The organism is Rhizobium sp. BK176, assembly GCF_024808055.1.
This window is the reverse complement of record NZ_JANUBV010000015.1, coordinates 56,368-111,663: the sequence shown is the minus strand read 5'-3', so window position 1 is coordinate 111,663 and position 55,296 is coordinate 56,368. Positions and strand designations below refer to the sequence as shown.

At 59.3% G+C, this 55,296-nt stretch carries 60 protein-coding genes and 1 tRNA gene (2 of these 61 cut by a window edge); 20 read left to right on the top strand and 41 right to left on the bottom strand.

Annotated elements, in window-relative coordinates; all coding sequences use genetic code 11:
• The 11 genes from FHT76_RS30880 to pcsA form a co-directional block, all read right to left on the bottom strand.
• A protein-coding gene (locus tag FHT76_RS30880; RefSeq protein ID WP_040674286.1) for a FadR/GntR family transcriptional regulator crosses the window boundary here: on the bottom strand, window positions 1-265 show its 5' end (the start). 488 nt of this gene lie to the left of the window's left edge; only the first 265 of its 753 coding nucleotides appear in the window; its start codon is at window positions 263-265; the stop codon falls past the left edge of the window.
• Window positions 266-280: 15 nt separating this feature from the next.
• Window positions 281-1,249, bottom strand: coding sequence for a galactofuranose ABC transporter, permease protein YjfF (gene yjfF / locus FHT76_RS30875; RefSeq protein WP_183864562.1), 969 nt, complete (start codon window positions 1,247-1,249; stop codon window positions 281-283).
• Window positions 1,246-2,265: an ABC transporter permease gene (locus FHT76_RS30870; RefSeq protein ID WP_259130491.1), complete on the bottom strand. Its 1,020-nt coding sequence runs from the start codon at window positions 2,263-2,265 to the stop codon at window positions 1,246-1,248. Before FHT76_RS30870 ends, yjfF begins: the two co-directional genes overlap by 4 nt.
• Window positions 2,262-3,785 (bottom strand): galactofuranose ABC transporter, ATP-binding protein YtfR, encoded by a 1,524-nt coding sequence (gene ytfR, locus FHT76_RS30865; RefSeq protein ID WP_183864564.1) that lies wholly within the window; start codon window positions 3,783-3,785, stop codon window positions 2,262-2,264. Before ytfR ends, FHT76_RS30870 begins: the two co-directional genes overlap by 4 nt.
• Before the next feature lie 121 nt (window positions 3,786-3,906).
• Window positions 3,907-4,869 (bottom strand): galactofuranose ABC transporter, galactofuranose-binding protein YtfQ, encoded by a 963-nt coding sequence (gene ytfQ, locus FHT76_RS30860; protein ID WP_016553979.1) that lies wholly within the window; start codon window positions 4,867-4,869, stop codon window positions 3,907-3,909.
• 146 nt (window positions 4,870-5,015) lie between these two features.
• Window positions 5,016-6,089: a BMP family ABC transporter substrate-binding protein gene (locus tag FHT76_RS30855; protein ID WP_016553980.1), complete on the bottom strand. Its 1,074-nt coding sequence runs from the start codon at window positions 6,087-6,089 to the stop codon at window positions 5,016-5,018.
• A 50-nt stretch (window positions 6,090-6,139) separates the two neighbouring features.
• Window positions 6,140-7,060, bottom strand: coding sequence for an ABC transporter permease (locus FHT76_RS30850; protein WP_016553981.1), 921 nt, complete (start codon window positions 7,058-7,060; stop codon window positions 6,140-6,142).
• Window positions 7,057-8,142: an ABC transporter permease gene (locus FHT76_RS30845; RefSeq protein ID WP_183757257.1), complete on the bottom strand. Its 1,086-nt coding sequence runs from the start codon at window positions 8,140-8,142 to the stop codon at window positions 7,057-7,059. The genes FHT76_RS30850 and FHT76_RS30845 overlap by 4 nt, the downstream gene beginning before the upstream one ends.
• Window positions 8,132-9,706, bottom strand: a complete 1,575-nt coding sequence (locus FHT76_RS30840; protein ID WP_259130488.1) for an ABC transporter ATP-binding protein — start codon at window positions 9,704-9,706, stop codon at window positions 8,132-8,134. The genes FHT76_RS30845 and FHT76_RS30840 overlap by 11 nt, the downstream gene beginning before the upstream one ends.
• A 42-nt stretch (window positions 9,707-9,748) precedes the next feature.
• Window positions 9,749-10,729 (bottom strand): quinone oxidoreductase, encoded by a 981-nt coding sequence (locus FHT76_RS30835; RefSeq protein ID WP_183864566.1) that lies wholly within the window; start codon window positions 10,727-10,729, stop codon window positions 9,749-9,751.
• 9 nt (window positions 10,730-10,738) lie between these two features.
• Complete coding sequence (pcsA, locus tag FHT76_RS30830) at window positions 10,739-11,467, bottom strand: phosphatidylcholine synthase (RefSeq protein WP_016553985.1); 729 nt, start codon at window positions 11,465-11,467, stop codon at window positions 10,739-10,741.
• A 246-nt stretch (window positions 11,468-11,713) separates the two neighbouring features.
• On the opposite strand from pcsA, the gene FHT76_RS30825 reads away from it, so the two are divergent.
• Complete coding sequence (locus FHT76_RS30825) at window positions 11,714-12,526, top strand: ferredoxin--NADP reductase (RefSeq protein WP_183864567.1); 813 nt, start codon at window positions 11,714-11,716, stop codon at window positions 12,524-12,526.
• Window positions 12,527-12,572: 46 nt separating this feature from the next.
• On the opposite strand, the gene FHT76_RS30820 is transcribed toward FHT76_RS30825, so the two are convergent.
• From FHT76_RS30820 to FHT76_RS30795, 6 genes are all read right to left on the bottom strand, one after another.
• A complete protein-coding gene (locus tag FHT76_RS30820) occupies window positions 12,573-13,190 on the bottom strand; it encodes a GntR family transcriptional regulator (protein WP_183757254.1) in 618 nt (205 codons plus the stop codon).
• Window positions 13,191-13,394: 204 nt separating this feature from the next.
• Window positions 13,395-14,603, bottom strand: a complete 1,209-nt coding sequence (locus tag FHT76_RS30815) for an ABC transporter permease (RefSeq protein ID WP_183864568.1) — start codon at window positions 14,601-14,603, stop codon at window positions 13,395-13,397.
• Entirely contained in the window at window positions 14,593-15,309 is a 717-nt protein-coding gene (locus FHT76_RS30810) for an ABC transporter ATP-binding protein (RefSeq protein WP_183864569.1), read from the bottom strand. Before FHT76_RS30810 ends, FHT76_RS30815 begins: the two co-directional genes overlap by 11 nt.
• 12 nt (window positions 15,310-15,321) lie before the next feature.
• The gene (locus tag FHT76_RS30805; protein ID WP_183864570.1) at window positions 15,322-16,620 is read right to left on the bottom strand and encodes an efflux RND transporter periplasmic adaptor subunit; all 1,299 of its coding nucleotides are present in this window, start codon (window positions 16,618-16,620) and stop codon (window positions 15,322-15,324) included.
• A gap of 133 nt (window positions 16,621-16,753) precedes the next feature.
• Window positions 16,754-17,164 (bottom strand): GFA family protein, encoded by a 411-nt coding sequence (locus FHT76_RS30800; protein ID WP_183864571.1) that lies wholly within the window; start codon window positions 17,162-17,164, stop codon window positions 16,754-16,756.
• The gene (locus tag FHT76_RS30795; RefSeq protein ID WP_016553992.1) at window positions 17,164-17,355 is read right to left on the bottom strand and encodes a hypothetical protein; all 192 of its coding nucleotides are present in this window, start codon (window positions 17,353-17,355) and stop codon (window positions 17,164-17,166) included. The genes FHT76_RS30800 and FHT76_RS30795 overlap by 1 nt, the downstream gene beginning before the upstream one ends.
• Window positions 17,356-17,791: 436 nt before the next feature.
• Between FHT76_RS30795 and FHT76_RS30790 the strand changes: the two genes are divergently transcribed.
• Window positions 17,792-17,867: transfer RNA gene (locus FHT76_RS30790), tRNA-Lys, on the top strand.
• A 61-nt stretch (window positions 17,868-17,928) separates the two neighbouring features.
• Here FHT76_RS30790 and FHT76_RS30785 read toward each other — a convergent pair.
• Together FHT76_RS30785 and FHT76_RS30780 are read right to left on the bottom strand one after the other, a co-directional pair.
• Window positions 17,929-18,120: a hypothetical protein gene (locus tag FHT76_RS30785; protein ID WP_246712765.1), complete on the bottom strand. Its 192-nt coding sequence runs from the start codon at window positions 18,118-18,120 to the stop codon at window positions 17,929-17,931.
• 165 nt (window positions 18,121-18,285) lie between these two features.
• Window positions 18,286-18,492, bottom strand: a complete 207-nt coding sequence (locus tag FHT76_RS30780; protein WP_016553993.1) for a hypothetical protein — start codon at window positions 18,490-18,492, stop codon at window positions 18,286-18,288.
• A 527-nt stretch (window positions 18,493-19,019) separates the two neighbouring features.
• Here FHT76_RS30780 and FHT76_RS30775 point away from each other — a divergent pair.
• Window positions 19,020-19,271 carry a GlsB/YeaQ/YmgE family stress response membrane protein gene (locus tag FHT76_RS30775; RefSeq protein WP_016553994.1) on the top strand — a complete coding sequence of 84 codons (252 nt, stop codon included), beginning with the start codon at window positions 19,020-19,022 and terminating at the stop codon, window positions 19,269-19,271.
• A gap of 69 nt (window positions 19,272-19,340) precedes the next feature.
• Here the strand turns inward: FHT76_RS30775 and FHT76_RS30770 are convergent, their stop codons facing one another.
• Window positions 19,341-19,622, bottom strand: coding sequence for a hypothetical protein (locus tag FHT76_RS30770; RefSeq protein WP_016553995.1), 282 nt, complete (start codon window positions 19,620-19,622; stop codon window positions 19,341-19,343).
• A 217-nt stretch (window positions 19,623-19,839) separates the two neighbouring features.
• On the opposite strand from FHT76_RS30770, the gene FHT76_RS30765 reads away from it, so the two are divergent.
• Genes FHT76_RS30765 through FHT76_RS30740 form a run of 6 tightly spaced genes read left to right on the top strand, consistent with a single transcriptional unit; the run spans window position 19,840 to window position 25,780 of the window.
• Window positions 19,840-21,732, top strand: a complete 1,893-nt coding sequence (locus tag FHT76_RS30765; protein ID WP_183864572.1) for a peptidylprolyl isomerase — start codon at window positions 19,840-19,842, stop codon at window positions 21,730-21,732.
• Window positions 21,733-21,748: 16 nt separating this feature from the next.
• On the top strand, window positions 21,749-22,765 hold the full coding sequence (gene trpD, locus FHT76_RS30760; protein ID WP_183864573.1) for an anthranilate phosphoribosyltransferase: 1,017 nt from the start codon (window positions 21,749-21,751) through the stop codon (window positions 22,763-22,765).
• A 9-nt stretch (window positions 22,766-22,774) separates the two neighbouring features.
• A complete protein-coding gene (trpC, locus tag FHT76_RS30755; protein WP_183864574.1) occupies window positions 22,775-23,587 on the top strand; it encodes an indole-3-glycerol phosphate synthase TrpC in 813 nt (270 codons plus the stop codon).
• A 1-nt stretch (window position 23,588) separates the two neighbouring features.
• Window positions 23,589-24,089: a cyclic pyranopterin monophosphate synthase MoaC gene (gene moaC / locus FHT76_RS30750; RefSeq protein ID WP_183757232.1), complete on the top strand. Its 501-nt coding sequence runs from the start codon at window positions 23,589-23,591 to the stop codon at window positions 24,087-24,089.
• Entirely contained in the window at window positions 24,086-25,309 is a 1,224-nt protein-coding gene (gene glp, locus FHT76_RS30745; protein ID WP_183864575.1) for a gephyrin-like molybdotransferase Glp, read from the top strand. Before moaC ends, glp begins: the two co-directional genes overlap by 4 nt.
• A 54-nt stretch (window positions 25,310-25,363) precedes the next feature.
• Complete coding sequence (locus FHT76_RS30740) at window positions 25,364-25,780, top strand: ACT domain-containing protein (protein ID WP_183864576.1); 417 nt, start codon at window positions 25,364-25,366, stop codon at window positions 25,778-25,780.
• Window positions 25,781-25,796: 16 nt separating this feature from the next.
• Here FHT76_RS30740 and FHT76_RS30735 read toward each other — a convergent pair whose 3' ends face one another.
• From FHT76_RS30735 to FHT76_RS30715, 5 genes are all read right to left on the bottom strand, one after another.
• Window positions 25,797-26,489: a methyltransferase gene (locus tag FHT76_RS30735; RefSeq protein WP_183864577.1), complete on the bottom strand. Its 693-nt coding sequence runs from the start codon at window positions 26,487-26,489 to the stop codon at window positions 25,797-25,799.
• A 196-nt stretch (window positions 26,490-26,685) separates the two neighbouring features.
• Complete coding sequence (locus FHT76_RS30730) at window positions 26,686-28,560, bottom strand: DEAD/DEAH box helicase (RefSeq protein WP_183864578.1); 1,875 nt, start codon at window positions 28,558-28,560, stop codon at window positions 26,686-26,688.
• A 97-nt stretch (window positions 28,561-28,657) separates the two neighbouring features.
• A complete protein-coding gene (locus FHT76_RS30725; protein WP_259130477.1) occupies window positions 28,658-30,517 on the bottom strand; it encodes a CHASE2 domain-containing protein in 1,860 nt (619 codons plus the stop codon).
• Between the two features lie 5 nt (window positions 30,518-30,522).
• The gene (locus FHT76_RS30720) at window positions 30,523-31,056 is read right to left on the bottom strand and encodes a FecR domain-containing protein (RefSeq protein ID WP_405049312.1); all 534 of its coding nucleotides are present in this window, start codon (window positions 31,054-31,056) and stop codon (window positions 30,523-30,525) included.
• A gap of 102 nt (window positions 31,057-31,158) precedes the next feature.
• Window positions 31,159-32,301 (bottom strand): citrate synthase, encoded by a 1,143-nt coding sequence (locus FHT76_RS30715; protein ID WP_183864580.1) that lies wholly within the window; start codon window positions 32,299-32,301, stop codon window positions 31,159-31,161.
• Window positions 32,302-32,386: 85 nt separating this feature from the next.
• Between FHT76_RS30715 and FHT76_RS30710 the strand changes: the two genes are divergently transcribed.
• Complete coding sequence (locus tag FHT76_RS30710) at window positions 32,387-33,475, top strand: citrate synthase/methylcitrate synthase (protein WP_183864581.1); 1,089 nt, start codon at window positions 32,387-32,389, stop codon at window positions 33,473-33,475.
• Window positions 33,476-33,569: 94 nt separating this feature from the next.
• Here the strand turns inward: FHT76_RS30710 and FHT76_RS30705 are convergent, their stop codons facing one another.
• From FHT76_RS30705 to FHT76_RS30690, 4 genes are all read right to left on the bottom strand, one after another.
• Entirely contained in the window at window positions 33,570-35,198 is a 1,629-nt protein-coding gene (locus FHT76_RS30705; protein ID WP_183864582.1) for a CTP synthase, read from the bottom strand.
• 140 nt (window positions 35,199-35,338) lie between these two features.
• Window positions 35,339-35,863: a preprotein translocase subunit SecG gene (secG, locus tag FHT76_RS30700; protein ID WP_183864583.1), complete on the bottom strand. Its 525-nt coding sequence runs from the start codon at window positions 35,861-35,863 to the stop codon at window positions 35,339-35,341.
• A gap of 107 nt (window positions 35,864-35,970) precedes the next feature.
• On the bottom strand, window positions 35,971-36,741 hold the full coding sequence (tpiA, locus tag FHT76_RS30695) for a triose-phosphate isomerase (protein WP_183757221.1): 771 nt from the start codon (window positions 36,739-36,741) through the stop codon (window positions 35,971-35,973).
• A 191-nt stretch (window positions 36,742-36,932) separates the two neighbouring features.
• Window positions 36,933-37,817 carry an alpha/beta hydrolase gene (locus FHT76_RS30690; protein ID WP_183864584.1) on the bottom strand — a complete coding sequence of 295 codons (885 nt, stop codon included), beginning with the start codon at window positions 37,815-37,817 and terminating at the stop codon, window positions 36,933-36,935.
• A 218-nt stretch (window positions 37,818-38,035) separates the two neighbouring features.
• On the opposite strand from FHT76_RS30690, the gene parE reads away from it, so the two are divergent.
• Window positions 38,036-40,117, top strand: coding sequence for a DNA topoisomerase IV subunit B (gene parE, locus FHT76_RS30685; protein ID WP_183864585.1), 2,082 nt, complete (start codon window positions 38,036-38,038; stop codon window positions 40,115-40,117).
• Between the two features lie 6 nt (window positions 40,118-40,123).
• Here the strand turns inward: parE and FHT76_RS30680 are convergent, their stop codons facing one another.
• The gene (locus tag FHT76_RS30680) at window positions 40,124-40,579 is read right to left on the bottom strand and encodes an OsmC family protein (RefSeq protein WP_183864586.1); all 456 of its coding nucleotides are present in this window, start codon (window positions 40,577-40,579) and stop codon (window positions 40,124-40,126) included.
• A 2-nt stretch (window positions 40,580-40,581) separates the two neighbouring features.
• Entirely contained in the window at window positions 40,582-41,199 is a 618-nt protein-coding gene (locus FHT76_RS30675) for a GntR family transcriptional regulator (RefSeq protein WP_183864587.1), read from the bottom strand.
• A gap of 203 nt (window positions 41,200-41,402) precedes the next feature.
• Here FHT76_RS30675 and FHT76_RS30670 point away from each other — a divergent pair, with 203 nt between their 5' ends.
• Window positions 41,403-42,581, top strand: coding sequence for an AI-2E family transporter (locus FHT76_RS30670; protein ID WP_016554015.1), 1,179 nt, complete (start codon window positions 41,403-41,405; stop codon window positions 42,579-42,581).
• On the opposite strand, the gene FHT76_RS30665 is transcribed toward FHT76_RS30670, so the two are convergent.
• A complete protein-coding gene (locus FHT76_RS30665; protein WP_183757218.1) occupies window positions 42,582-43,040 on the bottom strand; it encodes a GNAT family N-acetyltransferase in 459 nt (152 codons plus the stop codon).
• A gap of 116 nt (window positions 43,041-43,156) precedes the next feature.
• Between FHT76_RS30665 and FHT76_RS30660 the strand changes: the two genes are divergently transcribed.
• Window positions 43,157-43,567, top strand: coding sequence for a hypothetical protein (locus tag FHT76_RS30660; RefSeq protein WP_183864589.1), 411 nt, complete (start codon window positions 43,157-43,159; stop codon window positions 43,565-43,567).
• Here FHT76_RS30660 and FHT76_RS30655 read toward each other — a convergent pair.
• From FHT76_RS30655 to FHT76_RS30635, 5 genes are all read right to left on the bottom strand, one after another.
• On the bottom strand, window positions 43,564-44,700 hold the full coding sequence (locus FHT76_RS30655) for a DUF2336 domain-containing protein (RefSeq protein WP_183864590.1): 1,137 nt from the start codon (window positions 44,698-44,700) through the stop codon (window positions 43,564-43,566). The two genes, FHT76_RS30660 and FHT76_RS30655, sit on opposite strands and share 4 nt — an antisense overlap.
• A 93-nt stretch (window positions 44,701-44,793) precedes the next feature.
• The gene (locus tag FHT76_RS30650; RefSeq protein ID WP_259186181.1) at window positions 44,794-45,402 is read right to left on the bottom strand and encodes a flavin reductase family protein; all 609 of its coding nucleotides are present in this window, start codon (window positions 45,400-45,402) and stop codon (window positions 44,794-44,796) included.
• Window positions 45,402-45,992, bottom strand: a complete 591-nt coding sequence (locus FHT76_RS30645) for a nitroreductase (RefSeq protein ID WP_259130469.1) — start codon at window positions 45,990-45,992, stop codon at window positions 45,402-45,404. The genes FHT76_RS30650 and FHT76_RS30645 overlap by 1 nt, the downstream gene beginning before the upstream one ends.
• A 52-nt stretch (window positions 45,993-46,044) precedes the next feature.
• A complete protein-coding gene (locus FHT76_RS30640; RefSeq protein ID WP_259130468.1) occupies window positions 46,045-47,202 on the bottom strand; it encodes a tyrosine-type recombinase/integrase in 1,158 nt (385 codons plus the stop codon).
• The gene (locus tag FHT76_RS30635; RefSeq protein WP_259130466.1) at window positions 47,192-47,389 is read right to left on the bottom strand and encodes a DNA-binding transcriptional regulator; all 198 of its coding nucleotides are present in this window, start codon (window positions 47,387-47,389) and stop codon (window positions 47,192-47,194) included. Before FHT76_RS30635 ends, FHT76_RS30640 begins: the two co-directional genes overlap by 11 nt.
• 526 nt (window positions 47,390-47,915) lie before the next feature.
• On the opposite strand from FHT76_RS30635, the gene FHT76_RS30630 reads away from it, so the two are divergent.
• The 6 genes from FHT76_RS30630 to FHT76_RS30605 all read left to right on the top strand — a co-directional run bounded on the left by FHT76_RS30630 (window position 47,916) and on the right by FHT76_RS30605 (window position 51,473).
• A complete protein-coding gene (locus tag FHT76_RS30630; RefSeq protein ID WP_259130464.1) occupies window positions 47,916-48,380 on the top strand; it encodes a hypothetical protein in 465 nt (154 codons plus the stop codon).
• Window positions 48,373-49,644: a DUF3631 domain-containing protein gene (locus FHT76_RS30625; protein ID WP_259130462.1), complete on the top strand. Its 1,272-nt coding sequence runs from the start codon at window positions 48,373-48,375 to the stop codon at window positions 49,642-49,644. Before FHT76_RS30630 ends, FHT76_RS30625 begins: the two co-directional genes overlap by 8 nt.
• Before the next feature lie 246 nt (window positions 49,645-49,890).
• A complete protein-coding gene (locus tag FHT76_RS30620) occupies window positions 49,891-50,370 on the top strand; it encodes a hypothetical protein (RefSeq protein WP_259130461.1) in 480 nt (159 codons plus the stop codon).
• A 49-nt stretch (window positions 50,371-50,419) separates the two neighbouring features.
• Window positions 50,420-50,677: a hypothetical protein gene (locus FHT76_RS30615; RefSeq protein ID WP_259130459.1), complete on the top strand. Its 258-nt coding sequence runs from the start codon at window positions 50,420-50,422 to the stop codon at window positions 50,675-50,677.
• Between the two features lie 17 nt (window positions 50,678-50,694).
• Window positions 50,695-51,183 carry a hypothetical protein gene (locus tag FHT76_RS30610; RefSeq protein ID WP_259130457.1) on the top strand — a complete coding sequence of 163 codons (489 nt, stop codon included), beginning with the start codon at window positions 50,695-50,697 and terminating at the stop codon, window positions 51,181-51,183.
• A 38-nt stretch (window positions 51,184-51,221) separates the two neighbouring features.
• Complete coding sequence (locus tag FHT76_RS30605) at window positions 51,222-51,473, top strand: hypothetical protein (protein WP_259130455.1); 252 nt, start codon at window positions 51,222-51,224, stop codon at window positions 51,471-51,473.
• Here the strand turns inward: FHT76_RS30605 and FHT76_RS30600 are convergent.
• Together FHT76_RS30600 and FHT76_RS30595 are read right to left on the bottom strand one after the other, a co-directional pair.
• A complete protein-coding gene (locus FHT76_RS30600; RefSeq protein WP_259130454.1) occupies window positions 51,470-51,748 on the bottom strand; it encodes a hypothetical protein in 279 nt (92 codons plus the stop codon). The genes FHT76_RS30605 and FHT76_RS30600 overlap by 4 nt on opposite strands.
• A 393-nt stretch (window positions 51,749-52,141) precedes the next feature.
• The gene (locus FHT76_RS30595; RefSeq protein WP_259130452.1) at window positions 52,142-52,570 is read right to left on the bottom strand and encodes a hypothetical protein; all 429 of its coding nucleotides are present in this window, start codon (window positions 52,568-52,570) and stop codon (window positions 52,142-52,144) included.
• A gap of 509 nt (window positions 52,571-53,079) precedes the next feature.
• On the opposite strand from FHT76_RS30595, the gene FHT76_RS30590 reads away from it, so the two are divergent.
• Complete coding sequence (locus FHT76_RS30590) at window positions 53,080-53,799, top strand: hypothetical protein (RefSeq protein ID WP_259130450.1); 720 nt, start codon at window positions 53,080-53,082, stop codon at window positions 53,797-53,799.
• Window positions 53,800-54,292: 493 nt separating this feature from the next.
• Here FHT76_RS30590 and FHT76_RS30585 read toward each other — a convergent pair whose 3' ends face one another.
• Both FHT76_RS30585 and FHT76_RS30580 read right to left on the bottom strand, forming a co-directional pair.
• The gene (locus tag FHT76_RS30585) at window positions 54,293-54,886 is read right to left on the bottom strand and encodes a hypothetical protein (RefSeq protein ID WP_259186179.1); all 594 of its coding nucleotides are present in this window, start codon (window positions 54,884-54,886) and stop codon (window positions 54,293-54,295) included.
• A 223-nt stretch (window positions 54,887-55,109) separates the two neighbouring features.
• Window positions 55,110-55,296: the 3' portion of a hypothetical protein gene (locus FHT76_RS30580; protein WP_259130446.1), read on the bottom strand. 125 nt of this gene lie beyond the right edge of the window; 187 of the gene's 312 nt are visible here — the last part of the coding sequence; its start codon lies off the right edge, out of view — the gene reads right to left on this strand; the stop codon is at window positions 55,110-55,112.

Sequence of the window (55,296 nt, the reverse complement as noted above, 5' to 3'; positions counted from 1 at the left end):
TGTTCCAGAGGTTTTTCTCTGTCACGCGCGTTCCGACACGGGCCTTGGCGACGATCATCCCTTTTGCGGCGAGCGTCTTCATCGTTTCTCGAAGGACTGTGCGTGAGACCTTGAAGCGCTGAGCAAGTTCGGCGTCTCCCGGCAGAATACTTCCAACGGGAAAGTTTCCCGCAACAATCGCCCTGCCGAGCTCATCCACGACTTGGGCATGGCTCGTCCGTGATTTCCGTGCTGTCTTTCCGGTCTCAAGCAATCTGCTACGCAACGAATACCTCCCCGCTCAGGCATACCTCTTATTCATACTGGAAAGGAAGAGAATAACCTTCTGCATTAGAATGAATGCAAAAAGCAACAGGCCGATCAAGATCTTCGTCCACCAACTCGAGAGCATCCCGTCGAAGGTGATGTAGGTCTGAATGAGGCCCTGGATCAGGATGCCGATGAAGGTACCTGCCACGAATCCCGCCCCCCCGGTCAACAGCGTCCCCCCAATGACCACTGCTGCGATCGCATCGAGCTCGACGCCGACTGCTGCCAGAGAATAACCGGCCGACGTATAGAGCGAAAAAACGATTCCCGATAGACCGGCAAGAAAGCCGGATAATGCATAGATCTGGATTGTCGTGCGGCCCAGCGGAACGCCCATCAATTGCGCCGTCTGAGCGCCGCCGCCTAGGGCGTACACATTGGTCCCGAACCGCGTACGGTGGGCGAGGAATATGCCGGAGACAAAAACCAGAAGCATGATGCCGCCGATTAGCGTCAGTCGACCGCCGCCCGGCAGCTTGTAATAGATGCTGGTCAAGGTGCCGTAATAATCGTGATTGATCGGAATGCTGTCGATCGAAAGTACAAAAGCCATGCCACGCGCAAGGAACATGCCCGCGAGCGTCACGATGAAAGCCGGCATTTCCAGGTAGTGGATGATAGCGCCCATTGCCGCGCCGAAGATCGTCGTGATGATCAGCACCAGCGCAAACGCAAGGAGCGGATGGATTGGCGTGTTCTGCAGAACGACAGCCAAGAACACGCCAGTGAAAGCAATGACAGAGCCGATCGACAGGTCGATGCCGCCCGAGATGATGACAAACGTCATGCCGACCGCCGCGATGCCGAGAAAGGCATTATCGGTCAATAGGTTGCCGACGACGCGGGTGGACAAGATGTTCGGATACTGCAGTGTGCAGACAGCATAGGACAGGACGAAAATTACGACGGTCGCAAGCAACGGCAGATATTTCGAGTTCATTGAATCTGGCCTTCCCTGACGCCGCTCGATCGCCGGCTTAAGATGATCGCGGCCGATTGGACCGCCGGCGACTGAATGACGAGGATCACGATCACGATCACCGCCTTGATGATCAGGTTGAACTCCGGCGGGAACCCTGAGAGCAAAATACCGGTGTTTACAGCCTGAATGATCATCGCCCCGATCAACGACCCCACAATACTGAAGCGCCCACCAAGCAGCGAGTTGCCACCAACGACAACGGCCAGGATCGTGTCGAGCTCCAGCCAAAGACCGGCATTGTTGGCATCCGCGCCCTTGATGTCAGCGGCGACGATGATCCCGGCGATCGACGCGCAAAGGCTGCTCAACATATAGACGGCCATTAGCAGTACAGGCGTCCGCACGCCGGACAGCGTGCTTGCACGTCGATTGATGCCGGTGGCTTCGATCAGCATGCCAAGCGCCGTGCGCCTTACCAGCAGGATCACCAGGGCGCTCATGATCAGCCATATGATGACAGGCATCGGAAGGAAGGCGAACGAACCGCTGCCAAGAGCGATCAGCCCTTCATCGTTGAAGGTCATGATGACCCCCTCGGTGATGAGTTGCGCGATCCCCCGCCCAGCCACCATCAGCACGAGTGTCGCGATGATTGGTTGAATATTGAGCACGGCAACCAGAAATCCGTTCCAGACGCCGCAAAGCAGCCCAACCCCGACCGTCACCAGCAGTGTCATTGCAAGCGATTGACCGGCTACGATGGATGACGCAGCAACCGCGCCGCAAATCGCGATCACCGCGCCGACCGAAAGGTCGATCCCCTTGGTCGCGATTACAAGCGTCATGCCGATTGCCAGCAACGCAACCGGTGCTCCACGGTTCAGCACATCTATCAAGCTACCGTATAGGCGGCCATTCTGAACTACCACATTAAAGAACTGCGGAAACATTATGAAATTTAAAAGAAGAATGAGCGCGAGCGCAATAAGCTGCGGCGCCAAGCGGATCAGCAATGCATTGAGCGACGACTTCATGCGTACTCCGTCTTCTTTTGGGCCGCGGCGATGGCGTCGACGATGCGCGCGGTGCTGATATCGTCGCCCGCCAGCTCTGCGACATGCTCGCGATCGCGAAGTACCAAAATACGTGAGCTATAGGCGATAAGCTCTTCTAGTTCCGAGGAAATAACGATCAGAGACATGCCTTTTGCGCAAAGGTCCTCAATCAGGCGGATGATCTCGGCGTGGGCGCCGACGTCGATGCCGCGGGTTGGCTCGTCGAGGATCAGAAAGTCAGGATTGGTGGCCAGCCAGCGGGCAAGGATTGCCTTCTGTTGGTTGCCGCCGGACAGGAGACGGATCGGCTTCTCCCTGTCCGTCGTGCGGATGTCGAGCGCCTTGATATAGCGATCGGCCAGTGCATTTTGATCGGCGCGCGAAATCGGTCGCGCCCAGCCCCTGCGGGCCTGTAGCGCCAAGGCGATATTCTCGCGAATGGAAAGGTCACCGATAATCCCATCCGTCTTACGATCTTCCGGACAGAAGCCGAAGCCATGGCGGATCGCCGCCCGTGGATTCGAGAGCGTCACTTCCTTGCCGTCGACTCTTGCCGTTCCGTTGTCTGCCTGCTCGATCCCGAAGAGTAGCTCGGCAGTCTCTGTACGGCCTGAACCGAGCAGCCCCGCAACGCCCACCACCTCGCCAACACGAACCTCGAGGTCGAACGGTTTGATTTTGCCGCGTTTGCCGTAGCCTTGGAACCTGTATTTGACCGGGCCAGCCGCGACGGTATGTGCGCGCGCAGTTGCCTCGGCATTTGCCAATTCGTGACCGAGCATCATGGAGATGAGGCTCTGGCGAGACAGTTCGGACGTTTCGCGCGTGCCAACTAGCCTGCCATTGCGAAGCACCGTGATACGATCACTGACTTCGTAGACCTGCTCCAGAAAATGGGTAATAAAGACAATGCCAAGGCCGCGCTCTTTCAAGTTTCTCATGATACGAAAGAGCATCGCGACTTCTTGAGTATCGAGGCTTGCCGTGGGCTCGTCGAGGATGAGAACTTTGCCGGACAAATCAACAGCCCGGGCGATTGCGACGACCTGCTGGACAGCGACCGAAAACCGATCGAGCTGCGCGGTGACGTCAACTTCTATACCGTATTGGTCAAGCAGCGCCCGTGCCTGCTGGTTCATTGCCCTTACGTCGATCATGCCAAGCCGTTTTGGTTGGCGGCCGAGATAGAGGTTTTCGGCGACACTCAGGTTGGGCAGAAGGTTGACCTCTTGGTACACCGTGCCAATGCCAAGCCTTTGCGCGGCCAACGTATCGGACGGATTAATTTCCGTGCCGTCGAGAGCAAGGCGCCCTTGGTCGCGGTGATAGGCTCCAGTGATGCATTTGATCAGCGTTGATTTTCCAGCGCCGTTTTCGCCCAAAAGCGCATGCACTTCGCCCTTGCGCAGCGAGAAATCGACGTTGTCGAGCGCAACGGCGCCGGGGAAGAACTTCGATATCCCGGTGGCGGTCAGAACGTTCTCGAAATCGTGAATCATGAAGGCAGCTTTTCCTGATATGGACCGACATGCCTCGCTATCAACGGACATGACGTCCTGATCGGCATCTGGCAGGTCCGCACCGGCCCATGATGGGCCGGTGCGGTTCTGGCCTCAAGGATTAGTAGCCAAGGTTCTTCTTGGACTCATAGACCTTCATCGGATCGTCGGATGGCGTATAAAGCTTCGATTCCGTCTGAATCCATTTTGCCGGTGCCTTCTTGTCCTTCAGGTAGGCATCGAGCACGTCGAATGCGGGACCTGCCATGTTCGGCGTCAGTTCCACAGTGGCATTTGCTTCGCCGGCTGCCATAGCCTTGAAGATATCTGGCACGGCGTCGATGGAGACGACGAGAATATCCTTGCCCGGCTTCAGGCCTGCTTCCTTGATCGCCTGGATGCCGCCAACGGCCATGTCGTCGTTGTGGGCGTAGAGAGCGCATATATCCTTGCCGCCGTTCTCAGCCTTCAGGAAGCTTTCCATGACTTCCTTGCCCTTGGTGCGGGTGAAGTCGCCGGTCTGGCTGCGCACGATCTTGAAGTTGGCCTTGCCAGCGATCGCCTCCTCGAAGCCCTTCTTGCGGGCGATGGCCGGTGAGGAACCCGTCGTACCCTGAAGCTCGACGATGTTGCAGGGCTTGTCGCCAACGGTCTTTGCCAGCCAGTCGCCGGCAACCTTGCCTTCGTGAACCTGGTCCGAGGTAACGGCGGTCAGGTACAGGTCCTCCGGCGCCTTGATCGTACGATCAAGCAGGATGACCGGGATTTCCGACTCCTTTGCTTCCTTCAGGACGGCGTCCCAACCGGTTTCGACAACCGGAGCGAGGAAGATGGCGTTGACGCCCTGAGCGATGAACGAGCGGATCGCCTTGATCTGGTTTTCCTGCTTCTGTTGCGCGTCAGCAAACTTCAGGTCCACGCCGCGCTTCTTGGCTTCTTCCTTGGTGACCGTCGTCTCGGCGGCACGCCAACCGGATTCAGAGCCGATCTGCGAAAAGCCCACGACCAGCTCTGCGGCTGATGCCGAGCCGAACATGCAGGCAGCCAGAATCGTGGCACTCAAGAGTGCAGTCTTCAATTTCATGATTTCCTCCCAAAGCCGCCTCCACGCGGCACAGCTGGAAAAAATCATATAGTATTACTTTTGTAAATGCACTTTTTGGTTTGCAGCGCAGAAAAAAGGCGCTCGAAGTGAGCGCCCTTTCGCAAGTGCTAATTGTTAGCCGAAAATCACTTCGGCAACTTGTCGTCCACGCCTTCGACGTAGAAGTTCATGCCCAGCAGAGTGCCGTCATCAGCTTTCTCGCCAGCCTTCAGCCAGGGCGTGCCGTCCTGCTTGTTGATCGGACCGGTGAAGGGATGCAGTTCGCCGGACTTGATCTTGGCTTCGGTTTCCTGGGCCATCTTCTTCACGTCATCGGGCATGTTGGTGTAGTCGGCCATCTTGAGGATGCCGTCCTTCAGGCCGTCCCAGCTTTGCTCGGACTTCCAGGTGCCATCGAGAAGAGCGTGAACGCGCTTGGAGTAGTAGTTACCCCAGGTGTCGACAATTGCCGTCAACTGAGCCTTCGGCCCTGCTGCGATCATATCGGAGGCCTGGCCGAATGCATGGATGCCGCGTTCCTCGGCAACCTGCATCGGAGCGGTCGTGTCCGTGTGCTGCGTCAGGACGTCAACACCCTGGTCGACCATAGCCTTTGCAGCATCGGCTTCCTTGCCCGGATCGAACCAGGTGTTCACCCAGATGACCTTCAGCTTGAAGTCGGGATCGATGGAGCGAGCGCCCTGCTCGAAGGCGTTGATACCCATGACGACTTCCGGGATCGGGAAAGAAGCGATGTAGGCAGCGCCATGGTTCTTCGAGGTCTTCGCCGCGATCTGGCCGAGGATGTAGCGGCCTTCATAGAAGCGGGAGTTGTAGGTCGCAAGATTCGGACCGGACTTGTAGCCCGTGCCGTGTTCGAACTTCACGTTCGGGAATTTCGCAGCAACCTTCACGGTAGCATCCATGAAGCCGAAGGACGTCGTGAAGATCAGCTTGCAGCCCGAACGCGCCAAACGCTCGATAGCACGCTCGGCATCGGGGCCTTCCGGCACGTTTTCGAGGTATGGCGTATCGATCTTGTCGCCGAACTCCTTCTGGATCTGCTGGCGGCCAAGATCGTGCGCCTGCGAGTAGCCGCCGTCAGTGTGCGATCCGACGTAGACGAAGCAGACCTTCGTTTTGTCGGCAGCCTGCGCGGTAGAGCCGACGCTCAGGACCGCGGCAGCCGATGCGGCAAATGCAAGTGCTAGTTTTTTCATGATAACCCCTGTTGGTTTGGAATTTCCGGAAGCGCTTTTCATTCTTTTGTTTAGCGCTCCGGGACGAATGCTTTTCCCAGCGACGCGGGCGTGTTGATCAACGTCGTGCGCCGATTATGAGAAATGATGACAAGAACCACAATAGTCGCAGCATAGGGGAGCATCGACAGAAACTGGGCCGGAATTCCAACGCCGAAAGCCTGTGCGTGAAGCTGCAGGATCGTGACTGCACCGAACAGATAGCCGCCGGCAAAAACCCGCCACGGCCGCCAAGACGCGAAGACGACAAGCGCGAGCGTGATCCAGCCGCGGCCGGAAGACATGTTCTCCACCCATTGCGGCGTATAGACGAGGGAAAGCTGTGCTCCCGCAAGGCCCGCGCAGGCACCGCCGAACATGACGGCGAGATAGCGTGTCCGGATGACGCCGATGCCGAGGGCGTGCGCCGAGCCGTGGCTGTCACCGATCGCGCGCAGTTTCAAGCCGGCGCGGCTGCGGAACAAGAACCAGCTCACGCCGAACAGCAGAGCGAGCGACAGGTAAAAAGTCAGGTCCTGACGGAAGAGCACGGAGCCGATCAGCGGGATGTCGGAAAGATAAGGGACGACGATCGGCGCGAGGCGAACGCCGGGCACGCTGACATAGCCCTCCCCAAGCATGCCCGAAACCCCAAGCCCGAGGATCGTCAACGCCAGGCCGGTCGCTACCTGGTTGGCGACCAGCGTGAGGGTGAGAAAGCCGAAAAGCAGCGAAAACAGAGCACCGGCGACAATCCCGCCCAACAGTCCGATATAGGGAGAACCTGACATTTGCGCTGTTGCGAAGGCCGCAACAGCGCCCATGATCATCATGCCTTCGACACCGAGGTTCAAAACACCGGATCGTTCGGTAACGAGTTCGCCCAAGGCGGCAATGACCAGAGGCGTAGACGCAGTGATGACTGTCAGCAAAATTGCTTCGAAGATGCTCATGCTACACCTCCCCGGACCCGCGACCAGAGAATACGGATCTTGTAGTAGATGAGGGTGTCACACGAGAGAACGAAGAACAGTATCAGGCCCTGGAAGACGCGGGTCACCTTGTCGGATACGCCGAGCGACAGCTGTGCAGCCTCACCGCCGAGATAGGTCAAAGCCAGCACGAGGCCTGATGCGATGATACCGAGCGGGTTCAGGCGTCCGAGAAACGCGACGATGATCGCCGTGAAGCCGTAGCCGGGAGAAATAGCAGGCTGCAGATGCCCGATCGATCCCGATACTTCCGAGATGCCGGCGAGCCCGGCAAGCGCGCCCGAAAACAGGAAGCTGAACCAGATCATCTTCTTCGACGAAAAGCCGGCGAACCGCCCTGCCCGCTCAGACTGGCCGAGCACGACGATCTCGAAGCCCCTCAGCGTATACTTTAGCATGAACCAGACAAGAAACGCCGCGACAATCGCGAACACGAAGGCCCAATGCGCCCGGCCGGACTCCTCCCATATCGCCGGCAGCGTCGCTTCCGGCGGAAACGGCACGCTTTCCGGAAAGTTGAAGCCCTGCGGATTGCGCCACGCACCGCGGATCAGCCAGTCGAGGAAAAGCTGCGCGATATAGACGAGCATCAGGCTCGTCAGGATTTCGTTGGTATTGAAATGTGCCTTCAGCAGTGCAGGAATGGCCGCGAACAAAGCGCCGCCGATGGCGCCCATGATAAGCATTAGGGGCAGTACGAGAGGCGAATGCAACTCCGTGAACAGGATAGGCAGAATGGAGCCAGTGATCGCGCCGATCGTAAACTGCCCTTCGGCGCCGATATTCCAGTTGTTGGAGCGATAGCAGACGGCCAGTCCGACGCCGATCATGATCAGCGGTGCCGCCTTCACGGCAAGTTCATGCAGTGACCACACCTCAAGCAAGGGCTCGAGGAAAAAGGCGTCGAGCGCTTCGACCGGGTCCTTGCCAAGAATGGCAAACATGATCGCGCCAGCGATCAATGTCAGCAGCAACGCCAACACCGGTGACACAAGGCCGTAAAGCTTCGACGCTTGCGGTCGCTTTTCCAGCTCAATGCGCATCTTGCGCCTCCGAGGCGGTCTTACTCTCGTGCAGGCCGCCCATCAAAAGGCCAATCTTTTCCCGAGACAGTTCTCCCGCCGGGAAGGGTTGCGAAAGTCGCCCTTCAGAAATCACGGCAATCTCCGTTGCGACTTCGAATATTTCGTCAAGGTCCTGGCTGATGACGACGACGGCGGAGCCGTTCCGCGCCAGATCCACGAGCGCCTGGCGAATGCGGCTGGCCGCCCCTGCATCGACGCCCCAAGTCGGCTGGTTGACGACGAGAACGGCGGGTTGGCGATCCAATTCGCGTCCAACGATGAACTTCTGTAGATTGCCGCCGGAGAGCGAACCCGCTACCGGATCCTCACCGCTTTTGCGGACGTCCATCGCCTCGGCGATCCGCCGGGTCGCTGTCTTTACGGCGCTCCGGCGGATGACCTTGAGAAAGCCGCCACCGAGGAAGGCCCGACGGTCGGATTGACTGCGCGCCAGCACCAGATTGTCGGAGAGTTTCATTGCCGAGACGGCAGCATGGCCATGGCGCTCTTCGGGCACAAAACCGGCGCCGAGCAAACGACGCGCAGTGATACCCTGGGTGCCCACGGCCTTCTTTCGGATCGCTATCGCCTCCGCCGAACCGACGGGATACTCGCCGGAGAGCGCATCGAAGAGTTCTCCCTGGCCGTTGCCCGCAACGCCCGCGATCGCCAAGATCTCGCCGGAGCGAACCGTCAAGGACACATCCTTAAGGGGCATGGCGAAGGGCGTGCGCGCGGCAACCGAAAGACTGGCGACTGCAAGCTGTACCTCTCCTTTGATGCCGCGATCCGGATGCGTGACCGTCGCAACGTCGCTGCCGACCATCATCCGGGCGAGAGAAGCCGGCGTCTCCTGACGCGGATCGCAGGCGCCTGTGACCCTGCCGCTGCGCAGCACCGTCGCGCGGTCGCAGATGCGCTGCACTTCTTCAAGCCGATGGCTGATGTAGAGCACCGATTTGCCCTGCGCCTTCAGCTTGAAGAGTGTTTCGAAAAGCTTGTCGGCCTCCTGCGGCGTCAGCACGGACGTCGGCTCATCAAGGATAATCAGCTTGGGATTCTGCAGCAGCGCGCGCACGATTTCGATGCGCTGGCGTTCACCGACGGAGAGGTCGGCCACGTGGGCGTGCGGGTCGAGCGGCAGCCCGTAGGCCTGCGAAAGCGCCCTAGCCTCTTCGGCAATCCTGCCGATCGGAATGCTGTCGTCGAGCGAAAGCGCGATATTCTCAGCGACGGTCAGCGCCTCGAAGAGCGAAAAGTGCTGAAATACCATGCCGATGCCGAGCCTGCGGGCATCGCCGGGAGAGCCGATCGAAACCGGCCGGCCCTCCCACAGGATGCGGCCTTCGCTTGGTTCCAGCACCCCGAACAGCATCTTGACCAGCGTCGATTTGCCGGCGCCGTTTTCGCCAAGGAGAGCATGGATTTCGCCGGGCGCGATATCTAGATCGATATGGTTGCAGGCGGCAAAGCTGCCGAAGAATTTCGTCAGTTGCTGGACCGACAGTAACGCACCGGAGTCCGGCACATCAGATAATGACACGTTCCCCTCATTTCCCTCTGCCGACCCTGCCCGTTCGGGTCATTATGGGATCAGTAGCGTAGTTCCGGTAGTTCTTCTGGATTCCAGATCCATGTGGGCCCGCCCGACCTCACGCAATGGATAGGTTTGGTTGATATTGATACGCACTTTATTGCTCAAAACAACATCAAATAACGCGTTTGCACAATTGGTTAGCTCTTCGCGCGTCGCGATGTAAGTGAAAAGGGTCGGCCTCGTTGCAAAGAGCGATCCTTTCTGGGCGAGCATGGCGAGTGTGAAGTTCTCGATCGGCCCAGAAGACTGGCCAAAAGAGACAAACATGCCGAGGCGTCTCAGACAGTCGAGCGACTGGGGAAATGTGTCGCGGCCGATCGAGTCATAGACTACGTGAACCCCCGCGCCACCGGTGATCTCGCGTACACGCTCGGCAAAATTCTCGGTATTGTAATTGATGACGTGATCGTATCCGTGTTCGAGAGCCAACTGCACCTTGCTGTTCGACCCGGCGGTGCCGATCACCGTTGCGCCGAGCGCCTTTGCCCATTGTCCGGCTATTAGGCCAACACCGCCGGCCGCCGCATGAAACAGGATCGTGGTACCGGGGGCGACGCTGTAGGTTCGGTTGAGAAGGTACTCGGCGGTCATTCCCTTCAGCATCATCGAAGCGGCCGTCTCGAGCGGAATTCCATCTGGAACCTTGACGAGATGCTTCGTTTCGATGTTTCGCTCGACGCTGTAGGCGCCGTCAGAGCCGGCATAGGCGACGCGATCGCCGGCCTTGAACTCCTCCACACCAGGGCCCACGGCTGTAACGGTGCCAGCCGCTTCCTTGCCGGTCACGAACGGCATATGCGGCGCTTTGTAAAGCCCGGTCCGGAAGTAGACATCGATGAAGTTCAAGCCAATGGCCGCGTGCTTGATCTGGACTTCCCCTGCGCCGGGAGGCGGCAGGTCGATACCGATATATTCGAGAACTTCAGGTCCGCCGGTCTTGCTGAAAGAAACCGCCTGCGTTCTTGCCATTGCCTTCTCCTAATCGCGCCTTCCAAGCGCCGGGAAGAACTGCAACACAGCGCCAATGCAGTAGAGGTAGATACCGCTGAGAATAAAGAGGACAAGCGCCCATTGTGGGATCACGAAATGCATCAGCAGCGCATACATCCCGAGCCCCGACCACAAGAAGAAGACGCCGAGGTTGAGCGGCCTGAGCCGCTGGACGCGGACGGGGTGGAGGAAATTGATCGGCAGGAAGGTGAGGATGACGGAGACGAGGACGACCGTTAGCGCCGTGATCGCACTGGCATCGATGACGAACAATGTGAAGACGATCATGTTCCAGACCACCGGAAAGCCCGAGAAGAAGTACTCGTCGGTCTTCATGCCAGTATCGGCGTAGTAGATTGCGCTGGATACCACGATCATGCCTGCAGCCACGAAGGACCACGGCTCGCCGATCATGCCGCTCTGGTAGAGCGCAAACGCAGGCAGCAGGACGTAGGTCACATAGTCGATGATATTGTCGAGCGTATCGCCTGACCAGTTTGGCAGGACTTCCTTGACACTGACCTTGCGCGCGATCGGTCCATCGATGCCATCAACAAGGAGTGCCAGCCCCAGCCACCAGAACATGTCGATAAAACGGTGCTCGGCAGCGGCGACGACGCCGAGAAAGGCAAGAAAGGACCCGGACGCCGTCAGAATATGGACGGAGAATGCGCGCATTTCCGCGTAAGGTACGCGCTTGTAATTGAAAATCTTCATGTTTCCCCGAGCAGCCTATGGCGTCCGCGCCCGGCAGACGCGGTTTTTGCCTAATATGCATCCTTTGTCCCGCTTCGCCAGCGCAAAAGCAATGAAGCCTCGTAAGGCCCTGGAATCACGACAGCGACACGCATATTTCGTGCAAGTCGCTCGAGAAAGAATGGAATACCTTTAATCGAGACACTATTTGTAATATCTCGCTGGCATCGAAAACATTGTGCGACCAATACGGGATCCGATACCGAAATGAACGCCCCTGCAAAGACCGAAGACTTCGCCTCACCGATTCCGGCTGGAGTCTATGCCGAAACCGTGCTCAGCGTGACCCATTACACGGATCGCCTGTTCCGGTTTACGATGACGCGTCCGCAGGGCTTCCGCTTCCGGTCGGGAGAATTCGCAATGATCGGATTGATGGTCGACGGCAAGCCGATCTTCCGTGCCTATTCGATCGCAAGCCCCGCCTGGGCAGAAGAGCTTGAATTCTTCTCGATCAAGGTCCCGGACGGCCCTCTGACCTCACACCTCCAGGCGATCAAGCCGGGCGACCAGGTTCTGATGCGCAAGAAGCCGACAGGCACGCTGGTGCTTGACGCGCTGACGCCCGGCCGTCGCCTCTATATGTTTTCGACCGGGACTGGCATTGCGCCTTTCGCCAGCCTGATCCGTGATCCGGAAACCTACGAGAAGTACGAGGAAGTCATCCTGACCCACACGACCCGGGACGTGGCGGAGCTGAAATATGGCTTCGACCTGGTCGACGAGATCAAGAATGACGAACTCCTTCAGGAAGTCGTCGGGGACAAGCTGCGCCATTATGCGACCGTCACCCGTGAAGACTTCGAGTACCGCGGCCGTATCACCGACCTGATTTTCTCAGGCAAGCTCTTTACCGACCTCGGCGTCCCGCCGCTCGATCCGGTAATCGATCGCGGCATGATCTGCGGCTCCTCCGCGATGCTGAAGGATACGAAGGAATTGCTGGAAGGCGCCGGCCTCAACGAGGGCGCAAACAGCAAGCCGGCGGAGTTTGTGATCGAACGCGCATTCGTCGGGTAAATTTGCAGTGACGGACTTATTTACGGCCCCTGCAACGGGGCCGTTTTCAATTGTGGTTGCTGAGATATTCGATCAGTGCGCTCATCGCGTGGCCGGCGTCCTTCGACCTGCCCTGCTCGATGGCTCGCATGACTGCAACATGCAGCGCGATAGATTGATCCATCCGGGTGGGACTCGTGGACGCGGACCAGAGCCGACGCGAATGGGTTTGAACCGGTCCAAGCGCCGACGTGATAAAAGCGTTGGGGCAAGCCTCTTCCAGAATTTCGTCAAACGCCTTGTCCGCGGCGAAAAATGCTGCCACATCGCCGGTTGTGGCGCACATTTGCATTGCCTGCGCGCATTCGATCAGTTCTCGACGCTGCTCTGATGTGGCGGATTCGGCAGTCAGCGCCGCTGCGATCGGCTCAAGCTCGCGGCGAACCTGCATGACATTGTCATGGTCGGTCGGCTTGATCTCCGCCACCTGCAGCCCGACACGCGGCTTCACCACGATCAACCCTTGCCAAGCAAGCTTCTGAATCGCCTCGCGCACCGGCGTACGCCCGTGGCCGGCCAAGTCGATCAGGTGTTTCTCAGTGACCAACGCGCCCGGCCGCAAAGCCAAGGTTACGATCGCATGCTCCAGGCTAAGGTAGGCAAGGTGGCTGAGTGAATTCTGCATTCGCGTATCCATAGCTTCTAAAAATGCGCGTCGCGAGGGCGACCTAAAACCGATGATATATCAGCGTGCTGTCGAGCGGCAAGTTGGCGCCGCACCTGGATGGCGGTGCGGAAGTAGTGCGACGCTTCCTCAACCCTGCCCTACGGTTGCTCGTGGAATAGATGTCGGAAACTCTCTCCGCCAGCATCAGCGCCGCCTGGCTGGCTATTCGTGTCGCAGAGCCTCGATTGGATTGAGTTGTGCCGCTCGCCGTGCCGGGAAGTATCCGAACACCATTCCGATTGCGGCGGAGAACGCGAAAGCAACCCCAATCATCGTGGGGCTGACAACGAAGGGCACCTTCAGGGCTGTTACGGCCCCGTAGCCGAGGCCAATCCCCAGCAGGATCCCGGCGACGCCGCCAAAGACCGACAATGCCACCGCTTCGACCAGGAACTGCAGCAGCACCTGCTTTTCCAGCGCACCAATCGCCAGGCGTATGCCGATTTCCCGAGTACGCTCGGTCACCGACACCAGCATGATGTTCATGATTCCGATCCCGCCAACGAGCAGGCTGATCGCGGCGACCGCACCGAGCAAGCTGGTCAGTAGCGTGGTGGTGCCGGTCATCGCGTCGGCAATCTGCGTCATGTCATTGACGCTGAAGTCGTCCTCGCGGCCCGGGATAATCTTTCGCCGCTCGCGAAGCAGGTTCTCGGTTTCATCCTGAATTTTCGATGTCGAGACACCGTCACGCGCGGAAATTACGATCATCTGGACATTGGCATTTGCCTTGCCGCCGACCCGGCGCTGATAGACTTTGACAGGCATTATAACAACGTCGTCCTGGTCGTTGCCCATGCCGGATTGGCCGCGCTTGGCAAGGACGCCGATAACACTGCAGGACACCTTGCCGACGCGAATCTGCTGCCCGTTGGGATTGGCAGCGCCAAAGAGCTGTGAGCGTACGGTCTCACCGAGAATGCAGCGCGGGCGCCCACGCTCCTCTGCTGCGTCGAAGGTGCGGCCAATCGCCATGTCCCAATCCTGGGCGATGAAATAGTCGTTGGTCGTGCCCATGACCGTCGTCGAATGGCTCTGCCCGCCGTAAATGACTGTCGCGGTCGTCTGATTGAGCGGCGCCGCGGCACGAAGACCATTGACCTGGTCACGGATGGCGTCGACATCCTTCACGGTAAAGCGACGTGCCTCCGAACTTGCGCGGCCAGGGCCGAACTGACCCGGACGCGCAAACAGCATGTTGGTGCCCAGCCGCGAAAGCTCGGCCGAGACCTGAGCGGTGGTGCCGTTGCCGATCGTCACCAACGCGATGACTGCCGCCACGCCGATGACGACGCCGAGCACGGTGAGAAACGAACGTAGCATATTGCGACTGATTGCGCGGAGCGCGAGTTTCAGCGTTTCAAAGAACATGATCCGCCCTCCCGCGATGCTCGGCCTCAGTCTCCAACTTGCCGTCGATGAAGCGCAGCAGCCGCTGGGCATAAGCGGCGATGTCGGGTTCGTGCGTGACCATGACGATCGTGATGCCTTGCTCCCGGTTCAACCGCGTCATCAAGTCCATGATCTCAACGCTGGTCTTGGTGTCGAGATTGCCGGTCGGCTCGTCCGCAAGAAGCAGCGAGGGTTCTGTTACAATCGCCCGGGCGATGGCCACACGTTGCTGCTGGCCGCCGGAAAGTTCCTGCGTTTTGTGATGCTCGCGCCCGGAGAGCCCCACAAGCCCGAGCGCCTCCTTGGCCTTGCGGTGGCGCTCACTCGCCTGCATGCCGCGATAGATGAGCGGCAGTTCGACATTCTCCAAAGCTGAAGTCCGCGGCAGCAGGTTGAACCCCTGGAACACGAAGCCGAGCATATGACGGCGCAACAACGTCAGTTGGCTACGGTCGAAGCCCTGTGTCGATACGCCCTGGAAAATGTAGTCGCCGGCGCTCGGGACATCGAGGCAGCCAAGGATGTTCATGGCCGTCGATTTGCCCGAGCCCGAGGGGCCCATGATGGCGACGAACTCGTGTTCGCGGATCGACAGATCCACCCGGTCAAGGGCGCGAATGGCCGCCTCTCCGTGACCGTAGATCTTCGAGACCTGCTTGAATTCGATGAGCGGCGGGCTCGTCATGCTGAGCCTCACCTATTTCGCTTGCGCGGTGGCGTCGGTGATCACGGCGTCGTTTTCTTTGATGTCCCCGGATACAATCTGGGTGAATTGTCCGTCGGAGGAACCCACTTGGATGACCGCTGCTGCCGGCTTGCCCGATTTCAGCACCCAAACGCGCCGCTTTGCTCCAGTCAGCGCTTCTCCGCCCTGGTTGCCGGTCCGCGGTCCCATGCGCGGCGGTCTGAGCAAGCTGAAGATACCTCGGCCACGGGGTGAGTCTGCCGCCGGGGGCGCATAGCGAAGCGCCGAGTTGGGAATCATAAGAGTATCCTTGACTGCCTCAACGGTGACGTCGGCCGTGGCTGTCATGCCCGGCCGCAGCAACAGATCGGCATTATCGACCGACAGAATCGCCTTGTAGGTCACGACATTGTTTGTCGTCTCGGACGCAAATCGGATCTGTTTGATCTCCGCGGGAAAAGTCCGGTTGGGATAAGCGTCGACCGTGAACATCGCCTTCTGGCCGACGGCAATCTGACCGACATCGGCCTCGTCGACATCGACCTGCAACTCCATCTTCCTCAGATCGCCGGCGATCACGAAAAGCACGGGCGCCGACAGCGATGCGGCGACTGTCGCGCCCGGGTCGACGGAGCGTGTCAGAACCACACCATTGATGGGCGAGATGATCTTCGCTTTGGCTAGGTTGACCTCGGCCAGGCGCAAATCCGCCTCCGCGGAGGCTACCGCGGCGACATTGATGTCCTTGGCAGCGACCGCAGAATCGAACTTGTAGCGTGCATCCTCGAGGCTTTGTTGTGTCGAAACATTGCTTTGAACGAGGTTGCGAAAGCGCTGGAATGAACTTTGGGCCGACTCCAGATCAGCCGTAGCCTTCACAACGTTAGCCCTAGCAGAATCGAGTTTTGCCCGCGAACTCTTCACATCGGCCTCAAGCTTGTTCGTATCGAGCGCGGCTAGAACCTCGCCGGCTTTGACCTCGCTGTTGTAGTCGACGTTTACGTCGCGAACCGTCCCGGAGAGCTCACTCGATATGTCTACCTGCTCGGTCGGCTGCACGGATCCTGTTGCTGTCACCAGCACGGTCAGGTCACCACGGTTAATGGGCTGAGTTGTGTAGTTGTATTGGTTGGCCTCCTGCCGCGAATAGAAATAGCCCACGCCGCCGACGGCCAGAATCAGCAGAAGCAATAGCGATAGTCGACCACGCCAACGGCCCTTCGACTGTTTGCGTGAGGCCGCAAGAACGGTCGCCAGCTCGGCGCTCGCCTTTTTCGGCTTGGTTTCATGCATATCCTTGACGTCGTTCATTCCGGCCTCGATCAACATGCTGCCAATGCAGCTGTCAGCAAGATAACTATGTCGAAGCTGAACGGCAGATTAGCATCGGCCCGGATTGGCACGAAACGGCGTTGGAATGAAATGAAATCTTGGTAATGAGAGTTCAGTTTTCCGTAGGGTCCTTGGCATCGAAGGCGTCCGCTTCGTATTGCCCAGCGGCCGGCAATGGATGCAGCCAGGTTTCTCGTCGCTTAATCCAAAGCTCCTGAACCGGCCGGAGGCCATTCGGAGCATCGTCCAGCGATCCAATCCGGATTTCTGCAAACCCATCAGTCAAGCAGAAGAGACGTCCACCACATCGCGGACAAAAGCTGCGACCGGCGTAAGTGGACACCTCACCCGATTGATTAAATGAGGATCTCGGCCAGATCGCAAAGGCTACGAAGACCGATCCACTCGACTTGCGGCAATCGGCGCAGTGACACAGTCCCACGCGGATGGGCTCGCCTCTGACCGTGTAGCGCACTGCACCGCAGAGGCAGCTTCCCTTCCGGGTACCGGCCGACGAAGCCATCAGTGAGCCGGCAATCGGCGTTTGGCGGCCATCAGTAGGTCGAGTTCTGTCGCAGAGGGGCCGAACTTTTCAAAGAGCCGCTTTGCTTCGGTTTCCTCCAGGCGATATTTCCTTGCGAACTCACCAAGACTATAGGGTCGGCCACGCAACACTTTTCGGGTTGTCGGTGCTGGTGTAGTCATGCTCGTCATGCACATTCTCCTTGGTTGCACAAGGGGCTAGCTAGAGCATCGCGTGATTTTGTGAAGGTGTTGATCAGTCCTCGGAAGGGTTTGATTCGATTAAATTTTTTTTGGGAACCTTCTGACCATTTGTGCATTTATAAGGCGAGATTGTGAGCCGCGCCAAGCGGACACGGCGATGCGAAAGAATGCCCGGATTTTTCCGCTTTCCCCGGGTGGCCAACGAAACGGCACTCGAGCTTTCGCCCGCCCGGTTCGTGATCTCGTTTCCCCCAACTTTTATAAAGCGCCCTCGGGCGCTTTTCTTTTTTTGGACCGGCTGTTTCAGGCTAGGGCGCAAGAAATGTGCCTAATGCACAGGGAACGATGATTTTTTGGTTGACCACAATGGGGCACCTGCATATGTTCCGCGCACTTCCAGCCGGGCGAACCGCCGGGCACCTGGGAGAGCGTAGCTCAGCCGGTAGAGCAACTGACTTTTAATCAGTAGGTCTCGGGTTCGAACCCCGACGCTCTCACCATGAAAATCAAAGACTTGGTATAGAAACGTGCCGCACTGGTGAGCCTTGCCGACTGGCGCAGTTAGTAGCTGCACGGACGATTGTCGCTCGGTCTAAATCCGCCTGCACAGGCTGGGTTCAGCGAGTAATCGCGTTGATAGGACGTGGGAGATCCGATTGACGAGGTGTAGTCGGGGTTGGTGGTACAAGCCGAAACGATCGTGGAAAGACTGATCAGCGTTCCGGTCGCTACGAATGCGAGAAATCGGCTCATCTGAACTTCTCCCTAGGTGAGTGCTCACCCCGCGCAATCTCGGCGCCATTCGCTGAGAAAAGGCGGCTTCAGGTCCGGTAATCTTCTCTGCGGGCAGAGACCAGTTTCCCGGTGGCCACCTGTCCGCAGATCATTTCGTGTCCTCTGCCCCCAGTATGACACGTATCAATGTGACGTCGTCTTCCGGCTTGCCAACAGCAGAATGTAGTCGTCTGCCGCATCCGCAATTGCCATCGCTACCTCCGCGGGCGCCCATCCCTTTTGCTGCGCGTCGCGGATGATCTGATGGAGGGCGGGTTCAACATCAGCGCGGCAATCGAGCAGACGTTGATCATGCGTAGTGTCATTGCGAACCGACTGAAGATTGATCATAGCGGAACCCCTCTCATACGAAGGAAGTTACCATGACATAGATTGCAGGTTGAGCAAGCAAATGCTTAAGGAAAGAAGCGATTTCGTTGAGAATGCGCTTTTTTGATTACACAAGCGGCGTCGGCAAAACGTTTCACGGCATAATCAGCCGTTAAATCCATCACCAGAGTGCGGCCAATTTCCACCGGCCCTACGCTACAACGGGTTCAAAACGTCGCTGCAGGGAACAAAACCAATAGATATTGGTATTATTTGTACCACGCTGATATGGCAAAAGGTATAAGAATTGGTATGCATCGCGGTACCGTGGATTGTGCGCAACTGGAGTCGGACAATGCATGTCGTGCAGAATGGCGATTTAGGACAGTCTCGGCCTGGTCTTACCGGAACCCTAAGCACTTCTCCAAACGTACTCGACATAGCGTCGAGTATTTTTAACAAAACGTCCAGTGGTTGTGCTTTGTAATGGCCAGGTGGACTGTGCCCGGTCGAGTACTGCCGGTGGGGTTTCTCTGAAAGGAAATCATATGGAAGACGCAGGTGTGGGTTGGGTAGCGGCCATCATCATCGGGGGCATTGCCGGATGGCTCGCGGAAAAGTTCATGAACAGCAACATGGGGCTGTTGATGAACATCATTTTGGGCATTGTCGGCGCAATCGTCGCCAATGCAATCCTCGCAGGACTGGGCATCACGCTCGCCGGCTGGCTAGGCTATCTGATTGCGGGATTCGTCGGCGCCTGCCTGCTGATTGCCGTGGGGCGGGTTATTCGTCGTTAAATACCCGCAAAAAATTAAAGCCGGGCGTCAGCACGCCCGGCCCTCGCCTTGTCAACTGCCAATCGACTTCTATCGACGGCTCATCAATCCGAAAAGATAGGCGACGCCGGCTGTCACGGCGAGCGCGAAGATAGGCTCCTCCCTTACCTTGTCGCGCAGCCGTTCCGTCATGACCGAGGCTTCGTCGGCTACGGCGGTCTTGGCGCCCTGACCGAGTGCAACAACGCTCTCGGATAGGCGTGCAAGGTCTTCGCGCAATGCTGTGACCTGTGCGGAAAGATCGTCTGCCGCGATCTCCGCCTTCACACGCGCGGTTGCGGACTGGGCGGAGGCGGTTTTCATATCGGCCATGGTCTGCTCCTCTTTTTCCGGATGCTCTTCAACGAATTAGCCCTTAGAAAGGTTCCGATATCGGGCGTCTTTTGCTGCGCCAAGCGCTTCGACATGGTTGCAGATATAGCGCAGATGTTTTCGTGCGATAACCCTTCATTTCCTGCCGGCTTTGTTCTAAGGAACGTCCAATGCTTTGCCCGCGAACGGGCGAATATAATGCGAGGTTTGCGTTTCGATGTTCGATCTTCTGAGAAGAGCTGCTCACACCTGGGTTGCCAAGCTCCTCATGCTGCTGCTGGTTGCCTCTTTTGGTATCTGGGGCGTGTCGCGCTCGTTGATATCGGGCGGCAACAGCACGACGGTTGTCAGCGTCGGAGACCAGCACGTCGACGTCAACGAATTTCGCTTGGCCTACCAGCGACAGGTCGCAAATCTCAGCCAGCAATTCGGCATGCGCTTGACGCCCGACCAGGCCCGCGCTTTTGGCGTTGAACAGCAGGTGCTGGCGCAGCTCGTCGCCGGCGCATCACTCGACCAGTTGGCGGACGAGATGAACCTTGGCCTCTCCCAGGATCGGCTTGCGCAGTTGATCGGCGATGACCCAGCCTTCAAGGCGGTCAACGGCCAGTTCGACCGCACCCTCTTTACATCGCGGCTGCGCAATGCCGGCATCCGCGAGGATGACTATATCAAGGAACGCAGCAAGGTTGCCGTCCGCAGCCAGATCGTGGACGCTGTCTCGAACGGCTTCACAGCCCCGAAGACGCTGGTCGACGCCCTCAAGCTTCATGGACAGGAAAGCCGCGGTATCGATTACCTGTTGCTGACCAATGCCAACATCGAGCCGATCAAGGCGCCTGCCGAGGATGTGCTTGCCAAGTGGTTCGAGGGCACCAAGACACGCTACCGCGCTCCTGAATACCGCAAGGTGGCTTTCCTCAAGCTTCAGCCGGAGGACATCGCCGACGCCGCCTCCGTTACCGATGACCAGATCCGCGAGGATTTCGAAAAGCGCAAGGATAGTTTCCGCACGCCTGAAACCCGCACGATCGAGCAATTGACGTTCCAGAACAGGGATCTCGCCAACGCCGCCGAAGCCGCGCTGAAGACCGGCACGACATTCGATCAGCTGGTAACCGATCAGGGCAAGACCGCTACCGACGTGTTCCTCGGCGAATTCTCCAAGGACAAGGTTCCGGATCAGGCCATTGCAGAGGCTGCCTTCGCAGTCTCGAAGGACGGCGGAACGACGCCGGTCGTCGATGGCACGTTTGGTCCGGTCGTCCTCCGCGTGAGCAACATCAAGCCCGAAAGCGTCAAGAGCCTTGATGAGGTCAAGGACGAGATCCGCAAGCAGCTCTCCGTCTCCAACGCATCGCAGGAACTCATCAACGTACACGATCAGATCGAGGACCTGCGCGGCTCCGGCTCGACCCTGGAGCAGATTGCAGAACAGCTCAAGCTGAAGGCCGTCGTCGTCGACGCCGTCGACGCTACGGGTCTCGACAAGGACGGCAATGAGGTCAAGGACATTCCGGCCAAGCAGCAGGTTCTCGGCGCGGCCTTTAAGACCGACGCCGGCGCTGATGCTCCTTCCCTTTCGATCGGCACTGACGGCTATCTTTGGTTCGAAGTCCGCGATGTCATGCCGGAACGCGACCGCCCACTGAGCGAAGTGCATGATAAGGCGGTCGCCGATTGGACTGCGGAACAGCAGAAGCTTGAACTGGCCAAAAAGGCCGAAGACCTGAAGCAGCAGGCCAAGAAGGGAACATCGCTGGCGGACATTGCGGCCCCGCTTGGCATTACCGTCGAAAGCAAGAGCGGCATTACTCGCGGGACCGACGACCCCGTCCTCGGTCGCGCCGGCGCCAACGCTGCCTTCTCCGGGCCGATGGATACAGTCGCCATTGCCGTCGGCGGCGACGCGACGACGCAGATCCTTCTCAAGGTCACGGAAGTGAACACGGAACCCACGGGTGACGTGCTCAACAATCAGGACCAGCAGATCACGGCAATGGCAAATGCTGCCGGCGACGACATTCTCGATCAGATGGTCAACCTGCTGCAGACGCAGTATGGCGCATCGATCAATCAGCCTCTCGCCGATCAGGCGGCAGTCCGCTAAGGGGGAATACACGCGCATGACTGATCTGAAGCCGCTTCTGGCGAAGGCTGCGAGCCGTGAGCCGCTGACACGCGACGAGGCCCGCGAGGCCTTCGACATTCTGATGTCCGGTCAAGCGACCCCTTCGCAGATCGGCGGCTTCCTCATGGCATTGCGCGTCCGTGGCGAGACGGTCGACGAGATTGTCGGCGCCGTGACGACGATGCGCTCCAAGATGCTGACCGTCGATGCACCGGCCGATGCCATCGACATCGTGGGAACCGGCGGCGATGCAAGCGGGACCTATAATATCTCGACACTCGCTGCTCTTATCGTGGCTGGTGCTGGTGTACCTGTTGCAAAGCATGGCAACAGGGCACTGAGCTCGAAATCAGGTGCGGCCGACAGCCTTGCCGCGCTCGGGGTCAAGCTAGATGTGACCCCCGAGGTGATCTCGCGCTGCATTCGCGAGGCTGGTGTCGGCTTCATGTTCGCCCAGCAGCACCACTCGGCGATGCGCCACGTCGGCCCGACGCGCGTTGAACTCGGCACGCGGACGATCTTCAATTTGCTGGGGCCGCTTTCCAATCCGGCCGGCGTCCGCCGTCAGTTGCTTGGCGTCTACGCGCCGCAATGGGTCGTTCCGATTGCCGAGGTCATGCGCGATCTGGGCTCCGAAAGCGTGTGGGTCGTGCACGGCAGCGGTCTCGACGAAATCACGACGACGGGAAAGACGAACGTCGCCGCGCTCGAAGACGGGAAGATTCGGACTTTCGAGTTGTCGCCCGCAGATTTCGGCGTCGAACCTTGCCGTCTGGAGGCTATCAAGGGCGGTGATGGCGTGGTCAACGCCGCAGCGTTGCGCGACGTTTTGAGCGGCGCAAAGAACGCCTACCGTGACATCGCGCTCGCCAATGCCGCCGCCTCGCTGGTGATATCCGGCAAAGCTGAGCTACTCGAGGACGGTATGCGGCTTGCGACGCAGTCTCTGGACAGCGGAGCGACGGCCGCGGCCCTCGACAAACTCGTCGCCGTGTCGAACGACATCGACTAGGATAGAGCCATGACCGACATCCTGAAGAAGATCGAACTATACAAGCGGGAAGAGATAGCCGCCGCAAAAGCGACGGTATCGCTGGCTGATCTGAAGGCGATGCAGGCGGACCAATCGCCGCCGCGCGGCTTTCATCGTGCGCTGGTTGCGAAACGCGAGGCCGGCCAATACGGCCTGATCGCCGAGATCAAGAAAGCCAGTCCCTCCAAGGGTTTGATCAGGCCAGATTTCGATCCGCCGTCGCTGGCCAAGGCCTATGAAGTCGGTGGCGCTGCCTGCCTTTCGGTGTTGACCGACACGCCAAGCTTTCAGGGCGCCCCGGAATTTCTGATGGCAGCGCGTGCCGCGTGTTCGCTGCCGGCGTTGCGCAAGGACTTCATGTTTGAGACCTACCAGGTGCAGGAAGCGCGCGCCTGGGGCGCCGATTGCATTCTGCTGATCATGGCATCGCTTTCCGATGATGATGCAAAGCGCCTTGAGGATGAGGCTTTCGGGCTCGGCATGGATGTGCTGGTGGAAGTTCACGATGCCGAGGAGATGGAGCGTGCGCTGAAGCTCTCCTCTCCGCTGGTTGGCATCAACAATCGCAATCTACGGACATTCGAGGTCAGCCTGGAGGTCAGCGAAAAGCTCGCGCCGATGGTTCCTGGGGACCGTCTTCTGGTCGGCGAAAGCGGCATTTTCACGAATGCAGATTGCAAGCGCCTGCAGGCAGTTGGCATCAGCACCTTCCTGGTCGGCGAGAGCCTGATGCGCAAGGAAGACGTTACGGCTGCAACGCGCGCACTACTCTTCGCCGAAGCCGCTCAGGCGGCCGAGTGATATGAGCGGCGGCCCGTCCGGTCTCACCCACATTGATGCCTCCGGCGAGGCGCACATGGTCGATGTCGGCAATAAGGTCGAGACCACTCGGGTTGCGACCGCCGAAGGCCACGTGAAGATGGCGGCCGCGACGCTCGATCTCATTCGTGCGGGCAATGCGAAGAAGGGCGACGTGATCGGCACGGCGCGCCTTGCTGGCATCATGGCCGCCAAGCAGACGAGCAACCTCATCCCTCTCTGCCACCCCCTGATGCTCACGAAGGTTGCGGTCGATATTACGGAGGACGCCGATCTTCCCGGCTTGCGCGTTACCGCGACCGTGAAGCTGACAGGCAAGACGGGTGTCGAAATGGAGGCCCTGACAGCCGTTTCCGTGGCCTGCCTGACGATATACGACATGGCGAAGGCCGCCGATAAGGCCATGGTAATCGGGAGCATACGGCTGCTCGAAAAATCGGGTGGCAAGTCTGGAGACTTTCGCCATCCGGAGTATGGCAAATGAGCATGTTGCCCGTTGCTGAGGCGCAGGATCGTTTACTGTCACGGGCAAAACCAATCCAGGTGAGCGAAACTGTTTCCTTGCCGGAGGCCGACGGTCGCGTGCTGGCAGCTGATGTGGCGGCCAGGCTGACCCAGCCGCCTTTCGATGCATCGGCGATGGATGGATATGGCTTGCGCGGTGACGACGCTCCGGAACCGGGCGCCGAGCTGAGGCTCATCGGGACGTCCTCTGCCGGCCATGGGTTCGAGGGTGTTGTCGGCAAAGGAGAGACTGTTCGGATCTTTACTGGCGCACCGGTTCCGTCTGGCGCCGATAGCGTGTTGTTGCAGGAGGATGCGGACAAAATCGAGGGCGGCGTCCGCACGACCTTTCCTGTTCGTCCTGGTCAGCACGTTCGGCCCCGCGGCCAAGATTTTGTTGAAGGCGAAACAGTGCTCAAGGCAGGCACCGTGCTGGACTTTTCTCGCCTGACTGTGGCGGCTGGAATGAACCACGCGACCCTTGAGGTCTTCCGCAAGCCCATGGTGGCGCTGCTCGCAACCGGTGACGAGTTGTTGCCGCCAGGAAGCTCACCGGCTCCCGCGCAGATCATTGCGTCCAGCACCTTCGGCATTGCTGCCCTGGTTCGCAAGGCTGGCGCCGAGGTCCTGGATCTCGGGATCGTTCCCGATGACAAAGCCGCGATTTCCGCGGCTGTCGAGCGCGCCCGGCGTGCCGAGGTCGATGTCATCGTGACGCTCGGTGGGGCATCGGTGGGCGACCATGATTTGGTGCAGGCTACGCTCGTCGCATTGGGCATGAAGCTCGATTTCTGGCGGATCGCCATGCGTCCGGGCAAGCCGTTGATGGTGGGCAGCCTCGAAGAAACGCATGTCATTGGCCTACCCGGCAATCCGGTTTCGAGCTTGGTCTGCGGACTGCTGTTTTTGGAACCGCTGGTTCGCAAGCTGGCGTCACTGCCGCCAGTCAGACGTGAGGCAATGGCGGGAGCGGCTGTAACGCTTCGTGCCAATGACCAGCGACAGGACTACGTGAGAGCGAGGCTGTTGCGATCACCGTCGGGCGGTTGGTCGGCAGAGCCGTTCGGCAAACAGGACTCGTCTATGATGAAGATATTCGCCGAAGCTGACTGCTTGATCGTTCGACCGCCACATGCGCCGGAGTTGCAGGCGGGAGACCCCTGCCCGGTGATGCTGCTGCGGCCTGATCTGCTCGGCTGACGTTTCTTTTTCATTCGCGGAAAGTGTCACAAACAAACCCTGGGCCGGCTTGAGATGACCAAGCAGATCATACGAGAAACCGCCGCGATGTTGTCCGGAATGACGCCCGTGCTTACGGAGGACGAATTCGTCTTTTGTACAACCACGGACGAGAACATCATTCGGCGCGCGGCAATCGATGCGCTGGCGTCGTTTCGCGAGCACGAGGGAGTTTCCTTCATCCTTTCGAAAAGCAGGGCCTCGGAATTGGGCTTCAACTGCGATACGCCAATGCGGCGGATCGTTCTCGAAGTTTTTTCATCGCTGGAAGGTGTCGGACTGACAGCTGCTGTTGCCACTACTCTCACCGCACACTCAATCCCCTGCAACATGGTCGCAGCCTACCATCACGATCATGTCTTCGTTCCGACCGCCGTTGCAGAGGTGGCGCTGGAGATTTTGCAGAAACTACAGGAAGAGTCCTCCTGCTGAGAGGGCGCGTTTTGGGTCATGCTTCCAGGGCGAACACTCCACCAATGGCTGCATCACCTCCTGAGCCAACGCCGAAATCGGGGACGGCATACTCGGCGACGAGACGCAGGGCTGTCAGCGGCAGTGACGATCTGCGCGGATCGCCTATAAGGACATCGACGCCGGCCTGGCGACGAGAGGTCAGGAACGGCAGAACTCTGCTGGCAAGTTCGGCATTGTAGAAAGCATCACCGGCAAGAATGACATCCACATCGGGTACTGGGGCGCCGGAAAGAATATCTGCGTTCAACGCTTCGATCGCCACATCATTCGCCTCGGCATTGAGGTTGAGTGCCGCGATCGCATTGGCGTCGATCTCTGCCGCGATTACGGCGGATGCTCCGCATTTTCGAGCCGCGATCCCGACAATCCCGGAGCCGGCACCAAGATCCAGGACACGGCGGCCACGAACGATATTGGGATGATTTAGAACGTGCTTGGCAAGCAGGATCCCGCCCGCCCAATTGTAAGCCCAGTACGGTGGCGAATCGTCACGGCCACTAGCTCCAAGGCGACCCAGCCCACTGCCCGGATGGGCCGCATAGAGACGTATCTCAGGCAAACCCGGCACCGGCTCGAGTCGGAGGTTTTCGATAATGAAGGCGCGGATATCCGCTGGAGAAAGGGTGCTGGCCGCAGGGCCATTCTTACGGCGGTGCTGGCCACGCAATTGCTTTATATCCTCAAGCGATCAGTAGTTCTTCATCACCAGCATCCCGCCATCCATGAAGAGCGCGCGCTAGAGCGTGAAGGTCTCATTGCAAAGAGTGCTGAAAACATGAACCGTCAAAACGATTGTGCCTGCCATTGTCCACTCCGAGAATCTTTATCGGCGCCGCAAAGGCTGCAGCGCCGACGGGATGGTTTCAGCCCTTCTTTTTCGAGAACTTGGGCTTCGGCCCACCGCCACCCTTGCCCTCAAACTTCGGCTTCCCAGGCTTTTTGCTCCAAGGCTTCGTGTCACGTCGCTCGTCGCGCTCGCCATCAGCGCGGGCTTCCTTCCGAAACTTGTCTTTTGGCCGCTCGTCGCTGAACTCGCGGCGCTCGCCAAAGGCCTTCTTGCCGGCATAAGGCTTGGAGGTTGCTGGCTTGCTGAAATCGGGCGTGCCATTCAGGGCTGTGACGCGGATGCCGCGTTCCATCGTTTTGTTCGGACCGATGGACTGCAGGAAGCTGTCGGCGCTTGCCGTTGAAATCTCGACGTAGGTTTCGTCGGGCTGCATCTTGATGGCACCGATGTCACGCTTCGTCAGATTGCCGTTGCGGCAGAGCATCGGGATCAGCCAGCGGGGCTCTGCATTCTGCTTGCGGCCGACCGAAAGCGAAAACCACACGCTCGCGCCGAAGTCGTCGCGCGGACCTTTCTGATAAGGTTCGCGTGGTCCCTCGGCGTGCTCGCGGCGCTTGCGGCCGCGATCGTCCTGGACCGCGACCTCGATCAGGTCCTCCGGCGCTGACTGGTTGGACCGATAGAGATTGACGAACGCCGCGGCGAGCTTTTCTGCGCCGTGGGCATCGAGAAGCCGTTTGACCAGGTCCCGAGCCTCTTCGCTCGGGGGTTCCTCGAAGATGGGATCGGCAAGCAGACGCGCTTCGTCACGTGCCGTCACCTCTTCTGCCGACGGCGGACGAGCCCAGGCAGCCGAGATACCGGCATTGTCAAGGAGGCGCTCCGCCTTGCGCCGCACGTTCAGCGGCACGATCAGTGCGCTGACGCCCTTGCGGCCCGCGCGACCGGTGCGGCCGCTTCTATGAAGCAAAGTTTCCGGATTGGTCGGCAGGTCGGCATGAATGACAAGGTCGAGGCCGGGAAGGTCGATGCCGCGGGCGGCGACATCCGTTGCAATGCAGACGCGGGCGCGTCCATCGCGCATCGCCTGCAGCGCATGGCTCCGCTCGTTCTGCGTCAGTTCACCCGACAAGGCGACGACGTTGAAGTTGCGATTGTGAAAGCGGGCAGTCAGATGGTTGACCGCGGCGCGCGTCGAACAGAACACGATGGCATTCGTCGCCTCATAGTAGCGCAGGACATTGATGATGGCGTTTTCACGGTCGCTGGGCGACACGACAAGCGCCCGATACTCGATGTCGCCGTGCTGCTTTTCCTCGGTAGCCGTCGCGATCCGCACCGCGTTCTTCTGATAGCTCTTCGCGAGCTTTGCAATGGCAGCGGGAACAGTCGCCGAGAACATCAGCGTCCGACGGTCATCTGGCGAGGAATCAAGAATGAACTCGAGATCCTCGCGGAATCCGAGATCGAGCATTTCGTCCGCTTCATCAAGTACGACTGCTTTGAGCGCAGAAATGTCGAGCGCATTGCGCCTGATATGATCGCAGAGACGCCCCGGCGTGCCGACAACGATATGCGCGCCACGCTCCAATGCGCGACGCTCGCTGCGGATGTCCATGCCACCGACGCAGCTCACGATCAGCGCGCCCGTCGCTTCGTAGAGCCATTCGAGTTCGCGCTTGACTTGAAGCGCGAGCTCTCTTGTCGGCGCGATCACCAGCGCCAGCGGCTCCGCCGCAGGCCCGAAACGGTCATCGTTTTCGAGCAACGTCGGTGCCAGCGCCAGGCCGAAGGCGACGGTTTTCCCGGACCCTGTCTGGGCCGAAACGAGAGCGTCCGACGCGGCAAGCGTCGGGTCGAGCATGGACTTTTGCACCGGCGTCAGCTCGGTATAACCGCGCTTCACCAACGCCTTGGCGATCGCCGGAACGACGCCGTTAAAATCTGTCATGTTGTCTATCTTTCGGAAGTCTCACGCGCATGCTGCGCCCTGGCCGGCAGTTGCCGGTAGAGAAGTTGGCCGTTCCTACTTTGTCAGACGGCAAATGTCAAAGCAGATGTCCCTGCCATAGCCATACATCGATCCCTTCGCTTCGACCGCGAATACGCGCTTGCACGGGACCTTCCAGCCGGCCGGAGCGGAGCGGAGCGCTATCCGCGGCCGCGGCTTTCATCAACGCGGTGCTCAGGGCCAGTTCGACACCACGCGATGCCGCCACCTCCATCAGCCGGCTGGCGACATTCACGGTGTCGCCAGTTGCCGTGATCTGTTGGCGATTGCCGCTCCCGAGTCGCGATGCGACGACAGGCCCGCAGTGCGCACCGACCTTGAAGCCGGCCTTCCGGCCGCTCAGCGCGGGATGGGCCGCAAGCCATGGCCGCATTCGATCACACAGGCTGACGGCGCAGGCAGCCGCCCGAGTGGCATCGTCGGAGGCTGGTTGTGGCAAGCCGAACAGAATCATCGCGCCATCGCCCATGAAGCTGGTGACCGCGCCGCCATGCGAACGCGCCTCTCCGTCGACCATCTCGAAGAAATCGCTGAGGACTTCACGGACATTCGTCACGCCGATCGCTTCGCTCAGTCCCGTGAAGCCGGAGAGATCGATAAAGACGACCGCTGCGTCCTGCCGTACCGGTTCGGCGAGGAAATTGGGATCGCGCGCAAGCCATTCGCCCAGCCCCGGCGCTTCGATGCGCTGTAGGAGATCGCTTTGCGCCGCGAAGTGCGCAGCCTGGCGACGATCGATCCAGATTTCGGCGGCACCGAAGAGCAGCACGGGCGGCAACGCTGCGGCGATCGGCAATGCTGCGCTAAACCAGTAGCCGTGTGCGAAGGCGGCGATGTTCAAGGCCGCCCACGCGAAGGCCACGCAGGCAATGATAGCGTAGCCGATGGCGCTGCGCCGCCACGCAAGCAAGCTGATAAGAAGCAGTGGCAGCGCAACGGCTATGAGCGAATCGAGCAAACGCACATTGCGGTCCCTGATGATACCGTCGCCGGCAATCAGATGTGTTGCTGCCGTCGCCATGACCTCGACGCCCGGCAAGACCGGGTCGAATGGCGTCGGGAATACGTCGCCACCGCCAGTCACCGTGGCGCCGATCACCACGATCCTGTCCTCGATCGCTTTGGCGGGGAGCTTGCCGGCCAGTGCATCAGCGGCGCTGAAGGTTGGAAGAGTCCCGCGCGGGCCATAGAAGGTAATGGGAAGCCGCTGCCCGTTGTCGGTCGGCAAATGCCGGTCACCGAGTGCCAACCCACCTGGCGCGAATGCCGGATTGATACCCAGCGCCAGCGACGCCACTCGCAGCGGAAACGAGGCATCGACCCGCTCGCCGCCTCGAGAAATCAGGGGAATGAAGCGGGGTGTCCCCGATTCATCAGTCGCGACATTGACGACGCCGATGGCAGCGACGTCGGAAAAGCGGGCAAGTGGCAAAAGCATCTGGTTGGCCGTCGGGATCGCCGCCAGCGGATCGTTGGCGTCGTGACCAACCGTCTGCGTGTCTTTGGGGAAAACGCCGGCTGCAGCGATCACACTGGGCGTCTGCTGAAGCGCCAAGGCAAGTGCCGCGTCGCCTTCCTCTGGGCCGGGGTCAACGAGTAGGAGATCGAGTGCTATGACCTTCGGTTTTAGGGCGCTGACGGCGGATACCACGCGGGCGAGTGTCGCTCGACTAAGCGGATAGCCATTGTCGGCAGCGGTAAGATCGTCGATCGCCACAATGCTGGTGATCGGCGGGGCCTCCCGCGCGCCGATGAGGGTACTACGCAGATCAGTGAGAGACGCTTCGAGACGGTCGAGAAAGCTCATGCTGCCTGAGAGATGCATGTAGCCGAGCAGTCCGCCCCAAAGGGCGGATAGTAGCAGCGCGATCGTGATCAGGAGCCGTCTGGCCTGCATCGGCGCTATTGGCCTAGACGGGCAAGCAGGGCTGCAGCGCGGGCGGGCGGCCAGCGGCGGACAGTCAATGGTTCGCTGCCTCGCGTAACGTCGACACCCTCGCCGACATCCAAGACGACGCGCGGTCCAGCAGTCGAACGACCGACCGCGACGCGGCCGCGTACGACGAAGACCGACGTCGTACCGCTTTTGACATCGACTGCCCACCGCGTGCCGCGGACGGCTGCAATCGCCTGCGGCGTGATCACCTCGAACCCTCCAGGGCGACGGGCGCGGTCGACATCCACGAGTACCGCCTTGTTGCGCAGGGAGACGGCATCCGGTCGCCCATCGCGGTTGCGGTCAATGACATTGAAACGAGCGCCGCCTTCGGCAGTGATTGTGACGCCATCGGCGCAGTGCATGACTTGCCGCGAGCTTCCCGCCACACGCTCCATGGTGCATCCGCCGGCTTGTGCAAGGGCCACGCCCGAGGTGAAAAGGCAGGTACCGCTAGCCCACACGACCAGCGCTAAAAGCATCCTGGAGTTTACAAGCATATCCGTCCCCTAATGAATGCGCGACCGGACGCCCTACGTGCGGCATCCTTCCTATGTGATTGCTGCAGCACGCATGCCGAAACGTCAACGACTATCCGAGGTCTATGCTTTGGCGGCTGTGATTGCCGGTCCAGTATAACGCGCTCTCGGGCGAATGAGATGACCGCTCTCGACCTGCTCGATGGCATGGGCGAGCCATCCAACGGATCGCGCGAGCGCGAAGATCACAAGCGGGGCGTTCCTCGGAAGATCAAAAACGGCCGTCATGGCAGTCAGGGCGAAGTCGATGTTGACGCTTTCTCCGACAAGTTCCTGGCCTGCGGTTGCCAGTTCCGTGTACGTCTGTGGGAGAGAAAACTGGGACAATAGCGCTTTTGCCCGGATGTCTCCGACCGGATAGAGAGGGTGACCGAACGCGTTGAGCGACCTCCCCTCGGTCAACGCCTGTCGGACAGCCGCGTTCGCCCCGAGTGCGTTGACGTCTTCGATCAATGAGGCGACGCCCTGCCATGCGCCACCGTGAAGCGGTCCCGTCAAGGTCGAGAGCCCGGAAAGAACGGCGGCCGACAACGTTGCGCCCGAAGAGGCCGCCACCCGTGTGGCGAAGGTCGATGCGTTAAGCTCGTGATCTGCGAGGAGTACAAGCGCGCGCCTGATGCAGTTGGCCGCTTCAGGCCTGCCCCAGCTCGCCGCGAGGCGGAGATGCAACGGCAGGTCACTCGCATCTGGTGCCAGGGCCATCCCGATGGTCGACAGGATGGTCTGAGCTTCAGCCTTTAGTGCCGTCGATGACCGACCTAGGCTCGGCAGGTCGCGGGTGACGCGCTGCGCAAGCAGGACGAACGCCCGTTCCAGCGAGGGCGTCGTTGCTGCGGTGTCGCCGGGCATCGCCGCGACGGGTCCAGACTCCCATAGAAGTGCAGCAGTCTCCTCCAGCGTCGCATGCTCGGCCCATGCGGCCGCTTCGCGCCCGCGATAGTAGAGCCGGCCCTCTGCGACAGTCGAAATGGCGGACGGCAATACGGGATCGCCCCATTGGATGGCATCTGCCGCTACGGTCTCGGTCTTTCGCCGACCCGCATGCCGCTTGGCCAGCCGCATGACATCGGCTGCGTTGTAGAGACTACGCCGTGGATCGGTCGTATCGGCCTTAGCCCGGATCCGTCCGCGACTCACATTGGCGTAAAGCGTCTGCGGTTTGGTGCCGAGTCTCTCGAGCGCTTGCTCCGCGGTCAGCCAGGACATGAGGTCCTCTTATATTGATCTATTACATCAAGATTGACGTCAATTAACCTAGCTTCGATGTTGCTGCTCGTAAAGGAGAAACACCATGAAGAACGGTTTGGAAGATGTCATTGCTGCTGAGACGCAGCTGTCCGATGTGGACGGCGAAGCCGGTCGCCTGATCATCCGGGGCGTGTCGCTCGATCAGCTCGTGTCGACGGCAACCTATGAAAGCATAGCCGCATTGCTGCTCGACGGACTGACGGAACGACATTTCAGCCTCGCAGAATTTGGCCCGCGGCTGGGCGAAATGCGAGAAGACCTGTTCGTCCATCTCGCAGCCCTCGATTCGGCAGCGCTGGGCCTGCCGCCTGTGGATGCGATGCGTGCTCTTATCGCCCGTCTGCCGGATGGCGAGGACTTCGAGGCCGCCCTTCGATTGCTCGCAGCGCCCGCAGTCTTCCTGCCGGCGATAATCCGTCTGCAGGCCGGCAAGGAACCGTTCGCGCCGGACCGCTCCCTTTCGCAGGCCGCCGACATCCTGCGTATGCTTACCGGCCAGTCCCCGAGTAGAGAGCAGACCGCGGCACTCGATGCCTACCTTGTGACGATCTCGGATCACGGTCTGAACGCCTCGACCTTCGCCGCGCGCGTTGTCGCCTCGACGCACGCCGGCCTTACCTCGTCGGTGCTCGCGGCCATCAGCGCCCTCAAGGGACCGCTGCATGGCGGCGCACCAGGCCCGGTGCTCGATATGTTCGACGCGATCGGAGCGAGCGCGAATGCACATGACTGGCTTAGCCATGCACTGGATCGCGGCGAGAGGCTGATGGGCTTCGGTCATCGGATCTACCGAGTGCGTGATCCGCGCGCTGACGCTTTGAAGCAAGCCCTTCGGTCGCTAGTCTCCGCCGCACAAGTTGATCGCGAGCGGATCGTCCTGGCGGAAGCCGTTGAACATGCGGCGCTCGCAATCCTCAAGGAACGCAAGCCGGGTCGACCACTTGATGTCAACGTCGAGTTCTACACGGCCCTTCTGCTCGATGTCCTGGGCTTTCCGCGCGAGTCATTTACCGGCGTGTTCGCAATCGGCCGGACCGTTGGGTGGATCGCCCACGCGCGTGAGCAGGCACTCGAAGGCCGATTGATCCGGCCGCGTTCGGTTTATGTCGGGCCGCTGCCGCAAGCCGCCTGACCGGTCAGATAGTTGGGCGGCTCCGACCGCGGAGCTGACAGCACGCTTACTAAAAAGGCCGCCTGGCTGACGTTGCCAGACGGCCTCTCGTCAATCAGACCAAGCGGCTCTGTTCGGTTGCGGCCTCGATGAAGCTTGCGAACAACGGATGCGGGTCGAGCGGCCGGCTCTTCAATTCGGGATGGTACTGAACGCCGATGAACCACGGATGATCCGGATATTCGATCGTCTCCGGCAATACACCGTCCGGTGACATTCCGGAGAACACCAGACCGCAGTTTTCCAAACGATCCTTGTAATCGACGTTGACTTCGTAGCGGTGGCGGTGGCGCTCGGAAATATCCGTTGAGCCGTAGATCTCGGAGATCTTCGTGCCCTTCTTCAGTGCCGCCTTGTAGGCGCCGAGGCGCATGGTGCCGCCGAGATCGCCGGACGCCGTGCGCTTCTGCAGCTCATTACCCTTTATCCATTCGGTCATCAGACCGACGACGGGCTCCTTCGTCGGACCGAATTCGGTCGAGGAAGCGCTCTCCACACCGGCGAGATTGCGTGCCGCTTCAATGACCGCCATCTGCATGCCAAAGCAGATGCCGAAATACGGCACTTTGCGCTCGCGTGCGAAGCGGGCTGCATGGATCTTGCCTTCTGAACCACGTTCACCAAAGCCGCCGGGAACGAGGATCCCGTGGACCTTTTCGAGGTACGGTGCCGGATCTTCCTTTTCGAAGACCTCGGATTCGATCCATTCCAGCTTGACCTTGACGCGGTTGGCAATGCCGCCGTGATGAAGCGCTTCGATCAGCGACTTATAGGCATCCTTCAAGCCGGTGTATTTGCCAACGATCGCGATCGTGACCTCGCCCTCAGGCGTACGGATACGGTTGCAAACCTCTTCCCAAGGGTTGAGGCGTGGCTTCGGGGCCGGTTCGATGCCGAAAGCTGCGAGCACTTCGTTGTCGAGGCCTTCCTTATGGTAGGCGATCGGCACATCATAGATGTTGGCGACATCGAGCGCCTGGATGACCGCGGAGGGGCGGACGTTGCAGAACAGCGAGAGCTTGCGGCGTTCCGCCTCCGGAATTTCACGGTCCGCGCGAACGAGCAGGATGTCGGGATGAATACCGAGTGCCTGCAGTTCCTTGACGGAGTGCTGAGTCGGCTTGGTCTTCAGTTCGCCTGCCGCCGGGATGTAGGGCATCAGCGTCAGGTGGACATAGATCGCAGTGCCGCGCGGCAGGTCGTTGCCGAGTTGGCGGATCGCTTCCATGAACGGCATCGCCTCGATATCGCCGACCGTGCCGCCGATTTCGCAGATGACGAAGTCGTAGTCGTCATTGCCTTCGGTGACGAAATCCTTGATCTCGTTGGTGACGTGCGGAATGACCTGAACGGTCGCGCCGAGATAGTCGCCACGGCGTTCCTTGTCTATGATGTTCTTGTAGATGCGCCCGGTGGTGATGTTGTCGGTCTTGGTCGCCGAGCGTCCGGTGAAGCGCTCGTAGTGGCCGAGATCGAGGTCGGTTTCCGCGCCGTCGTCGGTGACGAAGACTTCGCCGTGCTGGGTCGGGCTCATGGTGCCCGGGTCCACGTTCAGATAGGGGTCGAGTTTGCGAAGCCGCACCCGATAACCACGGGCCTGCAGCAACGCTCCGAGAGCCGCGGCCGCAATTCCTTTACCGAGAGAGGAAACCACGCCGCCAGTGATGAATACGTATCGCGCCATGGGAGTCACCGGATACCTTTTCAAAAACGATTCCACCAGCCCAAAAATTCATTTCCAGAACTTTTGGCGCCAGCGCGGAATCTAAACAAAAGAAAACCGGCAGACCCGAGGGCCTGCCGGCGGTTTATGCTGTATGCCGCTTACTGCCCGCTTGGGACGGTGGCGGGTGCCGGAGCAGCAGGTGTGGTGGCCTGCGGTGCCGCCGGAGCAGTCTGAGTAGATGCGGGTGCCGATGTCGTCGGCGCTGCCGGTGCCGCCGGAGCGGTTGCGGCGGGCGCTGCAGGAGCCGGAGCGGCTTCGCCGCCGGTCGGAACGCCGTTGTTGCTTTGCGGGGCTGGTGCTGCCGGAGCGGCGTTGTTACCGTTCTGGCCGCCGAGCGAGTCGAGAATACCCTTGCCCTGCCCGCTCGTCGCCGGAATGCGGTTCAGAATATCCGTCGGACGGCTCTCATAGCGATTAAGCACGCCGAGACCGAGCGAGGTGATAAAGAACAGCGCCGCGAGGATCGCGGTGGTGCGCGTCAGCGCATTGGCCGTGCCACGGGCGGACATAAAGCCGGAACCACCGCCGATGCCGAGGCCGCCGCCTTCCGAGCGCTGGATGAGCACGACGCCGACAAGCGCCAGCACGATCATGAGATGGATGACAATCAAAACGGTCTGCATGGGTCCAGTCCTGCCCACACGCGCGGCGGGCATAAAGTAAAATTCTGGCGCTCTTTACATGAGGTCATCAGCTATTCCAAGCCCTTCGGCTCGGAATATACACGGCTCTAGTCAAGCAGCGCTTCGTATGCGCCGTAGATGGCAAGGAAGTCGGCCGCTTTCAAGCTCGCGCCGCCAATCAGAGCGCCATCGACATTCGCGACGCCCATCAATTCCTTGGCGTTGCTAGGCTTGACCGAGCCACCGTAGAGAATCCGAACTTTTTTGCCGGTGTCGCCGAAGCGGGCGACGAGCTCGGAACGCATGAAGGCATGCGCCTTCTCGACGTCTTCCACCGTCGGCGTCACGCCGGTACCGATCGCCCATACGGGCTCGTAGGCAATGACCGTATTCTCTGCCGTTGCGCTCTCCGGCACAGAGGCGGAAAGCTGGCGCTTGATGATGTCGAGGGTCTGGCCCGCCTTGCGCTCGTCAGCCGTTTCGCCAATGCACACGATCGCCGTCAATTCTGCTGCAAAGGCAGCCTCGGCCTTGGCGCGGACAAGATGGTCTGTCTCGGCATGGTCTGTGCGGCGTTCAGAATGGCCGACAATGACATAGGTACCGAAGCAGTCGGCAATCATCTCGGCCGAGATATCGCCTGTGTGGGCGCCCGAAGGTTTCTGGTGGCAATCCTGTGCGCCGATCGCAAGTGGGCTGTCGGTTGAGAGCGCCGTAGCGACATAAAGCAAGGTTGCCGGTGGGCAGATCAGGGCCTCCACCTTGGCGGAAAGTGGTCCCTGAACGCCTTCCGCGATCGCCTTGATCTGGTCCAGGGAGGCACGCGTGCCGTTCATCTTCCAGTTTCCCGCCACGAGCGGACGCACGTCAGGTGTCATGCCAGCCTTCCAATCTTCCACGTATCCGGGGGGCTTAGCAAAAGCACCGGTCAATGAAAAGGTTTTGCGCCTTTCCTAAGGGAAATAAGCGGGGCTTTGTTCGCAAACACTTAAAATTTCCAGCGGATGTTGCTGAAAATCATAGGCCAGAGCGACAGATAGGCACGCCTTTCTCGTGAGCCGAGCAAGCTTCAGGAACCCAATATCCAGTTCAGCGTCCGACGCCAATCGATCATCCGGATCGGCGTTCCGTGGTTGCCGGTCTCGTAGAGTGCGAAATGCGTTGGGTACCCGACTTTCAGGAGCTTTTCGAAGAGCGCCTGCTGGGCGGTTGCCGCATAGACCGGATCGCGGCTGCCATGCGCGAACCAAAGCGGCAGCTTGGCCTTGGCGAAGGAACTTTTGGCAAAATCCGGATCGGCAACGCCGCTCAGGATCACCATCCCTTTGAGGTGGTTTACACTATCGGCGTCGCGGCTGAGACCCCAACAGATCTGGCTCCCCATCGACGCACACGCCAGGATAACCGGCTTGCCGGGTGACTGTGCGGCGGCGTAGCGGATCAGTTCCTCGATTGTTGCCACGCCGTCGCTGCCGAAACTCTTGACCGACGGTGAGTAGTAAACGCCGCCATTGCCAGCCACGAGATTTTTGAGGCGATTGAAATTGCCGCCGAAACTATAGTCATTTGCGCCAAGACGCCGGTCGCCGTTTCGCCCGTGAATGAAGATCACGGTGAATGCAGCTCCGGCGGCTTGTCCTACCCTGGTGACATCGAGCTTTTGGGCACCCAACTGCAATGTCTCGTCCGATTGGAGCTTTCGGACGCCGAGGGACACGTATTTCTGTCGGGCTCGTTTCTCTGGTACTTGGTCACGGCCGTTGATGTCGCGCATCTCGTCGTATTCGATCAGCTCGAATGCGCCGTCCTTGCTCGCCTGCAGCACATTTTTTGTGGAAAAGAGATCGTCCTTGTAAGGGGGGAGACGCTCTGCTGTCTGGCTACTTGCGCCCGTCGCCAGAAAAAAGGCCGCAATTGCGGCGATAATGCCATAATGACTTGTGGACATTCGCATGCGCATGGTTCCCTGAGCCTTCTAGCCGCTTGCCATTCCACGCCCGCCAACGCAAACCATTTCCTGAGAAAGTCCGCCGGATCGGGCGGCGTCGCGTAAGAAGGCGGTTTCTGGCAGAATTTGCCTGGTTCGCAAACGTGACATCAAATGCGGTGATTTTGGGTCAGGCATGGCATAGGCCGCCTGCCCCCGAACAGGATGAAGATCTGAACGGCCCCATGGACGATAGCAACGACCTCTTTTCCGGAATGCCACTGACACAGAAGCAGGAGGAGACTCCAAAGTCTGCTGAGTTGCCGAAGGCGGCGGCTGCCGCCCCCGCAGAGGCACCTGCCGCAACGTCGCGCCCGGCACCCGTGACGTCGACATCGGATGACTATGGCGCATCCTCGATCCGCGTTCTTGAGGGGCTTGAGCCCGTTCGCATGCGCCCGGGCATGTACATCGGCGGCACCGACGAGAAGGCACTGCACCATCTGTTCGCCGAAGTCATTGATAACTCAATGGACGAAGCCGTAGCCGGCCACGCCGATTTTATCGAAGTTTACCTCGATCTCCAAGGCCATCTAACGGTCACCGACAACGGTCGCGGCATCCCGGTCGAAAACCATCCGCAGGTTCCCGGCAAGTCGACCCTTGAGGTCATCATGACCAAGCTGCATGCGGGCGGCAAATTCGATGGTAAGGCGTATGAGACGTCAGGCGGTCTACATGGCGTCGGTGTATCGGTCGTCAACGCCCTCTCCGATGTCATGGAAGTGGAGGTCGCGCGCAACCGCAAGCTCTATCGCCAGCGTTTCTCGCGCGGCCTGCCGCAGGGCGGCTTGGAAGAGCTTGGCGATGTCCACAACCGCCGCGGAACGCGCGTCCGGTTCCATCCCGACGCCCAGATTTTCGGTGAGCATGCCAAGTTCGATCCCGGCCGCGTTTTCCGCATGGCCCGTTCCAAGGCCTACCTGTTTGGCGGCGTGGAAATCCGCTGGAGCTGCGAAGAAGGTGTTCTGCCGCAGGGCTCTGAGGTGCCGGACAAGGCCGTTTTTCACTTCCCCGGCGGCCTGAAGGACTATCTCCAGGCGACGATGGGCAAGGAGTTCACGGTCACCCGCGAAATCTTTGCCGGCAAGACGGAAAAAACCAGCGGTCACGGCTCGCTGGAATGGGCGATCACCTGGTATGGCGGCGACCCGCAGGTCCATTCCTATTGCAATACCATTCCAACGCCCGAAGGTGGCACGCATGAAGCCGGCCTGCGCATAGCGCTCACCAAGGGCCTGAAGAACTACGCCGAACTGACTCAAAACAAGCGTGCAGCCCAGATCACCACAGACGACGTGATGATTTCGGCCGTCGGCATGCTTTCGGTCTTCATCCGCGAGCCGGAGTTCGTGGGGCAGACGAAAGACAAGCTGGCGACCGTCGAGGCTCAACGCATCGTCGAGAACGCGCTTCGCGACCCCTTCGACCACTACCTTGCCGACAATCCCAACGAAGCGGCCAAGCTGCTGGACTGGGTAATAGAACGCGCGGAAGAACGACTGCGTCGCCGTAAGGAAAAGGAAGTCAACCGCAAGACGGCCGTGCGCAAGCTGCGGCTGCCCGGAAAGCTCGCCGACTGCGCTCAGAACACCGCGGAGGGCGCCGAGCTTTTCATCGTCGAAGGTGACTCGGCAGGCGGCTCCGCCAAACAGGCGCGCAACCGCGCCAACCAAGCCATTCTTCCGCTGCGCGGCAAGATTCTAAACGTGGCCAGCGCCGGTCGCGAAAAGCTTGGAGCAAACCAGCAGCTAGCGGATCTAAGCCAGGCGCTCGGCTGCGGAACACGTTCGAAGTACCGCGAGGAAGACCTTCGCTACGAGCGCATTATCGTCATGACCGATGCCGACGTCGACGGTGCTCACATCGCCTCGCTGCTGATCACGTTCTTCTATCAGGAGATGCCGGAACTGGTCCGTGGCGGTCACCTGTTCCTCGCTGTGCCGCCGCTCTACAAGATCACTCAGGGCGCTAAATCCGCCTATGCCCGCGATGACGCACACCGGGCCGAGCTGATGGAAACAGAGTTCAAGGGCAAGGCGAAGGTCGAAATCAGCCGCTTCAAAGGCCTCGGCGAAATGCTGCCGGCACAGCTCAAGGAAACCACCATGGATCCCAGCAAGCGCACGCTGTTGCGGGTGGTGATTGACGAGGTGGATTTCGAGGGAACGCGCACCGCAGTAGACGACCTGATGGGAACGAAGCCGGAGGCCCGCTTCCGTTTCATTCAGGATCGTGCCGCCTTTGCGGAAAACCTCGATATCTAACGCCGCTTAGTCGAGACGTACGGCAATTTCCGTCTTCACCGAGTTGGCGAGGAAGCATAGCTCGTGAGCCTCGTGGTGAAGCTTCTCTTCGATCTCGCGGCTCGGCCTGTCGCTGGCATAGGTGACCCGCGGGCGAAGCTCGACGCGGCTCACAATTGTCTTGCCTTGCACGATTTCCATGATGCCCGTCGCGGCGTCGGCATAGCTGTCGACCATGATGCGTTTCTTTGATGCGAGCCACAGGTAGAACAGCATGTGGCAGCTTGACAGCGCCGCAACATAGGCCTCTTCCGGATCCACGTTTTCGGCCACGGCATAAGGCAGCGGTACATTATGCGGCGAGGCGGAAGCAGCGACGACAGCACCACCATCGAAGGACCATTTATGGCCGCGGCTGTAGCGTCCGTCGATGAAGCTTGCCTCACCCCGCTCCCAGGCGACTTCTGCGGAAAACCTCGTCATTGTCATTCTCCCTCGCGCGTCAGGCGCGCTGTTGTCATCTGCAAATGATCCGATAAGGCTTGCAAGGCGGCGGTTTCGTCGCGACGTTCACAGGCCTTGACGATGGCACTATGCTCGGCGTGGAGGACGACGCGCTCGTCGGAGCCCTTCGGCTGCCTCGAGTAGGCTCGGCGCGACTCCCGCCGCAGGTTGTCGATCATGGAAACAAGGCGTTCATTTCTGCAGCGCCCATAGAGCGTCCGATGAAATGCCACGTCCAACTCCTCGAGGACAGCAGGGTCCTCCTCTTCCACCAGGTCCTCGTTGAGGCGCCGCGCTTTGCGTAGGTCGGCGTCGCTGAGCACTGGCAGTGACGCGCGTAGCGCCATGCTCTCCAACGCAGTACGGATCTCAGCAAGCTCACGCGCCTGTTCTTCGGTGAAACCGGCTACAGCAAGGCTTCTGTCCGGTCGACGATTGAGCAGGCCGGATGCCAGCAGCCGATCAAGTGCCCGGCGGACCGGCTGGCGACTCACGCCGAATCGTTCGGCCAGAAACTCTTGCTTCAAGACCGTTCCGGGAGTGAGGCTGCCACTCTCAATTTCCCGACGGAGCGCTGTCGCAATTATATTTGGATCCATGGATCCAAAGTAACGGATCAAACGAATTTTGACAACATCGCTACGGGATTCTGTCATACTGATTGCGGACAACGGGCTTAAGGAGCGTAGTGGAGATCGCCGGGATTTCTGACGCGGTGTCGACGGCATAAATCGGTCATTGCGCTTGCGCCCGAGGGATGCATGGCCCATATCCATAGTCAAAATAGGGGGAAAAGAACGACGTGAGCCTTCCGAACAACAATATCCAGCGAGAGTCGCGATGGCTCGGCCCTTCAGGCCCTGCCCGCACGCCTCTAATTCCCTCGATCTCTGCAGCGCGCTGGCTGCTGGTTCTCGTTGTCGCGGCTGGCGTCTACTTCTTCTACGGCTTTGCTGTTCCAGTGCTGGCCGCGCTTGTCATTGGTTTTGCAAGCTGGCCGCTTTATCGCCGGTTGCTCGAGCGTGTCAGCGGAAACACGACAATCGCCGCCACTATCGCGATTGTCCTGATCGTCACATTCCTCGTCTTGCCGATCGTTTTCGCCGTGACCTACACGACAGGAGAGGTGCGTGAATGGGTCGCCTGGGCTGTGCATGCAAACAGATCGGGCGCTCCAACGCCACAGTGGATTATCGCCCTGCCCTTCGCCGGTCCTTACCTCGATGAGCTATGGACCAAATATATTGGCAGCCCCGGTTCGATGGGTGAGGTCATCCAGGCCGTCAGCGGAGCCAATATCGGTAACATTTATCGGGCGATTCTGGCGGCAGGCGGCGGCGCCTTCCATCTACTGCTGACTCTGCTTTTCATGCTGATCGCGTTGTTCTTCGTCTATCGTGACGGTTCCGCGTTCTCACGTCAGATCGACATGCTGGGCGAGCGCATCCTCCCGAACCGGTGGGAGCGGATTTCCCGCGTCGTCCCGGCAACTATCAGTTCGACGGTCATGGGCATGACGCTGATTGCGATCGGCGAAGGCATCGTGCTTGGCGTCGCGTACTGGATCGCAGGTGTCCCCTCGCCCGTGACGCTGGGTGTCCTGACCGGCATCATGGCCTTGATACCGGGCGGCGCGCCGCTCTCGTTTACCCTGGTGTCGGTCTATCTGCTGGCCAGCGGCTCGCACATTGCCGGTGTCGGTCTCTTCGTTTGGGGAACGGTCGAACTCTTCATTGTCGACAAGACGCTGCGTCCGAAGCTCGTCGGCGGTCCGATCAAGCTGCCATTCCTGCCGACGTTCTTCGGCCTCGTCGGTGGTGTGAAGACCATGGGCTTTCTCGGCCTTTTCATCGGGCCGGTGCTGATGGCGCTCATCGTCGCGATCTGGCGTGAGTGGATGCACGAGGTGCGCAACGCCGAAAGCGGTCCACAAGTCATGATCGACGAACAGGCGCCTCCCACATCCCGCGCGGCTGAATGATCAGGCCAGTTGTTTTTCCATGAACAGGCTAAGCGGATCTGGAAGATAGCTGCCGAATGGCTCGATTTGGACATAGCCGTATTTGCGGTAAAGAGCGATTGCTTCCGGCTGGTAGATGCCGGTTTCGAGCCTGACGGCCCGGAGGCTCTTTTCTACCGCTATCGCCTCGAGCGCGTTCATGAGTTTGCTCGCCACCTTTAGGCCGCGCGCCTTGGGGTCGACGAACATGCGTTTGATTTCTGCGGTCCCGTCACCCGCCTCCACCAGCGCGGAACAGCCAACGATCGCGCCGTCGTGGCGGGCGACGAAGAAGCTGACCGTCGGCTTCTCCAAAGACGAGACATCGACGAGGTGATTGCTTTCCGGCGGATAAAGCGACTGCGCATAGGCGTCGGACATGTCGAGCAGGCGGAGCACGCCTTCCTGACGAGGTGGTTCCAGAGCAATCGAAAGAGACACGGGATTTTCCTATTTTCGGCGCGCTTGGCATGACGAAAAGTTAATGGGGTGCGCCTTCATTCTGTTGGAATTTCAGCATCTAACGGGCGGAGTTTCAATATTCAAAAGGCAATACTATGCAAGCGATACTGGTTGCAATGACGATCTTGGGCTGCAATGACTCAGTCACGCAATGCAACTACATCGCGACTGTCGGGGAGCAATGGCAGACGGTGGTCATGTGCGACGCCGACTCCGAGAGGCAGCTCAAGCACTATACGAATGTCAGCTACCCGACCGTCATTGCCGTCTGCGAGCCATCGAAGCCCTCCACACCACCGGAAGTGCCGAAGACCGTGGTGGAGAACGCCCCAACACCGTCCACTCCGGTCGAAACGCAAGGTAGGCTGTCGGTCTTCGCTGATCGGGTCGCAGATCAGGTGCGTGCGCATCTGCCGTCGGGCGGTGATATGAAGGCAGCGCTGGCTTCGCCTGTCCATTTCGTTTCCGGAAGCTATTCGTGGGTCGCGAAGCGTCTTAGCTACTAAGCTGCGGCGAGAGCGGTCACCTGCGCGTAAGCGCGCGCACGCTGCCGCTGCTCCGCAATATGCAGCCTCTCTACCATCTCGAGCAGCTCTTGGACGGCACCGTGCGCTGTATGCCCGCGGAACTTCCGGAGCAGGCTGCCGCAGACGTCGCCGAGCATGGTCGCGGAGAGGTTTTTCGATGCTTCCCGCCACAGCAGCGTTGCTTCGACGAAGATCACACTGATCTCGCGGGCAAGCCCGGCCGATTCGTATAGGGCGCGCACTGCATGCATGCGTCCGGTGGCAAGGATGGAACGCACGCGACGTTCTTCACATCCCGTAAGATTGACGATCGCGCAGGCGAAGAACTCCACTTTCCCGGAGCAGAGCGCATGCATTAGGAACGATGCCGTCAGGTGGCCGCTCGCTCGCAAGTGTTCGACCAGGTCCGAAATTTCGTGCGACGTAATCTCGCCTGCGATCGACACAATGGCGGCTTCATTGGCTTCCCTGCTGATTCGGTGCAGCCGGCTCGCTTCGATCGTCGCCTGCGCCAGTGGCAGATTGACGAGAGCGATGCTGACATGCTGGGCAAGCAACTGGCGTGCGTCTGCCGGCAGATCTCCGCGATCCAGGAGCAGGTTGCGGACTTCGCAGTGGTGGCCGAGGCGATCAGCAACCCTTTTCAGGGAGCAAGGTGCGATCACTGCTCCTTCGTTTTCCAAAAGGCACAGGATGGCTTCTTCTTCACCGATCTCGCAAAGCGCAGCGGCAACCGGCCGTGAGATCATGCCGCGGGCCGCGATCAGCATACGCGTGATCTCGCTGCCGCCGGCTGCGAGATCAACAAGATCCGCATCCGACAACAAGGGAGAGCATGTGACGGCGTGCGAGGCAATCTCCGGCTGGTCTGCTGCCAGCGAAAGAATAACGGCACGTGGCGCGTCCGGAGACCATGAGATCGCCTCGGCCAGCGCCAGCCTCACCTTGGGGGACGGGTCGTCAAGCAGGAAAGTCATCGCCATCTCGGCCGCGGCGCGCTCTTCGGCGGCCATCTCGGACTGCAGATAGGCCCTGCCGAGGGCATTTGCCGCGCGGGCCCTGTCTCCGGCTTTGGCGGTTTCCACCCAACGAAGAAATGCTTCTACGATCACCCGTGTGCCCCATGCCCGAATGCGATTCGATCGCACTCCAATCAGTAGGACTACGGTATGCTCAAAAAGTTTATGATTGGTTCACTATGTTCGTTAAGGTCTGGGCTGTGGCCGGAGCATTTCGAACACGTCGCTGCCTTCGCTGTAGTCCATATAGCCCATGCGCGCGACCGGCCTAGCGAGCGCCATGTCGAGGCGGCCGTCGCGGATGATCGTTTCATCGACGTATATGCCCAGGACTTGACCAAAGACCATCACGTTCTCGGATTCTTCGCCGGCGAGTGATTTTGGCACGAGGATTTCGGTAACCTTGCATTCCAGTACGGCAAAGGCTTCCGCGACGTAGGGTGCGTCGACAAGCTCGCCCTTCCTTGCCGTCAGGCCGGCCAGCGCAAACTCGTCGACTTCGTACTCCACGGCCGCTGATGAAACATTCATCTTCTCCAGCAAGCTTCGGCTGACAAAGTTGCAGGTGAACTCGCCGGTTTCGGCAGCATTGCGCTGGCTGTGCTTGCGACCGGCAGAGGAGAACATCACAAGCTTTGGGCGGTCGGAAACCGCGTTGAAAAAGGAATACGGCGCGAGGTTGATCGAGCCGTCCCTTCCCTTGCTGCCGATCCAGCCGATGGGGCGAGGTGCGACGATCGCCTTGAACGGGTCGTGCGCCAAGCCGTGCCGGTTGGTATCGGTGGTATAGAACATCAGGCCTCTCCGCCGACCCAGGTGACCGTCTCTGTTAGTTCCGGGCGCGGACGCTCGACGGCGGGAAATGTCGTCGATCCCATGTGAATGAAGCCGGCGATCTTTTCACCGGAGTTTACGCCAAGCAATCCATAGGCGCGCTCGTCGTAGGCGAACCACTCGGTCAGCCAGTTGGCGACCCATCCATGGGCGTTCGCGGCGAAGATGATGTTGAGGCAGACTGCGCCGGCAGACATCAGCTGCTCCCACTCCGGAATCTTGATATGCGGCCCGGCCTTACTGACGACAGCGACGACCACGGGCGCACGGGTGAAACGGGTACGCTCCACCTGAATCATTTCCTCTGAAAGGTCAGGCTTGGCTGCAAGAGCGAGCTTCAGCAGTTCCTGGCCGATCCGGGCACGCTCTTCGCCGCGATAGACGATGAAACGCCAAGGTGCCAGCTTGCCGTGATCGGGCACGCGCGAGGCCAGACGCAGAATCTCCTCTATCTCGGTCTTGTCAGGTCCGGGCTCGGACATCTGGAACGCAGGGATAGAACGGCGCACGCCGAGATAGTCGATCAGCTTGATGTCGGACTTCCTTGTCATTTCAATTACTTCCTATGTGAGTCACTAATGGAGTCACTTATCGATAAGTGACTCAGTTTTCTACGGCCTTCAGCCTCTTTATTTGCGCCGTCCGGCGCTCGGCGGCGGCTATCGCGGCCTCGGCCAACGGCAGTGGGTCCAGTTGGTTCAAGTAGATCGCCGTCGTCTGTGGCGATTTGTGGCCCATGCTTTTTTGCACCGTAAAGAGATCCGCTTGGCCCATGGCAAGCTCGGATGCGAACCCCCGCCTCAAGCCATACATCGAAAGCCCTTTTTCCGTAATCCCGGCCTCGCGGAGCCATACCGCCATGCGCAAGGAAAGCGAGTCCTCGTTGTAAGCCTCGCCTCGGCTGGATTTCAGGATCATGCCGCCACGGCTTCTATCCAAGGAATTCAGGACCGCCTCAAGCTCTGGCCTGATGATCAGCGTTATGTGCGAATTGGAACCGCGCTTCATATTCTTGCGCGTCCAGAATTCGATCACCGACACGACCCTGACCTCGCCGCTTTCGTCAATGTACCGATGCGGCCTGATCTGGTCCCAACGGACGGCGGCGACGTCGCCAGCGCGGCAACCGAGGAACCTTGCCAAGGCAAAGCAAGTCCGCGCGCGGCTTCCTAGCGGGTGGTGGGCCTCGAACTGATCCATGACCTCTTGCGGCCATTTTCTTTGCGGCTTGTGCTTCGGTAGCCGGACGTTCTCGATATCGTTACCGAGGTTCCGCAGGCACCATTTCTTGCGGACGGCGGTCGCGTAGATTTTGCGGATTATCTCCAGTTGCTTCTTGCCCTTGTTCGGCTTCAGCCGCTCGATATGATCGCGCAGCACCGGCAACATTTCGCTTTCTGGCGTATCGATAAACGCCTTGCCGAATACCGACTTTGAATCGCCCACCAATCGCGCCTGCAAGAAGTGCGCCGAATTGGTCCTGTAGGAGCGGATGGTATTCATGGTAAATCCGCGCCATTCGTCGCTGCGCGTGAATTCGTCGTAGCAATCCTGAAAGGTCACGCGCTTGACGACGGGCTTTGGCTTTTCCGCAGGCCCGGCGACCAGCAGCCGCAGCTTTTCGTACTCGCGGGCGAATTCCGGCGACTCCATATCGTCCGGCAGCGTCCGCTGGCCGGTCAGCGCATGGCGAAAAATCAGCTTGCCATTTTTCAGTTGGTGGACGTGCGCCCACTGCTCGAATCGCTGCTTACGCGCCATGCTCGCCTCCCTCGATCCGGGTTGCGCTCAGCGCCAATAGCATGATGTGTTCGTGCGGGTGCCGCCGCCCCTGCTCCCAGCCCGCCCATGTGCGCGGCGATACGTTCATGTGCCGCGCCGCCTTGGTGACCGAATTCTTGCCCCTCCAGGCACGCAACGCCGCCGCCAATGTTCCTTCCTTTTCCATATGCCGAATCCCTTTTCGGTTTGTTGGTACGCTCGTGACGTTATGCGCAAAATGCGCGAAGGGAAGCGCTGCTTGCGGTTATTTCAGGTATGCAAAACCAGCGGCAAAAGCGCCCTCGCGCTCGCCGGTAAGTTATTGTTTTTTACTCCTTTGTTCGGGATATTTCGCCGACTTTGCGCTTGCCCAACAGGCGCAATTAGCGCCATATTAGGCGTTGCTGATATGTTCGCAAGAACAAAAACGAAACCGCCCGGCTGGGGGCCGAGCGGCGCGGAAAGAAAGAAATATTAGAAGCCTGTCAAATATACGCTTTCCGCCCGCCCGCCGCAAGCCGCGCATTGCCAAAAAGGCAACGCCGCAATGCCGCATACAAAGCTGAAGGGCTGACCCCATGGCTCGGCTGGATCGGAACCAACCAGCCGCCCCCCGCATCGATACGTCCAGCCCGCCAGCGTTGCCTACAGGGGAACGTCATACAAAATCGAGACCGCCAATTCATGCGCCGCAAGCGCAGGAAGGGCATTTCATGTCTTACAATTCCGAAACGGCGCGCGATTTGCTCGCCCGCATCGAGGAGTCGCGCCGCGATTTCGAGCGCGAGACGCAAAGCCGCCGACGCCTGTTGGCCGATATCCATACAAGCATGGAGGCCCGGCAGCTCGATCCAGACGCGCCGCTATCCGCCGTCGAGGAGGCTGCGCTTTTCCGCAACGAGGCTTATCACGCCAAGGGGGAGCTTTCCGATACCCGCCGCGAACTTGCCAGCACGCAACGCCAGCTTGCCGACGCGAGGGGCGAAAAGCCGCAAGGGCCACCCGACGAGCTGATGGCGGAGATCGAGGACAGTTGGCGGCGGCTTTACATTCAGTATGCCGAAGAATTCGCACCCAAGTTCGACAACCGGATCGAGGCCATGCGGCAGAAACGCATCGAACTGGAGGCCAAGGCTCGGCGCAGGCGGGCTGAGTACAAGGACGGCGGCGATGAATAGCAGGCCGAACGGAAAAGGCCCTCCAATGATCGGCGCGGCGTTGCTGGACGATATCGAAACGTTCCTTGGCCGCTTTATCGCCTTTCCAGACGATGCCGCCCGCGTCGCACATACCTTATGGTGTGCCCATTGCCATCTAATGGATTGCTGGGAAAGCACGCCCCGGATCGCCTTTCTCAGCCCGGAGCCGGGCAGCGGAAAGACAAGGTGCCTTGAGGTCACCGAATTATTGGTGCCGCGCCCGGTTACAGCGATCAATTGCAGCAGCGCCTACCTTTTTAGGAAGGTCGCCGACAAGGCCGGTCTGCCGACAATCCTTTTCGACGAGATCGACGCGCTTTTCGGGCCGAAGGCCCGCGAACATGAAGAGGTTCGCGCCTTGCTCAATGCCGGGCATCGGCGTGGCGCTGTCACCGGGCGCTGCGTCGTCAAAGGCAAGCGCGTCGAAATGGAGGAGTTGTCCGCCTATTGCGCCGTCGCCGTCGCTGGCCTTGGCGATCTGCCGGATACGATCCTCACGAGATCCGTCGTCGTCAATATGCTGAGGAGGCGGCGGGACGAGCCGATCGAGCCATACAGGCGACGCGCGCAGGCGCCCGAAGGCGAGGCGCTTTGCAAGCGGCTGGAAGAGTGGGCAAAGGCCGTTGCGCCCGCGCTCGCCAGGCACGTACCGGAAATGCCGGACGGAGTCACGGATCGCAACGCCGACGTCTGGGAGGCGCTGATTGCCGTTGCCGACGTCGCTGGCGGGCGCTGGCCTGATCTCGCCCGCGTTTCATGCGTTACGGCTGTTTCGGCCTCTATGGGAGACAAACACAAGATCAGCCTGCCGCTACGACTCCTCTCCGATATCAGGGACATTTTCGAGGAAAGGGAGGCGGAAAAGGAAAGGCTAAAGATAGAATTGGGTGGCGAGTATCATTTCAATATCGCGACCGCCAAACTGATCGAGAAGCTTGTCGAGATTACAGAGGCACCTTGGGGGGAAATAGCGGGAGGAAAGCCTATCACTCCCTTGAAGGTGTCCCGTCTTCTTCGAAAGCACAACGTCCAAAGCAAGCAAGTAAGAGTATCAAAAGACGCCACCCTGAAAGGCTATCAGAGGGATGACTTCTTTGATGCATGGGAGCGCAATCTCCCGGCTTTGTGTCTGTCTCCCAAAGAGAGCGAAACGTCAGAAACCACAGGAACGTCCGGCAGCATGGCTGTCAGCGGCGCGGTGCTGGATTTGCTGAATGGAGGCGCGCGCCATGGGCAAGCTTGAGGACGTCGAGGTATCGCCGGGCGGGCACATGCAAATGCGCGACAACGGCCAAGTCTACGAGTTGACGGGCTGGATCGGGTACGTCCGCAAGGATGGCGGCAGGGTGCGGCTCGGCTGCTGGGTTAGTCAGTGTGTCGACTGCGGGCGCTTGTTCAGCACATTTTTGACGGACGGCGGGCGGTTCGCGCCAAATCGAAGGTGCCAGCGCTGCGCCAGGCCGGGCAAGCGGGTACGGAGGAGGAAGGCATGAACGCCAAGCCGGAGTTCGATCCGATGGCGGTTTTCGATCTGACCGACAAGGTGGGGCGAGCAATCAAGGCCGCAAAGACTGGCTCCCCGGGGGGCCACCCATCCGGGCGCAATCGCAACTGGAAGCGCGCCGAGAATTTCGAGGAATACATCGCCAATCTTGAGGCCGGGCTTGAGCCGTATTCGGAGCGTCGGCTTGCAGGCCACCTCGGCGTTTCCCGCGTCTGGATATGGCGGGCCAAGCAAATCGCCTCGATCCCGCCGAAGCTCCAAGAATTTCTCATGGACAAGGGGTTCGGGCCGCGCCGGATGGTCGATGCCGCGCAAGCCTTGAACGGCGGACGGCTTGGCGAGATCAGCCGTTGTCCGCATTGCGGCGGAATCATCCGACGTCGCATTAGGCTCGATCCGGACTTGGCGGGGGAGATCGTCGCGTTTGGCCGCGAGCATCTTGGCTGGCAACCCGACGAAAGTTGATCGGCAAACCGGGAGCCGATCGATCCCGGCGAAATGAGGAGGAAGGAAAATGAAAGCCGATATAACCGACGCTCAAAAGGCCCTCTGGGAAGTAGTCCAGTCGATTTGGCAGACGGAGTTTCAGCGTGAGCCGCAAGGCAAGCTTGGTGCCATCACGTTCATTTTCGACGTCAGCGACGAGCGTCCCGATTTTGTAAACGCAACTGAAGGCTTTTGGGGTGTCAGCAATATTTCGGAGCAAGCAGCGCTAGCACTGGTCGCGGGCATTCTGGAGGAAGCGGGGCCGGAAAGCTTTGCGCGGCTATAAATTGCGGAGGAAGGAAAATGGATATCACACCGAAGATCAGCGCTGGCGACTATATCGCCATGATCGAGGACGCAATCAGCACTATGCCGGGAGATCCGTGGCGCTACAGCTACGACGAACTCCGGGAAATGCTGGCCGATACGCGGCGGCAAATCGAGGCCATGGGGGGAAGTCAGCCATTGCTTGAGCGGATCGCCAAAGCCGAGGCACGCATAGACGGCCAGACAGGGGAAGAGGAGGCGCACAACGAGGAACTTATCGCCTACATCAATGAAACCTTCGGCCAGTATAGCAGCCTTGATTGGCTGAATGATGCGCGGAAACGCTTCCAGACCTTACCAAGCAAGCTTTCAAAGCTGCATTGTTGGATGCCGGGGAGCGAGCAATGCGGCTCGCTGATCAGCTTGAGTATATTGTCCCTGATGACTCGGCTGGCTTTCGCTGGGCAGAAACGGCTTGACCATCGCGGGCGGCTGGCTTTCGCTGGCCGCTCCCTTCTCTGGTAAGCTTGTCACCGACTGGTGACGGCCATGGAGGGCATGACATGGCCGAGGTAATTCAGCTTTCCGATCACAGGCCGAAGCCGCGCTCGATCTTGTATCTGACCGTGGTGGACTCGGACGGCCAGCAGCATGACGTGGCCTGCCTTTGCGCCAACGGCAGCTTTTCCAGCGACAACGCCGACAATATCCGGGCCGAGCTTGAGGCCAGCGGCTTTGCCGTCGATAGCCAGCGCATTTCGAAGACGCAGATTATCGCCGCATGGCAACCACTTCCGGCTCAGATGCAACCCTAGTCCACGACCTGAACGATGACGCTAACGCTGGCAATGATGACCGATGCGGCAACGGCAATTGCCGAGTATTTCGTCCATCGAGCCGTTTCGACCGTCGCCCTTGCAGCCTTGATTTGCCAATCGGACGCGGCCATCTGGCTTTCCGCCACCCGCTTGTTCAGCAGGTAGGTTCGACGGCGGATCTCGGTATAGCGCGAATACGACGCTTGCGATCCCGGCTGTTCGCTTGCTTCTTCGAATACCTCCTCGTCGCTCTTCCTCGTCCAGTTGTCCATGCAGCTCCCTCCAAAGCTACAGAACACGGAACTGCGCACGAGGCGCTTAGGCAAGATCGCTGAAGGCGGCAGCGCCGGTTATCCAACGGATTTTCTGTCTTCAGGCTGGCGATATCAACGATGACTGCTTTCGGCCCTAACCGGACTTAGAAAATTCTACTGATCTCTCTCACTATTCAGGCACGGGTCGCTGGTAAAACGTACCTTCTGATTGAAACCGACGGTGAGATAGTGAAGTTTGCCCGAGCACTCGTACTGATTTTAGCGGGGTCTGCGGTGCTATGGGGATTCATCACGGCTATTAATAGCCTTGACCGCCTCAAGGACCCGAGCCGTCTGGCTTTCATCCTAAACATTCAGTCGGTTCCTCCGTCTGTCCGCAATGTAGATTGTTCATCTGGTGCCATCACCGATGTGATCGTCTCTTGTGCCTTCGCAATCAATCCAAAAGACTTTGAACAGCTTCTGACTGGTTGGCAGTTTGACGAGCATATTTCCGTAAAAGACACCTCGTACTTTTATTATCCAAATCTTGGGCGCGAGTTCGACATCGGAGTTTGGTATCGCATTCAACCCACGAGCTTCGAGCACGCCGGAGTTGTTGAGCTGATGGGCAATGAGGACAGAACGCTCGCAGTCGCGAGCAGATACGAAGAGTGAGGAGTGCCTGGCGGCAATTGGCGCTTTGGAGATATCGGCAAATGTCTCCTGGCGGCCCGAAGCGGTCGCCGCGACAAGCAGCAATAACCCTTGCAGCCAATCGCCCAATACATCACTAATCTTGGCATTGAGGAAGTAGGTGCGATTGTGGAAAGTGAGCAACTCCTTTTTTTCTTGCTCGTCAGCGTGCCAGCGTTGGCACTCCTAATGCTGTGCACATTGTGGCTCGTTTTTATTGTGAAACGACGTTTGCTGGGAATCGTAGGGATTGTTCTTACAGGTGCGGCGTTGCAAACGGGGCAGAGATATTCGATCTGGCTTTTCCTGCTCCGTTTTTGTTTAGGTGTATTTGCGTGCGTCCGTGCAAGCAGCGCGAGGGAATTGCAAATCTCGAAAAAGGACTCGTAGAATCCAGCCACCGCTATCGGCCCATAGCGGTCATTGGGCACTAATTGTGATGAACACTTTCGAACAAGAGCTGGGATCACATGAGCACCAGCGTAGCCGGAGTCGACGCGACTAGCTCGCTACGCATTGGCCGTTTGAGCGGTCCTCGCTCGCCAAAGACGGCTAACCTAAGATTCGAGGGAAAATCTCAACATTTTCATTGCTGTCGATTGGTAGTGTGTGAGTCTTGCAACAAGGCCGCCTAACGGAGACGTTTGCGAAATATGTATTTAGCCGCGATCATAATGGGCGCTGTTATGTTGGTCCCAACCCTTTATGCGCTTTGGCCGGCTTTGCTTTTTGTAGGGCTAATCCCGGTTGTCGGCTACTTGATCCGGAAATGGCATCCTGCAATCATCGTCGCTGTCGCCGTTGCCTATTTCGCGATACCGTGGTCCTTTTGGAAACATGCTAGTACCGCTATTCAAAATGCGGAGTTGGCCTATCAAGCCGATATTGATGCGCTGCCGGTGCATACTTTGCCTGAGGACCTTCCTTCGATTCTACTCGTGAGCAACCTTGAAGCGTATTCCCAAGCAACATTCGATCCAATTCGATGCACGGCAAGGCCAAAGACCGACAAACGAAAGACGAAGGTCTCCGACCCAATCCCTCCCGTCAAGCAGCCATTGCCTGAACGATACCTCCTGTTGGAGCTTGTTCGGAAAGTTCCTTTGCCCGATCCCGGTCACTCATTTTTCGGCTACGACGGCGGACCATTCGCGCTGACATTGGTTGATCGCGGTAAGATAACAACTATCCGGTACTACCAAAAAGTTCGTTTTGAGAAGCTGTCAATCCCACCGATCCTGACGGTTTGGGGTTGGCTACATCAATTCGAGCCCCCTGTATACAGCGACGCCCCGGCGCGAAATGCAGTGACGTTTCTTCGAGAGACGATAGGCCGCTGCGCCGACTTTGCCATCTACGACCTCGACGTGTGAGACACATGTCGAAGCAATGTCAGCTATTGGCGCGAAGCGGAAGACCGCACTCGGCCGATGGCGGCCATCGTAACAGGATCGAAGGACATCGGATGCGATGATGAGAGCGTTCCGATGTTCCTGATAGGGCGACGATTATGGGTGAGTTGCTGGATTTCCTTGGCCACGTGATAAGCGGTTTTTTCGATGGTGCCCCCGCCAAGTCGCGGTGGCTTAGGTGTGTCGAGCGCGCATTGGCTGCCATCGCGATGGCACTTGCTGCTTTGGTTATCTACCGGATGTGCAAATAGGAACGTCCGCAAAGAGCGCTTTCCGGACTTGGCGGACAAAGCCTATGAGCGACAGTCAGGGCAACTCGCTGGTTACGCGAATAATCTCCCCAAGAAGGACGTCAAGATCGTTAGCGAAGTCTACTTGAACCGCTGTCGGTACGTCTTCACTAGCTCTGATCGGCGAATGCAAATGCATGTCGGCAATGTTACGAGATGAGCCCTCAAGCCGCTGCATGGATAACTTGAATGATTTCTGCGATTTTGGCTCCGCCGTAGTTATTGGCAACCTCGGCAAAGGTGCTAAAGCCGAGAACCGGCGGGACATGGTTGATAATTGTGCGGAGGAGCATAGCGGTAGACAAATGACACCTGTTGGCCGCCGCTACATTGATTTCCCGGCAAAGTTCTACCAAACGAGCAAAGTCCCAAGGTCCTCTTCCCAGACCCTGTAGCCCGACAATTCGGGTCGGATCGACATAAGGCTTCGCCAGCAGCGGTGTTGCGGGGACGGCTCGTCGCTTTCGCTCTACTGCTCGAACTGCGGCGCGGATTACCTCGGAGGTCTCCTCTACCGATGCATAAGATGGCCCGCCCTTGTAAACTCTTGCATGTGAAAGAACCTTCAGCATGTCGAGCGAGTATTCGTTTGTGTAACCGAGTTCTTGGTCAAGGATCGACTTTGTTTCGATCACAAGAGCATGGAAGGTCGCTGAGGGTTTTGTTGGAAGGACAAGCCCTGAGATATTGCCGCCATCAACGAAGAGCGGAAGCAAACCATCCATTTCGTTGGCGATATTGTTCAGTTCTTCGATCATGGTTCAACGCTAGTTTAAGGCGCTGATCTGCGAAAGTAGCCGAGCGGCAAGAAAGAGCGATGCCCACAAGGAACTAAGATAGGATGGTCCTGGCGGGGGGATGATACGGGAAATAGGGCGGATCCTTTAGGACCGGCGCCGGGAATCGGACAACTTCTTCCGAGTATCAGAAAAAGGGCCTTGTTGCCTTCGTGGGTACATATGTCGCCCGCAGGCATCCCGCCTAACCGCCGCCTGATCGGCTTTCATCGCCAATATTCCAGATCGGAATACTGGCAACCAGCCAGCCGACGACCGCGCCCTTGCCATACAGGACGGACGCGCCGAGGCGCATGCCCGCAGGCGGCTTTCCGCGCTTGCGGCGCTTGCGAATGGCATGGATCGAAAGCCCGGCCATTGCGGCGACCTCG

Coding starts and splice junctions, on each gene's coding strand:
- FHT76_RS30590 (WP_259130450.1), top strand. CDS start 53,080: ATGTATTTAGCCGCGATCATAATGGGCGCTGTTATGTTGGTCCCAACC.
- FHT76_RS30845 (WP_183757257.1), bottom strand. CDS start 8,142: ATGCGCATTGAGCTGGAAAAGCGACCGCAAGCGTCGAAGCTTTACGGC.
- FHT76_RS30690 (WP_183864584.1), bottom strand. CDS start 37,817: ATGCGAATGTCCACAAGTCATTATGGCATTATCGCCGCAATTGCGGCC.
- FHT76_RS30660 (WP_183864589.1), top strand. CDS start 43,157: ATGCAAGCGATACTGGTTGCAATGACGATCTTGGGCTGCAATGACTCA.
- FHT76_RS30835 (WP_183864566.1), bottom strand. CDS start 10,729: ATGGCAAGAACGCAGGCGGTTTCTTTCAGCAAGACCGGCGGACCTGAA.
- FHT76_RS30795 (WP_016553992.1), bottom strand. CDS start 17,355: ATGACGAGCATGACTACACCAGCACCGACAACCCGAAAAGTGTTGCGT.
- FHT76_RS30605 (WP_259130455.1), top strand. CDS start 51,222: ATGGCCGAGGTAATTCAGCTTTCCGATCACAGGCCGAAGCCGCGCTCG.
- FHT76_RS30585 (WP_259186179.1), bottom strand. CDS start 54,886: ATGATCGAAGAACTGAACAATATCGCCAACGAAATGGATGGTTTGCTT.
- FHT76_RS30675 (WP_183864587.1), bottom strand. CDS start 41,199: ATGGATCCAAATATAATTGCGACAGCGCTCCGTCGGGAAATTGAGAGT.
- secG (WP_183864583.1), bottom strand. CDS start 35,863: ATGCAGACCGTTTTGATTGTCATCCATCTCATGATCGTGCTGGCGCTT.
- FHT76_RS30820 (WP_183757254.1), bottom strand. CDS start 13,190: ATGCAGAATTCACTCAGCCACCTTGCCTACCTTAGCCTGGAGCATGCG.
- FHT76_RS30725 (WP_259130477.1), bottom strand. CDS start 30,517: ATGCAGGCCAGACGGCTCCTGATCACGATCGCGCTGCTACTATCCGCC.
- FHT76_RS30855 (WP_016553980.1), bottom strand. CDS start 6,089: ATGAAAAAACTAGCACTTGCATTTGCCGCATCGGCTGCCGCGGTCCTG.
- FHT76_RS30805 (WP_183864570.1), bottom strand. CDS start 16,620: ATGAACGACGTCAAGGATATGCATGAAACCAAGCCGAAAAAGGCGAGC.
- FHT76_RS30740 (WP_183864576.1), top strand. CDS start 25,364: ATGACCAAGCAGATCATACGAGAAACCGCCGCGATGTTGTCCGGAATG.
- FHT76_RS30720 (WP_405049312.1), bottom strand. CDS start 31,056: ATGCTTGTAAACTCCAGGATGCTTTTAGCGCTGGTCGTGTGGGCTAGC.
- FHT76_RS30765 (WP_183864572.1), top strand. CDS start 19,840: ATGTTCGATCTTCTGAGAAGAGCTGCTCACACCTGGGTTGCCAAGCTC.
- FHT76_RS30610 (WP_259130457.1), top strand. CDS start 50,695: ATGGATATCACACCGAAGATCAGCGCTGGCGACTATATCGCCATGATC.
- FHT76_RS30615 (WP_259130459.1), top strand. CDS start 50,420: ATGAAAGCCGATATAACCGACGCTCAAAAGGCCCTCTGGGAAGTAGTC.
- pcsA (WP_016553985.1), bottom strand. CDS start 11,467: ATGAAGATTTTCAATTACAAGCGCGTACCTTACGCGGAAATGCGCGCA.
- FHT76_RS30780 (WP_016553993.1), bottom strand. CDS start 18,492: ATGATCAATCTTCAGTCGGTTCGCAATGACACTACGCATGATCAACGT.
- FHT76_RS30770 (WP_016553995.1), bottom strand. CDS start 19,622: ATGGCCGATATGAAAACCGCCTCCGCCCAGTCCGCAACCGCGCGTGTG.
- FHT76_RS30710 (WP_183864581.1), top strand. CDS start 32,387: ATGAAGAACGGTTTGGAAGATGTCATTGCTGCTGAGACGCAGCTGTCC.
- FHT76_RS30800 (WP_183864571.1), bottom strand. CDS start 17,164: ATGGCTTCGTCGGCCGGTACCCGGAAGGGAAGCTGCCTCTGCGGTGCA.
- FHT76_RS30645 (WP_259130469.1), bottom strand. CDS start 45,992: ATGACAAGGAAGTCCGACATCAAGCTGATCGACTATCTCGGCGTGCGC.
- ytfQ (WP_016553979.1), bottom strand. CDS start 4,869: ATGAAATTGAAGACTGCACTCTTGAGTGCCACGATTCTGGCTGCCTGC.
- FHT76_RS30680 (WP_183864586.1), bottom strand. CDS start 40,579: ATGACGAGGTTTTCCGCAGAAGTCGCCTGGGAGCGGGGTGAGGCAAGC.
- FHT76_RS30785 (WP_246712765.1), bottom strand. CDS start 18,120: ATGAGCCGATTTCTCGCATTCGTAGCGACCGGAACGCTGATCAGTCTT.
- FHT76_RS30870 (WP_259130491.1), bottom strand. CDS start 2,265: ATGAAGTCGTCGCTCAATGCATTGCTGATCCGCTTGGCGCCGCAGCTT.
- FHT76_RS30810 (WP_183864569.1), bottom strand. CDS start 15,309: ATGACGAGCCCGCCGCTCATCGAATTCAAGCAGGTCTCGAAGATCTAC.
- yjfF (WP_183864562.1), bottom strand. CDS start 1,249: ATGAACTCGAAATATCTGCCGTTGCTTGCGACCGTCGTAATTTTCGTC.
- FHT76_RS30630 (WP_259130464.1), top strand. CDS start 47,916: ATGTCTTACAATTCCGAAACGGCGCGCGATTTGCTCGCCCGCATCGAG.
- FHT76_RS30850 (WP_016553981.1), bottom strand. CDS start 7,060: ATGAGCATCTTCGAAGCAATTTTGCTGACAGTCATCACTGCGTCTACG.
- tpiA (WP_183757221.1), bottom strand. CDS start 36,741: ATGACACCTGACGTGCGTCCGCTCGTGGCGGGAAACTGGAAGATGAAC.
- FHT76_RS30600 (WP_259130454.1), bottom strand. CDS start 51,748: ATGGACAACTGGACGAGGAAGAGCGACGAGGAGGTATTCGAAGAAGCA.
- FHT76_RS30635 (WP_259130466.1), bottom strand. CDS start 47,389: ATGGAAAAGGAAGGAACATTGGCGGCGGCGTTGCGTGCCTGGAGGGGC.
- moaC (WP_183757232.1), top strand. CDS start 23,589: ATGAGCGGCGGCCCGTCCGGTCTCACCCACATTGATGCCTCCGGCGAG.
- FHT76_RS30650 (WP_259186181.1), bottom strand. CDS start 45,402: ATGTTCTATACCACCGATACCAACCGGCACGGCTTGGCGCACGACCCG.
- FHT76_RS30715 (WP_183864580.1), bottom strand. CDS start 32,301: ATGTCCTGGCTGACCGCGGAGCAAGCGCTCGAGAGACTCGGCACCAAA.
- FHT76_RS30815 (WP_183864568.1), bottom strand. CDS start 14,603: ATGTTCTTTGAAACGCTGAAACTCGCGCTCCGCGCAATCAGTCGCAAT.
- FHT76_RS30705 (WP_183864582.1), bottom strand. CDS start 35,198: ATGGCGCGATACGTATTCATCACTGGCGGCGTGGTTTCCTCTCTCGGT.
- trpD (WP_183864573.1), top strand. CDS start 21,749: ATGACTGATCTGAAGCCGCTTCTGGCGAAGGCTGCGAGCCGTGAGCCG.
- glp (WP_183864575.1), top strand. CDS start 24,086: ATGAGCATGTTGCCCGTTGCTGAGGCGCAGGATCGTTTACTGTCACGG.
- FHT76_RS30730 (WP_183864578.1), bottom strand. CDS start 28,560: ATGACAGATTTTAACGGCGTCGTTCCGGCGATCGCCAAGGCGTTGGTG.
- FHT76_RS30620 (WP_259130461.1), top strand. CDS start 49,891: ATGAACGCCAAGCCGGAGTTCGATCCGATGGCGGTTTTCGATCTGACC.
- FHT76_RS30640 (WP_259130468.1), bottom strand. CDS start 47,202: ATGGCGCGTAAGCAGCGATTCGAGCAGTGGGCGCACGTCCACCAACTG.
- ytfR (WP_183864564.1), bottom strand. CDS start 3,785: ATGATTCACGATTTCGAGAACGTTCTGACCGCCACCGGGATATCGAAG.
- trpC (WP_183864574.1), top strand. CDS start 22,775: ATGACCGACATCCTGAAGAAGATCGAACTATACAAGCGGGAAGAGATA.
- FHT76_RS30825 (WP_183864567.1), top strand. CDS start 11,714: ATGAACGCCCCTGCAAAGACCGAAGACTTCGCCTCACCGATTCCGGCT.
- FHT76_RS30625 (WP_259130462.1), top strand. CDS start 48,373: ATGAATAGCAGGCCGAACGGAAAAGGCCCTCCAATGATCGGCGCGGCG.
- parE (WP_183864585.1), top strand. CDS start 38,036: ATGGACGATAGCAACGACCTCTTTTCCGGAATGCCACTGACACAGAAG.
- FHT76_RS30775 (WP_016553994.1), top strand. CDS start 19,020: ATGGAAGACGCAGGTGTGGGTTGGGTAGCGGCCATCATCATCGGGGGC.